Here is a 57,671-nt window from a genome sequence, read left to right on the forward strand (position 1 = left end):
CGGCTATCTCGTCTCGGTCGCCTCGCTGCTGAGCATCCGCACCCCCGAGCCCGTGCGGACCGGCCCGCGGCGCAGCATCCGGGCCGAAATCGTCGAGGGGCTGCGCGTCACTCTCGCCCACCCGGTCCTGCGGGTCGTGATGGTCGAGTCGGCCTGGTTCAACCTGATGTGGGACGTGGTGCTGGTGGTGATGCCGCTCTACGGCATCCGCTCGCTCCACCTGGGCGCGGCCGGCCTGGGCCTGGTGATAGCGGCGGGCAGCGTCGGGGCCTTCGCGGGCTCGCTGGTCGCCGGACGGCTCGGGCTGCGGCTCGGGACCGGGCGGGCGATGGCGGTCGGCATGGTGATCGCCTGCGTGGCGCTGCTCCTGCTGCCCGCGGCGGCGGGTTCGCACGCCGTGGTCGTGACGCTCCTGATGGCGGGCTACGTGGTCAACGGCTTCGGCATCACCATTTTTAACGTGCACTCGGTGGCCCTGCGCCAGGCGCTGGTGCCGGTCGAGCTGACCGGCCGGGTCAGCGCCACCTACCGCTTCGCCGCCTTCGCGGTGATCCCGGTCGGCGGCTTCACGGGCGGGCTGCTGGCCGGATGGCTCGGCCCGCGCACCGCGTTGGCGGTCACGGTGGCGGGCCTGGTGATCGGCGCGGTCGCCTTCCTCGGCTCCCGCGTGGTCCGCCGGGCCGACGCCCACACCGTCGAACCGCCGGCGGAGCGCACCCTGGTCACCGCGGGCGATCCGGCGCAGGCGCACTGACCCCGTACAGCACGGCCGCCCCGATCACCAGCGCGCCGAGCACCGACGTCGGCGCGAGGCGGCCGGTGCCGAGCACCGGGCCGAGCAGGACGGCGGTGAGCGGGACGATGCCGGCGAACAGGCCGGCCCGGTCGACACCCAGCAGTCCGATGCCCGCGTACCAGAGGAAGAAGGCGAGCGCGGTGACGACCAGGGTGAGATAGCCGAGGGCGAGCCACTCCGCGACGGTGGGGCGCTGCAACGCGTCGGCACCCTCCGTCAGGGCGGCGGCCACCGCGAGCATCGGGGCGGCCGCCAGGCAGGCGAAGGCCGAGAGCCGCCGGGCCCCGAGGGCCGGCAGCAGGCTGACGGCCAGGAGCGAGAAGCAGCACTCGCAGGCGAGCGCACCGAGCGCGTACAGGAGACCGGTGACCGAGCCGTGGCCGAAGGCCTGGATGACGCAGACCCCGGCGGTGGTGACCAGGGCGGAGAACGCGATCCGGGCCGATGGCCGCTGCGCGGAGCCGAGCGGACCGGCGACGGCCAGGACGATCGGGGCCGCGCCGACCACCGCCCCGACCGTCGACGGGTCCGCCCGTCGCACCGCTTCCAGGAGGCAGACGTTGAACCCGGCCATGCCGGTGGCGGCGAGCAGCGCGATCCTGGCCCACTGGCGCGGGGTGAGCCGCGCGGCGGGAACGGCCGGGCCGCGCCGCGCGAGGAGCAGCAGGAGCCCGGCCACCACATAGCGCCACGCCTGGCCGGAAAGCAGCGGATATTCGGTGAGCACCGGGCTCACCGCCGCCGAACTGCCGACCGCCACCATGGCGGTGGCGGCGCAGATACTTCCGCGTGCCGTGCTTGCGTCGAGGGACATGGAAGAAAGTTAACGGCGGGTTGCCGAGTTGACGCTCGGTCCAATTGGGGTCCGGATCACCGGACCAATTCAATCCACGCGAATGTGGGAATTCAGGGAGTGGGACAGATGTTCGTCAAGATCTGTGGTTTGAGTACGGCGCCGGATATCGCGGCCGCCGTGGACGCGGGTGCCGATGCGGTCGGTTTCGTATTCACCGAAAGTCCACGCCAGGTCGGCCCCGCGGCCGTCCGCCGGCTGGTCGACGAGGTCCCGGCCGGTGTGCTGACGGTCGGAGTGTTCCGGGACGAGCCGCTCGACCTGGTCCGTGAGACGGTGCGCGCCGCCGGCGTCGGGGCCGTCCAACTGCACGGCACGCACCCGCCGTCGGCCTTCGCCGCGCTGCGGGATCTGGGCCTCACGCTGGTACGCGCCACATCGGCGGCCTCGGCCGCGGGCGCCGACTGCGGCGGTTTCGGCGAGGACCTGTTGATCCTGGACTCCCCGAGCCCGGGTTCGGGGGAGGCGTGGGACTGGTCCGCACTCGGCGCCGCCCCGCCCGCCGGCCGCTGGATGCTGGCCGGCGGCCTGGCCCCGGGCAATGTGCGCGAGGCGATCGAGGCGGCGCGCCCGTGGGGCGTGGACGTGTCGAGCGGGGTCGAGGCACGCAGAGGCGTCAAGGACCCCGCCCTGATCGAGGAGTTCGTGCGGCGCGCCAGGGCCTGAACGCGGTCAGCCGCCGGCGTAGGCGGGCGCCCGCACGGGAGAGCCGATGGTGCGCCGGCGCGCGGAGCGCTGTTCTTCGATGGCGTCCCTGATGACGTACATGGACTCGGCGATGCCGGCCAGCGGAAGGGTGGAGTAGCCGACCACCAGGGCGGGCGGCCGGCTGCCGGGCCCGAACTGGTAGCGCGAGCCGCCGTGGACCAGGACCGAACGGTCGAGGGCCGCCGCGGTCACCGCCGACTCGTCGATGCCGTCCGGGAGTTGGAGGTAGGCGTGCAGCCCGGCGGACGAGCCGACCACCCGGGCCTGCGGCAGGTGGAGCTCGACGGCCTGCGTGAACGCCTCGCGCCGGGAGCGGTACCGGGAGCGGACGCGGCGCAGGTGGCGGTCGAGCATGCCGCTGGTGATGAGCTCGGCGAAGGCGCACTGCGTGATGCCGTCGGAGCCGAGGTCGTGCTGGGACCTGACGCGGGTGAGCAGGGTCGCCAGGTACTCGGGAATGACGAGCCAGCCGAGCCGCAGGCCGGGGACGAGGATCTTGCTCGCGGTGCCGGCGTAGACGACCCGGTCCGGCGCGAGACCCTGGAGCGCGGACGGCCGGTCCCGGGGGTCGAACCAGAACTCCCCGTCGTAGTCGTCCTCGATGATCAGCCCGTCGACGTCCTCGGCCCAGCGCACGAGGGCCGCCCGGCGCGCCGGGCTCATCGAGATGCCCGTCGGGAACTGGTGGGCGGGCGTCACGAGCACCGCGCGGGCGTCGCTCGCGGCCAGCTGCGCCACGTCGATGCCCTCCTCGTCGACGCGGACCGGCACGGTGCGCATGCCGCTCTCCTCGATGTACCGGCGCTGCCCGTTGTGCCCGGGGTCCTCGACCGCGAGCTTGTGGATGCCCAGCTTGGGCAGCGACTTGCAGAGCAGGGAGAGCCCCTGGGCGAAGCCCGCCGTCACCATCACGGTGTCCGTGCCGGCCCGCACCCCCCGCATCCGGCCCAGATATCCGGCCAGGGACTCGCGCAGCGCGGGCAGCCCGGCCACCGCCGGATAGTCCAGTTCCTCCGGGCCCGCGACGGCGAGGACGGTCTTGTAGCAGGCGAGCCATTCGACGCGCGGGAAATTGGTCACGTTGGCCCGGCCGGTGCGCAGGTCCCAGGTGACGGGTGGCACGGGTTCGGGATCGCGTAATGCCTCGCCCATCATCGGCTCGACGGCGGCGGTCCGGTGCGCGACCCGCGTCCCCGATCCCTGAAGGCACGTCAGAAATCCCTCGGCGGTGAGCTGTTCGTAGGCCTCGACCGCCACGCTGCGTGAAACACCGAGGTCGCTGGCGAGTTGTCGGGTGGAAGGGAGACGAGTGCCGGGGTGCAGGACTCTCTCCGTGATGCAGCCTTTTATCGCGGACTTGATCTGATTCGTCAAAGACTCGTTTGAATCACGGTCAACCTCGATGGAGATGTGCCAGGTCACGCGTCCAAAACCCCCCCGGATAGAGACGCATCGGCGACTGTCGCCGTCGGCACATTAAACACACAATTTGGGATCGAATCCAGTTATGTGAGACCGGAACATACCGCTCCGTGTGGCGTATTCGCCCCAATTCGGCACGCCGGTCTTCCGCGATCGGCCCCGCTCGCCGGGCCGCCCGCGTCTGGTCTGCTCCGCGACGCCACAAATGGTCTGGGTGCGCCTCGAAGCCAGCTGGTCGACTGGAGTCACCGCACACCGATCCGCTAGCTGGACTGAGGGAACGAAGACATGACGAGTTTGTCTGCCCCCGCTCTCGCCGTCGCAAGAACGGGCACGGCCCAGGACGCCGAAGCCAGGGCGTTCGCGTCGAGGGTCGAGGACCGCACCATCAAGGTCGGGATCGTGGGTCTCGGCTACACCGGTCTCCCCCTGGCGCTGGGCTTCGCCGACGCCGGGTTCCACGTGGTCGGCGTCGACATCGACCCCGTCAAGGTGGAGTCCGTCAACCGCTCCGAGTCCTACCTGCCCGACCTCACGGACATCGAACTGCAGGACGTCGCCGACCGGTTGACGGCCGTGCCCGACCCGTCGGCGCTGCACGACGCCGATGTGGTGATGATCTGCGTACCCACGCCCGTCACCCCCGAGCAGACCGCCGACCTGGCGTACGTGTCGACCGCGGTGGACAGCGTGCTGCCGTACCTGCGGGCCGGGAGCCTGGTGGTGCTCCAGTCCACCGTGCCGGCCGGCACCACCGCGGAGATCGGCCGGAAGATCACCGCCCGCACCGGGCTCATACCCGGCGAAGACCTCTACCTGGCCATGGCCCCCGAGCGGGTGGACCCGGCCAACACCAACGGCTGGACGCTGCTCAACACCCCCAAGCTGGTCGGCGGCGTGGGTGCCGAATCGACCCGGCGGGCCCAGCTGTTCCTGGAGCAGGTGTGCCGCACGGTGGTGCCGGTCTCGAGCCCCGACGTCGCCGAACTGTCGAAGGTGTACGAGAACACCTTCCGCCTCATCAACATCGCTCTCTCCCTGGAGCTTTCGGACCTCTGTCACAAGCTCGGCCTCCCGGTGCGCGAGGTCATCGACGCCGCCGCGACCAAGCCGTTCGGCTTCCTCGCGCACTACCCGGGCCCCGGCGTCGGCGGCGAGTGCATCCCCGTCGACCCGCTGTTCCTGAGCGAGCGGGCCCGGCGCGAGGGGCTCACCCTCGGCCTGGTGGAGACCGCCCACCGGCGGATCAGCGAACGGCCCGGCCAAGTCGTCCGCCGCGTCGGCGAGTTGCTGGCGGCGCGGGGCCAGGAACTGAAGGGCGCGCGGGTCCTGATCGTGGGGGTGAGCTACAAGGCGGGCGTCTCCGACCTCCGCAACGCCCCGGCCCTCGACATCGTGCGGGGGCTGCGCGCCCAGGGCGCCGAGATCTCGTACTTCGACCCCATGGTCCCCGGCTTCGAGGTGGACGGCCTGCCCGTCGCCACCGCCACCTGGGGCCGCGAGCAGCTCGCCTCCCAGGACTGCGTGGTGCTGGTCACCCCGCACGGCCGCCTCACGGCCGAACCGGCCTGGTCCGCGGCCCCGTTGGTGCTCGACACCCGGGGCGAGCTGGCGCCCGCCGCCAACGTCGAGGTGCTCTGATGAGCCGGGGCGCCGGGACGACGCTCACCTCGGCCACCCGGCACCTGGTGCTCGGCCGCGATCTGGACGCCGAAGCCGCGGGGGCCGCCGTATCCGTCCTGCTGTCCGGGGACACCGATCCGCTGGACGCCGCGGCCTTCCTGACCGCGATGGCCGCCAAGCACCCGTCCGCGACCGAAGTCGCCGCCACCGTACGCGTCATCCTGGCGGCGGCCCGGCCGGTGGCCTGGTCGGGGCCGGCCGTCGACGTGGTCGGCAGCGGTGGCGACGGCAGCGACTCGGTGAACATCTCCACCCTCGCCGCCCTGATCGCCGCGGCGGCGGGGGCGACCGTCGCCAAGGCGGGCAACCGGGCCGCCACCAGCAGCTGCGGCAGTGCCGACGTACTGGAGGCGCTCGGCATCCCGATCGAGCCCATCGAGCGGGTGCCGTCCCTGCTGGCCCGGCACCGGTTCGCCTTCCTGTTCTCGCCGGCCGTCCACCCGGTGGTCGGCCGACTCGCGCCCGTACGGCGCCGACTGGGCTTCCGCACGCTGTTCAACCTGGTCGGCCCGCTCGCCAACCCGGTCCCCCTCGGCGGGCGTCTGATCGGGGCGGCCGACCACCGCGACCAGGACATCCTGGCGCAGGCCGCGGCCGAACTCGGCCTGCGGCGCACCTGGATCGTGCACGGCCACGGCGGTCTGGACGAGCTGAGCACCTCGGGCCTCAACCGGGTCCTCATGGTGGACGGCGACACCACCACCGAGACCAAACTCGACCCGGCCGACCTCGGCCTGCGCCCCGCATCGCGCGACGACCTCAAGGGCGGCGACGCCGCGGAGAACGCGGCCACCGCACTGCGGATCCTGGCCGGCGACGCCCCGGCACCCCTCCTCGACACCTGCCTGTACAACGCGGCCGCCGTGCTGCACCTGGCGGACCTCGCACCCGGCCTCGACACCGCGCTCGTCCTCGCCCGCGAGGCGATCGCCGACGGCTCGGCCCTGACGCTGGTCCGCGCGCTCGCCGCCACCGCGGCCGTCTGACCGGCCCCCGCACCACCCCTGACCGTCCCTCCGACCGTACGCAAGCCGTATGCACAGCCATACGGAAGAAGGAGCAGCTCCCGTGCATCTCGATGAGATCGTCGCTCGCAAGCGCGAGGACTGGAGCCGGATCACCGGCACCCCCGCGCTGGGCGAACGCCCGACACCCGCTGTGCCGGGCACCTTCGCCGACGCGCTGCGCGGCCCGGACGTATCGGTGATCGCGGAGGTGAAGCCCAAGTCGCCGTCCAAGGGCGAACTGCTGCCGCTCGACCGCGCCCTCGACACCGCCCGTGCCTACGCCGCCTCCGGGGCGTCCGCCGTCTCCGTCCTCGCCGACACGCCGTTCTTCGGCGGTTCGCCGGAACTGGTCGCCTCGATCGCGGCCGACCCGCAGGTCACCGTCCCGGTGCTCTACAAGGACTTCCTGGTCGACGCCCGGCAGGTCGAACTCGCCCACCAGACGGGCGCGGACGCCGTCCTGCTGATCGTCCGCGCGGTGGACGACGTCCTCCTGAAGGACCTGATCCAGGCCGCCTCCGGGTTCGGTCTCGACGCCCTGGTGGAGACGTTCACCGCCCAGGAGATCGAGCGGGCACTCGCGGCCGGTGCGCAGCTGATCGGCATCAACAACCGAGACCTGCAGACCTTCTCGGTCGACCTGGAGAACTCGGCCAAGCTGCGCACCCTGATCCCGCAGGGCGTGCTCACCGTCAGCGAGAGCGGCATCGGCGGCCGGCGCGACATGGAGCGGATCGCCGGGCACGGCTTCGACGGCGTGCTGGTCGGCGAGAACCTGCTCAGCGCCGCGGACACCGGGTCCGCGCTGGGCGAGCTGCTCGGGGTCCGGGCCGGGCAGGTGACCCGATGACCGGCCGGTTCGGCGACTACGGCGGCCAGTTCGTGGCGGAGACGCTGGTGGGGCCGCTGGAAGAACTCTGGAGCACCTACCTGGAAGCCCGCCAGGACTCCGCCTTCGAAGCGGAACTGAACGGCCTGCTGGCCACGTTCGTGGGCCGGCCCACCCCGATCACCAGGCTGCGCCGCCTCGGCATCGAGCCGCACGGGGTGACGATCTGGCTCAAGCGCGAGGACCTCACCCACACCGGCGCCCACAAGATCAACAACGCCATCGGGCAGGCCCTCCTCGCCCACCGGCTCGGCAAGCGCCGGATCATCGCCGAGACGGGCGCCGGTCAGCACGGCGTGGCCGTCGCCGCCGCCTGCGCCTACCTCGGCCTGGACGCGACCATCTACATGGGCCGTGTGGACGCCGAGCGCCAGCTCCCCAACCTCCAGCGCATGCGGCTGCTCGGCGCCGAGGTGCGCCTCGTCGACCAGGGCACCGCGACGCTCAAGGACGCGGTCAACGAGGCGATCCGCGAGTGGATCACCCATCCCGACACCACGCACTACCTGCTCGGCTCGGTGGTCGGCCCGCACCCCTTCCCCAGCATCGTCCGCGACTTCCAGTCGGTGATCGGCCGGGAGGCCCGCGAGCAGTTCCTCGCCGCCGCGGGACAGCTGCCCGACGCCGTCATCGCCTGTGTCGGCGGCGGCTCCAACTCCATCGGCGTCTTCAGCGGGTTCCTCGACGACCCCGTACGCCTCATCGGTGTCCAGGCCGCGGGCGACGGCAGCGGCTCGCTCGGCCGCCACGCCGCCCCGCTGCTCTACGGCGAGCCCGGCGTGCTCCAGGGCATGCGCACCTATCTGCTCCAGGACGACGACGGCCAGGTGCTGCTCACCCACAGCATCGCCCCCGGCCTCGACTACCCGGGCGCGGGCCCCGAGCACAGCCACCTCAAGGACAGCGGGCGGGTCGAGTACCTGACCGCGTCCGACGACGAAGCCCTGGACGCCTTCCAGGAGCTGGCGCGCTCCGAGGGGATCGTGCCCGCCCTGGAGTCCTCGCACGCGGTCGCCGCGGCGCTGCGCGTGGCCCCCACCTTCGCCCGCGGCAGCCAGCTGCTCGTCAACCTCTCGGGGCGCGGCGACAAGGACCTCACCTCCGCCATGGCGGCGATCGGACAGCGAAAGGAGCAGACCGGTGGAGCGGCTTGAGAAGACCTTCGCCCGCGCCTCGGAGCGGGGCGAGACCGTGCTGGTCGCGTACCTCACGGCCGGCTACCCGGCCCTGGCCGAGACCGGGCCGCTGATCGAGGCGGTCTGTTCGGCGGGCGCCGACATCATCGAGCTCGGGGTGCCCTTCTCCGACCCGCTCGGCGACGGCCCGCTCATCCAGGAGACCACCCACGCGGCCCTGGAGCGCGGCGTCACCGCCGCCGCCGTACTGGAAATAGTGGCCGGGGCCCGCGAGAACGGCGTCGACGTCCCGATCATGCTGATGGGGTATTGCAACCCGTTCCTGCGCTACGGCCTCGAACAGCTCTACGCCGACGCCGCGGCGGCCGGTGCGGACGGCTTCATCGTTCCCGACCTGCCGGCCCACGAGGCGGACGACTGGCTCGCCGCCGCCCGCACCCACGACCTCGGCCAGGTCTTCTTCTCCGCCCCGGGCAGCAGCCCCGAGCGGCTGCGGGCCACGGCCGAGCGCTCGCGCGGCTTCCTGTACGCCCTGGCCGCGAACGGTGTCACGGGCATCCGGGAGGAGCTGGACCCGGGCATCGACGCGTACCTGAGCCGGGTCGGCGAGGCGACGGGCAGCACCCTGCCGGTCTGTGTCGGCTTCGGGATCTCCCGGCCCCGGCACATCACCGCGCTGCGGGGCCGGGCCGCGGGCGTCATCGTGGGCAGCGCGCTGCTGAGGGCGATCGGCGACGAGCAGACCCCCGCCGGGCGCATCCTCGCGGCCAGCAAGCTGATCGGCGAGCTCAAGGCGGCCTGCCGATGACCGCCTCGACCCGGCTGTCGCCCGCGGAGCAGATACCTTTCTTCACCGGCGCCGAGTCGATCCGCCGCACCTGGGCGGCCCTTGAGGCCCGGCTGCGCGAGGTGGCCTCCGTCGGCCGCTTCACCTTCGGGACGCTCGGCCGGGAGCTGGAGGAGCGGATCGCGGCCCTGACCGGCGCCAAGCACGCCATCGCGGTCGGCAACGGCACCGACGCGCTGATCATCCTGCTGCGCGCGGCCGGTGTCGGCCCCGGGGACGAGGTGATCGTCCCGGCGTACACGTTCTTCGCCTCCGCCTCGGCCGTCCTGCACGTCGGCGCCGAGCCGGTCCTCGTGGACGTGGTGCCGGGCTCGTACGCGATGGACCCGGCGGCGGCCCGCGCCGCGATCACCGAGCGCACGAAGGCCATCATGCCCGTGCACCTGTTCTCGCAGATGGCGGACATGCGCACGCTGCGCGACCTGGCCGACGAGCACGGCCTGCTGCTCCTGGAGGACAGCGCCGAGGGCATCGGCATGGTCATGGGCGGCCGGCACGCGGGGCTCTGGGGCGGAGGCGGGGTGCTCTCCTTCTTCCCCACCAAGACCCTCGGCGCGCTCGGCGACGCCGGGATGATCCTCACCGACGACGACGCCGTGGCCGAGCGTGCCCGGCGGCTGCGCAGCCACGGTCAGGCGGTGGACGGCAGTTACGAGTACCTGGAGCTGGGCTACAACAGCCGGCTCGACGAGATCCAGTCGGCGGTCCTGCTCACCCGCCTGGAGACCCTGGCCGCCGACATCGAGCGCCGGGCCGAGCTCGCGGCCCGCTACGACGAGGGCCTCGCCCCGCTGGCCCCGGTCGTACGGATCCCCTTCATGGCGAAGGCCGCCGAGCCGGGCAACACGGTCTGGTACGTCTACCTGATCGAGAGCGACCACCGCGACCAGCTCGTCGCATACCTCGCCGCGCACGGGGTGGGCACCGAGGTCTACTACCCGCGCCCGCTGACCGAGCAGCCCGCGCTCGCCCCGCTGCCCGGCGCCCGGCACCCGGTGCCGGTCGCCGAGGCGGCCAGCCGGCGCGCGGTGGGCCTGCCGCTCTACCCGGACCTGACGAACGACCAGGTCGACCGCGTGTGCGAACTCGTGCACCGGTTCCACAAGGAGCTCTCGTGACGACGACCCTTCCCCCCGCCCACGCCGTGCCGTACTTCGACTGGGCGGCCCGCTACGAGGGCTGGACCGACCAAGTGCTCGCGGCCGTGCGCGAGGTCGCGGACTCCGACGAGTTCATCCTCAAGTCCCGGGTGGCCGCGCTCGAGGCGCAGATCGCCGAGCGGACGGGCGCCGCCCACACCATCGCGGTGGCGAGCGCCACCGGTGCGCTCACGGTGATCCTCGCCGCGCTGGAGCTCGGCCCCGGCGACGAGGTCGTCACGCCCGCCTTCTCGTTCATCTCGACCGCCAGCACCGTCGCCCTGCGCGGCGCCCGCCCCGTCTTCGCGGACGTGGACTACGACACCGCCTGCCTCGATCTCGGCGCCGCCGAGGCCGCCGTCACCGGCAACACCCGGGCCCTGCTGCCCGCGTACCTCTTCACCACCCACCCCGACATGACGGGCCTGGCCGAGCTGGCCGGGCGCCGGCGGCTCGCCCTGGTGGAGGACAGCGCGGTCGGCCTGGGCGCGACGGTCGACGGCCTTCCGGCCGGCCGGCACGGCACGGCCGGGGTCTTCTCCTTCTTCCCCGCCAAGCCGGTCGGCGGCGCGGGCGACGCGGGCGTGATCGTCACCGACGACGACGACCTCGCCCGCGACGTGCGGATGCTGCGCAACCACGGCCAGGACCTCAACGTGCGCTTCCTGCACCACAAGGTCGGCTTCAACTCGCGCATGGACGAGATCACCGCCGCGTTCCTGCTGCGACGGCTGCCGCGCCTGGAGGAGTTCCTCGCCGCGCGCAGGGAGCTCGCCCAGGAGTACAACGACCGCCTCGCCCCCCTCGCACCGGACCTGCTGACCCCGCCGGGCGGCTACGGCGACCGCGCCGTCTACACCTACGTGGTGCGCGCCCAGCGCCGCGACGAACTCAAGGAGTTCCTGGCGGGGGAGGGCATCGAGACCGTGGTCTACTACCCCAAGCCGCTCCACCTCCAGCCCGCCTTCGCCCACCTCGGCCACCAGGAGGGCGACTTCCCGGTCGCCGAGCGCCTCGCCCGCGAGTGCCTGGCACTGCCGCTCCACCCCGGCATGCGGTCCGGGGCCGTGGCCCAGGTCGCCGACGCGATCGAGCGCTTCTACCGAGGTGCCCGGTGACCTGGACCGAACGGGCCTGCGGGATCGGCGACGAGGCCGCCCCCGGCCTCGCCGAGCAGATAGCCATCCATCGCGAACTCGGCCTCGGCGCCATCGAGTTGCGCACCGTCGACGGCCTCGGACTGCACGAGCTGGACACCGAGGCGCTCGCCGGAGTGGCCGAGCAGGTCCGGGCGGCCGGGCTCGTGGTGCCGGTGGTGGACACCCCGATCGGAAACTGGTCCACCACGGTGGCCACGGACCTCGACACCGAGCTGTCCGTCCTCGCCGGCTCCGCCGAGGCCGCCCACGCCCTGGGCGGCCGGTGGCTGCGGGTCATGTCCTACCCGAACGACGGGCGCCCCGACGCGGACTGGGCCGCCGAATCGCTGCGCCGCCTCGCGGTCCTGACGCGCGAGGCCGAGCGGCTCGGTGTCCGGCTGCTGCACGAGAACTGCCAGGGCTGGGCGGGCCGGGGTCCCGACGAGACGCTGCGCCTCCTGGAGTACGTGGACAGCCCGGCGCTGCGCCTCATCTTCGACGTCGGCAACGGACTGGCCTACGGGTACGAGGCGGCCGAGTTCCTCGGCAAGGTGCTGCCCTGGGTGGACCACGTCCACATCAAGGACGGCCACCGCACGCCGGCCGGTGCGGTCTTCACCCTGCCCGGCCGCGGCGACGTCGATGTCGCCGGATGCGTACGGCAGTTGGAGCGGGCCGGATACCAGGGGCGGTACAGCCTGGAGCCGCACGTCGCGCACATCCCGCACCTGGCGGCCACCGCGGGCGCCGACGAGCTGGCCGAGGGCTACCGGGCCTGCGCCCTGGGTTTCCGTGAGATCTGGGAGACGATCCACCATGACTGACCCCACCGGGGGGCCCTTCGGGCCTCCCGAGCTGGACTGGCTCCTCGACCTGATGGCCGTCCCCTCGGTGTCCCCCTTCGAGGGCGGCAAGGCCGAACTGACCCGCGACGCACAGCAGGTGTTCCTGGACGGCGCGCTCGCCCGGGGCTTCACCGAGGTGCTGCACGCAAGCCCGCCGCCGGCCTTCCTCACCGGCCCGGACGTTCCCGCACCGGTCCGCGAGGCCGTGCTCGCCGACCCGGAGGGCTTCCTCGCCGCCCAGCCGAGCGCCGTGGTGCGGATGGGGCGGCCCGCCGCTCCCGAACACCGGCTGATCGTCAACTTCCATGTCGACACCGTCGGTCCGCACATCGACCCGCGCGTCGCCGGCGGCGTCCTGTACGGGCGAGGAGCGGTCGACGACAAGGGGCCCGGCATCGCGGCCGCCGCGGGCATCGCGGCGGCGTTCGCCGCCGAACCCCGGCTCGCGGACGCCATCGAGGTCCAGCTCGCCTCCGTACCGGGGGAGGAGGGCGGTGCGATGGGCACGTACGGTACCCGCTGGCTGGTCGAGAGCGGACTGACCGGCCGCCTGATGGTGTTCGCCGAGCCCACCGGCGGCCGGGTCATGGACGCCTGCACGGCGGCGATGACGCCCCGGCTGCGGGTGGAGGGCTGCGACAGCACCGACGACCACCCGGCCGGCGGCCACAACGCCACCGCCGCACTGGGCTTCCTCGCGGACTTCCTCGTCCGCCGACTCGGGCCGCGCGCACAGGAGTTGGGGGCGAAGCTCTGCGTGGCCGGGCTGCGCACCGGCGACGCGCACAACCGGGTCTACGGAACCGGCGAGCTGCTGATGAACATCGCCTACCAGAACGTCCGTCAAGCCGCCCTGCTTGAAAGGGAGTTGGAGGCATTGCTCCCGCGGGCCCGCGAGGAGTTCGCGGCGGCGCACGCGGACAACCCGCTCACCGCCCGGCTGGTCGCCGACTGGAGCGAAGTGATCCGCTTCGACTGGCTCAAGCGCGGCCTGCCCGTCCTGGACAACCGCGACGAGGCGATGGAGACGCTGCTCGGCGACGCCGGATTCCCCCGGCACGACGGGCTGGCCGACGGATCGGCCTTCACCTGCGACGCCATCTGGGCCGGCGGGCCCGGCCGCTACGTCGCCGTCTGCGGTCCCGGCGGCCTCGACACGCACGGCGCGCACACCCCGGGCGAGTACCTGGAACTCGCCGAACTCGCCCGCTACGCACGGCAGATCAAGGACCTCGTCGTCCGCTTCGGCACCCACATCGCTACTCAGGAGGCAGAAAGATGACCGTCAGGATTGCGCTGGAGACCCTGCGAGGCTTCGCGCGCGAGGCGCTGCGGCGCTCCGGACTCGACGAGGACGCGGCGGCGACCGCCGCGGAGGTCGTGGTGTACGCCGACGAGCACGGCTTCACCACGCACGGCAGCAACGCGCTCGCCGGCATCTACGCGCCCCGCCTCCTCGACGGCCGGATCAACGCGCGGGCCGTGCCCCGTACGGTCACCGAGACGGCGTCCGGCGCCGTGATCGACGGCGACCAGGGCCTTGGTCTGGTCACCACCACGCTCGCCACGGACCTGGCGGTGAGCAAGGCCCGGGAGACCGGCATCGCCCTGGTCGCGGTCCGCAACAGCAGCCACTTCGGCAGCGCCGGGTACTACGCCCACCGCGCCACCAAGGCCGGTCTGATCGCCATCGCGATGACCAACTGCGGCGCCCAGGGCGTTGCCCCGCCGCTCGGCGGCCTGACGCGGATGCTCGGCACCAACCCGCTCGCGGTGGCGGCCCCGGCGCCCGGCGGAGCGCCGTTCGTGCTCGACATGAGCGCCACCACGGTCGCCACCGGCAAGATCCGGGCGGCCCAGCGCGAGGGCCGGTCCGTCCCCGAGGGCTGGCTGACCGCCCCCGACGGCACGGCCGTCACCGACCCCGACGCCTTCTTCGACGGCAAGGCCGACGTCACGTGGCTGGGCGGTTCGGCGGCGACCGGCGGAGCCAAGGGCTACGGCCTCGCGCTCCTGGTCGACCTGCTCTGCGGTCCGCTGGCGGGCGCCAGTTACGGGCCGACGCCTGACCTGCTCGTCGACGGCGACGAGCGGCCGGACACCGACATCGGCCACACCGTGATCGCCATCGACCCGGCCGCCTTCGGAGCCGGCGAGTCGTTCGGCGCCGGCGCCCGGGAGCTCCTGGACACCGTGAGCGCCTGCCCGCCGGCCGTCCCCGGCGGCTCCGTGACCTACCCCGGCGCTCCCGAGGCCGCCAGGGCCGAGGAGTCGCGGCGCGACGGCGTCGCCCTGCCGGACCACGTCGCCGCCGGTCTCGTCGCGCTCGCCGAGCGGCTCGACCTGGCCGTGCCGGCGGAGCTGCGCGCCGAGGTGGCGGCAGGATGAGGATCGGCATCATCGGCCTGGGCGTGATCTCCCCGTACTTCCTGCGCGCCATCGACGAGGACGACCAGCTCGAACTGACCGCCGCCTGCGACCTCGACCGGGCGAAGCTCGACCAACTCCCGCAGCCGGTGGCCACGTTCACCGACTACCGCGAGCTTCTCGACTCCGGCCTGGTCGACGGCGTGGTGGTGACCCTGCCCAACGATCTGCACGCCCCGGTGGTGGCCGCCGCGCTCACCGCGGGGATCCACGTCGCCTGCGAGAAGCCGCTGACCGTGGCCGCCTCGGACGCCCGCGAACTCGCCGCGATCGCCGAGCGGACGGGCAGCACCCTGTTCACGGCGTTCCATCGCCGCTACAACAGCCATGTCCAGCGTCTCGCACGGGAGTTGCCGGACCGCGCGCTGATCGAGCGGGTGGTCGGCCGCTACCACGAGCGGATCGAGGAGCACACCGGCAACGACCACTGGTATCTCGACCGGGACCGCTGCGGCGGTGGCTGTGTGATCGACAACGGGCCCAACGCGCTGGACGCACTGCGCCAGGTCGTCGGCGAGCTGACGCTCACCGACGCGACCATCGGCGACGTCCGCGGCGGCGTCGAGTTCTACGCCGATCTGGAGCTGCGCACCGCGGACGGCATCCCCGTCTCCGTGGAGCTGGACTGGGCGCTGCCCACCGGCGAGATCAAGGACATCGTCGTCCACCTCAAGGACGGCAGCACGGTCCGCGCCGACATGCTGGAGGGCTACGACGGGTTCAAGTCCTCGCTCGATCACGAGTACCGGGGGATCATGGCCGATTTCCGCGCGGCGGTCGACGCGGGCCCTGCGCGGCGCGACGACGGGCCGGTCGTGGTGGAGCTGGTCGAGCAGGCGTACCGGACGGCCAGGAGCAAGGAGCGGCGGCTGCGGATGCCCGCCAAGGAAGCCGTCGGCGCGCACCTCGTCAAGCTGCTGTTCCACCGGCGCGAGGACCGGGGGATGAGCCTGTCGCCCTGGGCCTCGCGCTGTGTCCGGGCGGGCGACGTGCACGAACTGGTGACCACCACCGACCTTCCGGCCGCGCCGGGAGACCGGATCGACGCCGTCGGATTCCTCGGTTTCGCCGAATTCCGGCGCGCCACCGTGCTGGAGCGCGGGGACCAACTCTGGCTCGGTGAAAGGCTGATAGGCGACGTCGTCGGCTTCGACGAATGCCATGCTCCCAATCACTACAACGTCCTGATCCACAGCGACCGGTTGCTCACCGCCGAGGACCTCGACCTCTCGGCAGGAGACCTGGTCGTCTTCAAGGAGCCCACATGACGGACAGCACCACGTCCCTCGCACCCCCCAGCCCCATCGCCGTCGACGCCGCGGCGGCCGCCGCCTTCCCGGGCGTCGAGGTGCTCGCCACCACCGCGGAGGTGACGGCCGAGAGCCTCGACGAGGCGGCGGACCGGCTCTGGCTCGCGCAGCACGGCGCGTGGCACGAGCAGTCCCGCGGCGCGATCCGCAACCACCCCCGCGTGGCCGCCTACCGGCAGCTGTCCAAGCTGATCGGCCAGGACCCGGACCGCCAGCCGCCCTCCATCCAGGCCCTGATCGACCGCGGCCTGCGCGCCAAGCCGGCCGGCGCCTGGCCGCGGATCAACCCGGTGGTGAACGCGGTGAACGCCGTGGCCGTCACCGACCTGGCGGCGCTCGGCGTCTTCGACGCGGACCGCGTCACCGGCGCCGTGCGCCTGACGGTGAGCCGGGGCGGCGAGGACTTCCTCGCCCTCGGCGCCGATCACGCGGCCGCTCTGGAACCGGGCCGGCTGATCCTGGCCGACGAGGTCCGGGTCCTCTCCCTGTTCGCCCACCGCGACGGCGTCCACCAGTCGGTGACCGCGGCGACCCGCCGGGTGATCCTGCTGGGCTGCGTCGTCCCCGGCATCGACCCGGAATCGGTGGCGGCGTCCCTGACCCGGGCGGCGGCCCTCGTCACGGGCTGACCGGCCCGGCGCCGGCGCACACCGCCGACCCGCCCCGGCCTCTCGCGGGGCGGGTCCGCCGCGCACGCCTTCGCCACCGCCGGCCCCGCACGGTGCTCTGACCAGCAAAAAGGCCCTCCCGAAGGAGGGCCGTACTGCTGTGGCGCGGTGGCGCCCCCGGCAGGACTCGAACCTGCGGCCAAGCGCTTAGAAGGCGCCTGCTCTATCCACTGAGCTACGGGGGCCGGATGGGGCCTCGGTGGCCTGGAGCCCCGGGCGGGCAGGGGTGCGGGTCCGGGGCTGGTCCCGGGCCGGTGACCTTGCCGGGGACAAGGATAGGGCTCCTGTCACCTCGTCCCGGTTGCTTCACCTGCGTGGCACGATGTGGAGGTTCGGTGAAGCGAACCGATAATCGCAGGCGGGTGCGAATCACGCAGCGCTTTTGACGCTCGCGGCGCAGGGTGTTGTGCACTCGTTATGCCTGCGTCCCACTCATCCCATGTGTCGTGTGTGTCCGTTCGGCGCGTCCCGGTGGCCTACGGACGCGCGCGAAAGTAGCCATACGCTTCAAAAAGCCGCCAAAATTGGGCATTCTTCCCATGTGGTGACCTTGGACGTACGGCCTCAGCTCATCGACGCACTCTCCGCCCTGCGCGACAGTGTCGCCGCCGTGCGCCTCCCGCTGCCCCTGCCGGGGGCCCCGCGCGCCCGGCAGACCCGCAGCGAGCTGCTCGCACAGCTCGACGACTATCTGCTGCCACGACTGCGCGACCCCGAAGCCCCGCTGCTCGCGGTCATCGGCGGCTCCACCGGCGCCGGAAAGTCCACCCTCGTCAACTCCCTTGTGGGAAGGCGGGTCAGCCAGGCCGGGGTGCTGCGGCCCACCACCCGTACGCCAGTGCTCGTCTGCCACCCCGACGACAAGGACTGGTTCGCCGGGGTGCGCGTGCTCCCCGGCCTGACCCGCGTATGGCTGCCCCAACAGCACGACGACGCCGAGACCGACGACCTGCCCTGCGGGGACGACGACGAATCGGTCCGCGTGGAGACCGCCAGCACGCTGCCGCGCGGGCTCGCCCTGCTCGACGCCCCGGACATCGACTCCCTCGTCGTGAGCAACCGCATCCTGGCCGCCGAACTCATCTGCGCCGCCGACGTCTGGATCATGGTCACCACCGCGTCCCGGTACGCCGACGCCGTCCCCTGGCACCTGCTGCGTACCGCGAAGGACTACGACGCCACCCTCGTCACCGTGCTCGACCGGGTGCCCCACCAGGTGCTCGCCGAAGTGTCCCGGCAGTACGGGGCCCTGCTCACCCGCGCCGGACTCGGCGACGTGCCCCGGTTCACCGTGCCCGAACTGCCCGAGTCCGCCGGCGCCTCGCACGGGCTGCTGCCCTCCACCGCCGTCGCGGCGCTGCGCACCTGGCTCACCCACCGCAGCCAGGACCCCGCGGCCCGCCAGCAGGCCGTGGCCCGCACCGCGTCGGGCGCCATCGAGTCGCTCAACGCCCGGATGCCGGAACTGGCTTCGGCGGTCGCCGCCCAGTACGCCGCCGCCGTACGCCTCACCGGCGCCGTCGAGGACGCGTACGCCAAGGAGGGCGCCCGGGTGCGGCGCAGGCTCCAGGCCGGTGAGGTGCTCGCCGGGGACGCGCTGACCCGCTGGCGCGCCCACCCCGGCGGCGCCACCTCCGCCGAACTGCTCGACGCGCTCGTGGACAGCCTCGCCGAACTCCTGCGCTGCGCGGCCGCCGCCGCCGACGAGCGGGTCAGGGAGGCGTGGGCGCGCGAACCGGCGGCGGCCCGCTTCGCCGACGGCGTGCGCCACCAGGATCCCGAGGACCGGATCGGGCTCGCCGTGCGGCGCTGGCGGCGGGTCCTCGAAGAACTGGCCGAGGACGAAGTACGGGAAATGGAACGCTCGGTGGCGCCCGACCCCGAGACCGTCGCCGCGCTGCTCGCCGCCGCCCTGCTCGGCGGACGCCGGGCGCGCCGGGCCGGCGAGCGGCTCGCCGAGCGGATCGGCGCCCACGGCGCGCTGCGCCTGCGGGACAAGGGCGCCGAACTCGTCGCCACCTACATCGACCAGGTGCTCGGCGCCGAACGCGAACGGCGGCTCGCGCCGCTGGACGCCCTGGAGGTGACGCCCGAGCCGCAGGCCGGGCTGATCGCCGCACTGTCCGTAGTGCAGAAGGAGAGGAAAGCGGCATGACGCAGGAGGCCGAGGACCGCTGGGCCGACGGGCTGATCGCGCGGCGCGCCGCCGAGCCCGGCGAGATGACGACCGCCCTCGAAGAAGGCCGGGAGGAGCCGCAGGACGCCGCCTTCGAACCCATCGGCGGCCCGTACGTCGGCGCGGTGCGCGGACGGCTCGACGCGCTGCGCGAACTGGTCGGCCTCTCCCGTACGCGCCTCGACGCGCAGGCGCTCGCCGAGGCCGGGCGGGTGCTCGACGAGGCGTCCGCGCGCCAGCGCCTGTCCGCGCGGCACACCGTCGTCGCCGTCGCGGGCGCCACCGGAAGCGGCAAGTCCACCCTCTTCAACGCCCTTGCCCGAAGCCAGATCTCGGACACCGGGCTGCGCCGCCCGACCACCGGCGCACCCATCGCGTGCAGTTGGACCGACGGCGCCGCCGGGCTGCTCGACCGGCTCGGCATCCCCGGCCGGCTGCGCCGCCGTCCCTTCGACAGCGGGGGCGGCGACCTGGAGGGCCTGGTCCTGGTCGACCTGCCCGACCTGGACTCGGCGGTCGTCACGCACCGCGAGGCCGCCGATCGCGTACTCGCCCTCGTCGACGCGATCGTGTGGGTCGTGGACCCGGAGAAGTACGCCGACGCGGTCCTCCACGAGCGGTATCTGCGCCCCCTGGCCGGCCACGCCGAAGTCAGCTTCGTCGTCCTGAACCAGGTGGACCGGCTGCCCGGCGACGCCGCCGACCAGGTGCTCGACGACCTGCGCCGGCTGCTCGACGAGGACGGCATGGCGCTCGGCGAACACGGCGACCCGGGCGCGTCGGTGATCGCGCTGTCCGCGCTGACCGGCCAGGGCGTCGGCGAACTGCGCGAACAGCTCGGCCGTTTCGTGCAGGAGCGCGGCGCGGCGGCCCGCAGGCTCGCCGCCGACGTGGACGCGGCCGCCGTCGAACTGCGCCCGCTGTACGTCGCCGACGGCAGGCCCGGTCTCGGCGAGCGGGCCCGCGGGGAGTTCGCGGACCGTCTCGCCGCGGCGGTCGGCGCCACCGCGGCGGGCGAGGCCGCCGAGCGCGAGTGGCGGCGCAACGCCCAGCGCGCGTGCGGCACTCCGTGGCTGCGGCTGTGGCGCTGGTACGACCGGATCCGCGTCCCGGCCATCCAGCGGCCGCGCTCCGACGCCGCGGTCGAGGAGCACGTCACCGCCCGCCAGCGGGTCGAGCAGGCGGTCCGTACGGTCGCGGACCACGCCACCGCGGGACTTCCCGCGCCCTGGGCGCAGGCGGTCCGGGAGGCGGCGGTACGGGGCGCCGACGGGCTGCCCGAGGCGCTCGACGAACTCGCGGTACGGGAGGAACTCGAACGCGGCACTTCGCCGCGCCCGCCCTGGTGGCCGGCGGCCGTGCTGGCCCAGATGGCCATGACGGCCATTCAGATCGTCGGCGGGTTGTGGCTGCTCGGCCAGATCGTGGGCTTTCTCCAGCCCGGCCTCGTCGTGCCCGCGCTCGTGATGCTCGGCGGCGTGGTGGGCGGGCCGCTGGTGGAGTGGGCGTGCGCGGTGGCGGCGCGAGGACCGGGCCGGCGCTACGGCCAGGAGGCCGAACGCAGGCTGCGGGAGGCCGCGGCGGCCTGTGGACGGGCCAAGGTCCTCGACCCGCTCGCCGCCGAACTGCTGCGCTACCAGGAGGTGCGGGAGCAGTACGCGGCGGTGGTGGGGGCGGGAGCGCGGCGGTGAGCGACGCCGCGGGGTGATGGGCGCCGCTGGGCGACGGGCCCGCTGGGTGATGGGCCCCGCTGGGGTGAGCGGGTTTTCCACAACCCGGCGGTCGTCCACAGGCCTCAGCACGGACTCCCCGTCCGGTCCAGCATGGAGATCGACAGCGCAAGGGTTCGATCGACGGCTGGACCGGGCGGGGCTTTTCTCTGCCCGCGGATACGGGAAACACGGGGGTAGTGGCAGTGAACGAGACGATGGTGACCTTGGTCGGGAACGCGGCCACGCAGGTGGAGTGGCGGGACTCGGCGACGGGCGGCACGGCGAGGTTCCGACTCGCGGTGACCGCGCGCCGCTTCGACCGGGAGAAGCGGACGTGGGTAGACGGGGCGACCAGTTTCTACACGGTGTGGGCGGCGCGGGCGCTCGGGAAGAACCTGACGGGCTCGGTCGCGATCGGCGAACCGGTGCTGGTGCACGGGCGATTGAAGGTGCGCGACGAGGAGCGTCAGGACGGGTCGCGCCGGCTCTCGGCGGACGTCGACGCGGTGGCGATCGGACACGACATCTCGCGGGGCACGAGCGCGTTCCGTCGGGTGTTCAAGGGTGAGGCGACCCCTGCCGAACGGGCCGAACGGGCCGAACGGGCCGAACGGGCCGAACGGATCGAACGGGCCGAACGGATCGAACGGGCCAACGGGGCTGAACAAGGAGTAATCCAGCGGCAAGTGAGCGGCGGCGGTGACCCTGCGAGGTCGGTCAACGGGGGTGCGGCGGTGGTATGGGAGGTTCCGGCCACGGTTCCGGATTCGATTCCGGCCACAGTCCCGGACGTGACCCCGGACGCGTCCCCGGACGCGGCGTCGATCGGCGGCTGGACGGCCGCACTTGGGGATCGGCGGGGGTCGAGCGAGGGATGATGCCCCGAAACTCCCCATCTGTGACGGGGATTTGTCGATACAGCGGGTTGGCACACGTGTTCCGCGATAACGATTGCGAATCGGAATGGTTATCTGATGTCATCACCGTGAAACGGCGCCTTCCGGATCCCTAGGATTCCCGCGTACTCACGGGGCACTTGAGTCTGCCGGCGAGGCACTTCCCCCACGCGCACCTTTCGTGCACGCGCACCACATGCGAAAGCGCCTCGCCCGAAGGGGAATTCTGTGTTTTCAGCCGTTCACGGGCCTTCCGCCCGCAAGCGGGGTGCGCTGCGCCTCGCCACCGTCACAGCCGTATCGGGTCTCGTCGCGGTCGGCGCGATAGCCGGTGCGGGCACGTCCTTCGCGGACGACAAGCCCGCCGCCACGTCGTCGGGCGCGCACGCCACGCTGGTGGACGCCAGTGTCGCCGTGGGTGCCACGGTCGTCGTCAATGACCATGGCCATGTAACGACCCCCAAGGGTGGGCTCTTCAAGCTCAAGGTCGACGGCACGGGCGTCATCCAGACGTACTGCATCGACCTGAGGCACGGCACGGTGAGCAACTCCACCTACAAGGAAGTGACCTGGGCGGAGTCCTCGCTGGCGGGCAAGGCCGAGGCGGCCGGGAAGATCAACTGGATCCTCCAGCACTCCTACCCGGCGAAGGCCCCGAGCGACCTCGGCGACGGACTCACTCCTGAGACGGCCGCCGCCGCGACCCAGGCCGCGATCTGGACGCTCTCCGACAACGTCAAGGCCATGCCCGAGGACGAGGCCGCGGCGAAGCTGACGAAGAAGCTGCTCAAGGAAGCGACCAACGCCAAGGAGCCCAAGGCTTCCCTGGCCTTCGACAAGGACGCGGTCTCCGGCATCGCCGGCAACGAGGTCGGACCTCTCACGGTCCACACCAACGCCACCACCTCCAAGGTGGCCCTGGCCCTCGCCCCGGGCGCACCGGCCGGCGTGCAGCTCACCGACAAGAGCGGCAAGGTCATCACCTCCGCCACGGACGGCACCCAGGTCTACTTCAAGGTGCCCAAGGGCACCCCGGACGGCTCCGTCAAGGTGACCGCGACCACGCAGACCCAGGTTCCGCTCGGCCGCGCCTTCATCAGCGACGGCAAGCTCCTGAGCCAGACCTTCATCCTCGCCGGCACCAGCGACGTGTCGGTGACCGCGGTCGCCACGGCCAAGTGGGGCACCGCTCCGGCGGTCACCGTCAAGAACGACTGCGCCAAGGGCGGCCTGGACATCGCCGTCAGCAACAAGAGCGGCAAGCCGTTCGACGTCGTCGTGTCCGGCAAGAACCTGGGTACGGTCCCCGCGGACACCTCCAAGTCGTTCTTCCTGCCTCTCGCCGAGGACTCGACCTACGCCTTCGACCTCGCCGGCCAGCACTTCTCCGGCGTCCTGGACTGCAAGACGGCCGGCACCGGCACGCCGACGCCCGCCCCGTCCACCCCGTCCTCGAAGCCCAGCCCCGCCACGGCCGGCGGCAGCTCGGCCGGCACCACCACCGGTGGCACCAACCTGGCCGAGACCGGCAGCTCCAGCTCCACCCCGGTGATCGCCGGCGCGGCTGTCGCGCTGGTCCTCGCCGGCGGCGGCGCGGTGTTCTTCCTCCGCAAGAAGAAGACGGCCGGCCAGTAGGCACGCACAGCAGTAGGCACACAGCCGTAGGCGCACGACGGTGAGCACACAGCAGTGGGCTCGCCCGAGCGCCCGGTGACGGGCAACGGCCCCGGTACGCCATCGCGTACCGGGGCCGTTCGCCGTTCACCGACGGCCCGGGGCCGCGCCGGTCGGCGACAGCATGTGACCGTCCGGCTACCCGATGCCGCGCGAACCGCCAGGTCGCGGGGGCGGGGGCGGAACCCGTTTCCCCCGGGGGGTGGCCGTCAGGCAAGATGGGGTGTATCTGCCCACACATCGATCTGCCGGACGGTTTCTCTTGGCTGAGTTCATCTACACCATGCGCAAGACGCGCAAGGCGCACGGCGACAAGGTGATCCTTGACGACGTCACGCTGAGCTTCCTGCCCGGCGCGAAGATCGGTGTGGTCGGCCCGAACGGTGCCGGTAAGTCCACCGTTCTCAAGATCATGGCGGGCCTTGAGCAGCCCTCCAACGGCGACGCCTTCCTGTCGCCCGGGTACAGCGTCGGCATCCTCATGCAGGAGCCCCAGCTCGACGAGTCCAAGACCGTCCTGGAGAACGTCCAGGACGGCGCGGCCGAGATCATGGGCAAGCTCAAGCGCTTCAACGAGGTCGCCGAGCTCATGGCGACGGACTACTCCGACGCGCTGCTCGAAGAGATGGGCAAGCTCCAGGAGGACCTGGACCACGCCAACGCCTGGGACCTCGACGCCCAGCTCGAGCAGGCCATGGACGCCCTGGGCTGCCCGCCCGGCGACTGGCCCGTCGTCAACCTCTCCGGTGGCGAGAAGCGCCGCGTGGCGCTCTGCAAGCTGCTCATCGAGGCCCCGGACCTGCTCCTCCTCGACGAGCCCACCAACCACCTCGACGCCGAGTCGGTGAACTGGCTGGAGCAGCACCTCTCGAAGTACGCGGGCTGCGTCATCGCCGTGACCCACGACCGGTACTTCCTGAACAACGTCGCCGAGTGGATCCTCGAACTCGACCGCGGCCGCGCGATCGCCTACGAGGGCAACTACTCCACCTACCTCGACAAGAAGTCGGCCCGCCTCAAGGTCGAGGGCCGCAAGGACGAGAAGCGTCAGAAGCGGCTCAAGGAAGAGCTGGAGTGGGTGCGGTCCAACGCCAAGGGGCGCCAGACCAAGTCCAAGGCGCGCCTCGCCCGTTACGAGGAGATGGCCGCCGAAGCCGACAAGATGCGGAAGCTGGACTTCGAGGAGATCCAGATCCCGCCGGGCCCGCGTCTGGGCTCGATCGTCGTCGAGGTCAACAACCTCTCGAAGGCGTTCGGCGACAAGGTCCTCATCGACGACCTGAGCTTCACGCTGCCGCGCAACGGCATCGTCGGCATCATCGGCCCCAACGGTGCCGGCAAGACCACCCTGTTCAAGATGATCCAGGGTCTTGAGACGCCGGACAACGGCTCCATCAAGATCGGCGAGACCGTCAAGATCAGCTACGTCGACCAGAGCCGCGCCAACATCGACCCCAAGAAGACGCTGTGGGCCGTCGTCTCCGACGAGCTCGACTACATCAACGTCGGCCAGGTCGAGATGCCGTCGCGCGCCTATGTCAGCGCCTTCGGCTTCAAGGGCCCGGACCAGCAGAAGCCCGCGGGCGTGCTGTCCGGCGGTGAGCGCAACCGCCTCAACCTGGCGCTCACGCTCAAGGAGGGCGGCAACCTGCTGCTCCTCGACGAGCCCACCAACGACCTCGACGTCGAGACGCTGTCCTCCCTGGAGAACGCGCTCCTGGAGTTCCCCGGTGCCGCCGTCGTGATCTCCCACGACCGCTGGTTCCTGGACCGAGTGGCCACACACATCCTCGCCTACGAGGGCGAGTCCAAGTGGTACTGGTTCGAGGGCAACTTCGAGTCGTACGAGAAGAACAAGATCGAGCGCCTCGGTGCGGACGCGGCCCGCCCGCACCGTGCCACGTACAAGAAGCTCACGCGAGGCTGAGTCCAGTGAGCCGTCATATCTACCGCTGCCCGCTGCGCTGGTCGGACATGGATGCCTTCGGGCACGTCAACAACGTGGTCTTCGTCCGGTACTTGGAGGAAGCCCGCATCGACTTCATGTTCCGGTTGGCGCCGGGTGACGGGTCGCCGTCGTTCCAGGGCGGGTCCGTCGTGGCCCGGCACGAGATCGACTACAAGCGGCCCCTGGTCCATCGGCACGAGCCGGTGATCATCGAGTCGTGGGTGACGAAGATCGGTGCGGCGTCCCTGACCATCGCGTACGAGATCAAGGAGCCCGAGGAGGGCGGACAGGTGTATGTCACCGCGTCCACCGTCGTCGTGCCCTTCGATCTCGCGGCGGGCCGGCCGCGACGGATCACCGCCGAGGAGAAGGCCTTCCTGAAGAAGTACTTGGACGACGGTTCGGCCGTCGATGGTTCGGCCGCCGACGGGTCGGCCGTCGGTGGTTCGGGCGTCGGTGGTTCGGGCGCCAACGCCTCGGCCGCCAATGCCTCCGCCGACGGCGGGCAGGAGCGGGCCGCGGCATGAACGCCGTGCTCCGGTTCGACGACGCGAGGGAGGTGGCGGATCTCGCCGCCTTCCTCGGCCGCCTGATCCACTACGACCGTGCCGCCGCGGTACGCCTCCAGGCGGGCGGCGGGGCGCTGGCCGTGTTCGGCCGGCCGCCGTCCTTCGAGGTGCTCGCGATCCGCACGGCGCGTCTCGGCGGCGACGCGGTCGCCCTCGACGTGACCGTCTCCGCCGGGGAACTCCTGGAATCCCTGGACGAGCCGGCGTGCACGGCGGGCGTTCCCTCCGCCGTCACCGGGCCCCCGTGGGCCGGGCTGCTGCCGCCGCGCGGTGGCTGGCAGCCAGTGCCGGGGCTGCCGGAGCCGGAACGGATGCGGGGCGCGGTCGCGGCCGCCGTCGCCGAATTCCGGGCCAGGGACGCGGCGTTGCCCGAGGAGCGGCGTACCAGCGCCGAGCGTGAGCTGATCGGGCGCGACATCTGGTCCCGGACGCTCGGCTCGACCGAGCTTCCGCTGCGGGCCGTGCATGCGGCCCAGTCCCTGGGGTTCCTGCGGCCCGTCCGGGCGCTCGCCTCGGCCGGCGCGCCGGCCGCCCCCGAACCGGCCGCCCTCTTCGCCTCCGGCCCGTGGCTGCGCCTGCGCACCCCGTACGGTTCCATCGCCCTGCGCCGGGCGGGGCTCGGTGCGCTGAGCGTGACGCCGACGTAGCGCCTTCGGGTGCGGGCGGGTGGGGGCGGGTGGGGGCTGATCGCGCGGTTCCCCGCGCCCCTCGAAACCCCGGTCATCTGCGGACCGTGCCCGCTTCTCGCGCGGTTCCCCGCGCCCCTTGGAACCCCGCCTTCGTCCGCGGACCGTGGGCGGTTGCTCGCGCGGTTCCCCGCGCCCCTCAACCCGTTTTCGTCCGTCCACCGTGCGTGGCTGGGCGCGCGGTTCCCCGCGCCCCTTGTAGGGGACCCGGTGTCGAGCCCCGCGCCCGCCCGGGGGCCGCCCCTTTTCCGTCCGTCGCGTCCGGCGTCCGGACCGCCGGCCGGCCGGCGGCGGGCCGCATCCAGGGTGTGCGTGCGAAGATCCACCGATCGGCCTGGAGGTGCCGTGCCTGCCGTGCCCTCGCGGATGACATTGCGTGCCATCACTCTCGACTGCCCGGATCCGCCGGCTCTGGCGGCGTTCTATCAGCAGGCCACCGGCCTGGAGCCGCATCCGGCGTCCGATGCCGAATTCGCCGGTCTCACCTGTGAGGACGGGCTCTTCATCGGCTTCCAACGGGTCGACGACTACCGGGCTCCGCGCTGGCCCGAACAGTCCGTCCCGCAGCAGTTCCACTTCGACTTCGCGGTCGACGACCTGGACGAGGCCGAGGCCAGGCTCCTTGAGCTGGGCGCGGGCAAACCGGACCACCAGCCGAACGAGGGCAGATGGCGCGTCCTGACCGACCCGGCGGGGCATCCCTTCTGCCTGGTCAGGGGCTGACCACCCCAACGGGCCGCTCCAGTAGCCCGCTTCAGCTGGCCGCCCCAACCGGGCGCCCCAACTCCCTTCCCCGCAGAGGGAGTCAACGCTCGTCCGGCCGCACCTGGATGTGGTCCGTCTCCAGCTCAAGGGCCACCCGGTGTTCCATGTTCAGGGCGCGCGTGTACTCCGCCGGGAGTTGCAGGCGGCCCGCCCGGTCGAGCATCGCGTATTCGCGGGCCACCAGGGATTCCTCGCCCGTCAACTCGTCGATGTGGGTGCGGCGCAGCACCTCCGTCGAGGTGCGGCCGTCGCGGATGGCCACGGTGCGGCGGACCTCGCTCGCCACCGCCTGGTCATGGGTGACGATCACGATCGTCGTGCCCAGTTCCTCGTTGGCCCTGCGGAACGCCGCGAAGATCTGCTCGCCGGTCGCCGAGTCGAGTTCGCCCGTCGGCTCGTCGGCCAGCAGGACCGAGGGGCTGTTGGCGAGGGCCACCGCGATCGCGACGCGCTGTTGCTCGCCGCCCGACATCTGGTGGGGCCTTCGGTCGCGGCAGTGGGCGACCTCCAGCATGGTCAGGAGCGCGTCGGCCCGCTCGGCCTTCTTCCGCTTGGCGAGCTTGCCGCGCAACTGCATCGGCAGCGCCACGTTCTGCACCGCCGTGAGGTACGGCAGCAGGTTGCGGGCGGTCTGCTGCCATACGAAGCCCACCACGTCTCGGCGGTAGCCGAGCCGGGCCCGCGCGTCCATGGCGAGCAGGTCGCGGCCCGCCACCCTGGCCGCTCCGGCCGTCGGCACGTCGAGGCCCGCCAGGATGTTCATCAGCGTCGACTTGCCGCTGCCCGACGCACCGACCAGAGCCATCAACTCGCCCTCGGTCACCAGGAGATCGAGCCCCTGGAGGGCTTGCACCTCCACGCCGTCGGTGGTGAAGACGCGTACCAGCCGGTCGCAGGCGATCAGCGCGTCGTGGCCGTAGGCGGGCCGGTCGCGGTGGGCCGTCGCCCGGCGCTCCAGGTCTTCGAGCGATGTGGTCATCGAGCGTCTCCTGCCCTGAGTTCGGTGATGGATCCACGGCGGCCGCTCCACCAGGCCTGCGCCGCCGCGACGCCCGTCGCGAGGAGCAGCACGCACACGGCGGGCAGCACCAGCGACACCGGGTCCGCGCGCAGCTCGGAGCCGACCGGCGCCAGACCGCTCGACGTGGCCAGGGCCAGGCCGGCCAGGTCGATGCCCGGGGCGAGCAGCGCGATCGACGCCCAGCCGGTGAGGGCGCCGCCCGCCGCCGCGAGGAAGGCCGACGGCAGCGATTCGAGGACGAGGAGCGTACGGCCCTGGCGGCGCGTGAGGCCCATGGTGCGTAGCCGCGCGAGCAGCGCGGAGCGTTCGGGGGCGCCGCGCAGCAGCGCGAGGAGCAGCGCGAGCGCGGCGTAGCCCGCGCCCGCCGCGACGGCCGCGCCGTAGATGCGCCCCGCACCCGTCTGGAGCGGGGAGTCGGTGAATTCCCGGCGTGCCTCGGACCGCAGCCGCGCGACCGCATGGCTGCCCGCGACGGTCTCGCGCAGCGCCTTGGCGTCGATGGAGCCGCCGCCGACGAGGAGCGAGGTGGGGGCCTGCGGGCCGAGGGGGGTCCGGTCGATCAGGAGGTAGTCGATGCCCGGTGCGGCCGCCGACACGTCCTGGGCCGCGCTCACGCGGACCGTCACGTCACGGCCGGCGACCCGCAGTTTCACCGGCCTCTCGCCGAGGCGCCCGGCGACGGAGGGCGAAGCGAGGGCGGGCAGGACGGCCGCCCCCGGGGTCGCCTTGAGCCGGGCCGCGTCGACACCGAGCGCGGTGCCGGAGGTCAGTCGGGCGTAGGAGTCGGGGTCCACCGCGGCGACCGCCACCTTGTCGCCGCCGGGCAGCGCGACCTCGTACTCGGTGTGCACCGGCGACACGCCCCGGACGCCCGGGACGCGCGCCACCCGGCCCGCCAGGTCCTTGGGCAGGGTCACGGCGTCGACGCGGGCGTCGGCGCCCGTCGCGTAGAGCGCGGCCCGGTCGCGCGCGTCGGCCGTGCCGGCCAGGACCGAGCCGCCGAACGCGGCCGTGGAGAGCGCCGTGAGGAGGGCGAGCAGCGGCAGCGCGCCGCCGCCGGAGGCGCGCCCGGCGCGGGCGAGGGAGAGGAAGCCGACGACGCCGCGCAGCCGGGCCGCGGGCCGGGCCGCCCAGCGCAGCGGCAGCGGATGGAGCCGGATCAGGACCAGCGCGGCGATCACCCCGACGAGTACCGGAGCCGCACTGATGAGCCCGTCGGCCGCGCCCGCCGTGGTGCCGCGGCGGCGCAGCGCGAACACCGCGCCCACCGCGAGCACGAGCAGCGTCAGCTCGGCCACCGTGCGCCGCGCGGAGGGCTTCTCCCTGACCAGGTCGGTGCGTTCGGCGGCCGAGCGGACCGAGCGGTGGGCCGCCGCCGCGCGCAGTGGCAGGGCGAGACAGCCGAGCACCGCGACCCCGCAGGCCGCGGCGAGCGCGGGGCCGAGCCGGCCGTTCGGCACGACGAGCACGGCGAGGAGCAGGCCGATTCCCGCGGCGGGGATCACCACGACCGCGCTCTCCGCGAGCAGCCGCCCGGCGATCTGGCGCAGCGAGCCGCCGCGGGCGCGCAGCAGGGCGAGTTCGGCGGCGCGGCGGGCCGCGGCGAGTCCGCCCGCCATCAACAGCACCACCGCCGCGACGGTCGCGGTGCCGAATCCGGCCACCGCGACGACCGGACCGATCGAGTCGCGCATCGAGCCGTAGGCGGCGAGCACGTGGTCTAGCTCGGTGTAGACACTGGTGGAGAGCGCGAAGCGGGTACGGATCGACGACAGCGCGGGGCCGGCCTGAAGGCTCGCCACCGCGCCCTTCAGATCGTCCAGCCGGCGGGAGCTCAACTCGCCTGGTTTCGGAATGACTTGGGCGTACATCTCGGGTTTGCCGTTGGTGGCGAGCAGGATCGGCGCGGCGTCCGGCGCGAGCAGCAGACCGCCGTGCCAGAACTGCGGGGGGTCGCCACCGGAGGACGGGACGGGCTCCAGCTGGGGCGTGCGCAGGAACGGCTGGACGGACCAGTAGCCGGCCTGCGGCAGCAGCGGTTCCACGATGCCGGTCACCGTCAGGGCCAGCGGCGGGCGGCCGATTCCTTCGACGTGCAGCACCGAACCCGCCCTGATGCGCAGGGTCGCCGCGGTGGCCGCGGTGACGGCGACCTCGGCCGCGGCGGACTTCTGGCCGGCCCGCCCGGTGGGCAGCCGGCCCGTCACCAGCCGCGCGTGGCCCGCGAGGTCGGCCTGGGCGGCCACGGTGAACCGCGGCGCGAGCCCGCTGGGCCGGGGCAGATACGGCTCGTCGGACTCCAGGTTCTGGATGGTGCGCAGCCCGTACGCCGACTGGGAGAGGTCGGCGGCCAGCGGCGCCGGCACGTTCTGGACGACCGCGTCGAAGTGCTGCTTCAGCTCGGCCGGCGAGACCATCGCGGCCCGCCGGTCGTCGGACTCGGCGAGCCCCGGCGCGCCCGCGGTGAACTGGAGGGCGGTGCGGGCCGGCGAGGCCGTCGCCACGGCCCGGCGCAGACCGTCGTCCTCGTACGTGTCGACGCCGCGCGGGTAGGCGGCGGACAGCCACGCCGTCATCAGGACCAGGAGGGCGAGGGCGGCCGCGGCGCCCGGGGCGGTCCGCAGGCGGGTGCGCACCCAGGGTGCGACGGCCTTGCCGGTCATGTCAGTTGCCCCCCTGGACGCGGAGTGTGACGGCGGGGTCGGCGCGCCGCAGCGCGATCGCCGCGACGATCAGGACCGGCACCGCGGCGACGCCGGCGAGCAGCAGCGCCACCTGGCCCGCGGGGAGTTCCACGACGACGCCCGGCACCGGCTGGGCGGCCTGATCGGTCAGGACGATCAGCGGCACCACGGCCCGGGTGAGGACTTCGCCCAGGACGAGCCCGGCCAGGAGCGCTATCGCGATGAGGACGCCCTGTTCGGCGGCGATCAGCCGGGCGAGCTGGCGGCGCGGGGTGCCGAGTGCGCGCAGCACGCCGAACTCCTGGCCCCGTTCGCGCAGCGATCCGGCCGCGCTCACCGAGAAGCCGACCGCCGCGAGCGCCGCCGCCACGAGCGACACGGCGGCGAGCGCCGACTGCGGGCCCGCACCCAGCGGGTCGTCGCGCAGTTGGCGTGCGATGTCCGTGCGGGACACGATCTGCGCCGGGTCGGTGTCGGGGCGCGCCTTGAGCGCGGCCGCGGCCTCGGCCGCGCGGCCGGGCGCGGTGGTCAGCCACCACTCGGTGGCGAGGAGCCCGGAGGCCGCGTCGGTGTGCTGGAGCACCTGGTTGGCGGCCCGCAGGTCGAGCAGGAGGCCGCCACCGTCGGGGGCGGCGGTGGAGGTGGCGGCGGTGGAGGTGGCGGCGACCGGGGCCGCGCCGACCGTGCCGCTGCCGGTGGTGGGCAGCCGCTCGACGCGGGCCACGACCTCGACCTTCACGTTCCGGCCCGCGAGCGACACGTCGATGGTCTGGCCGACCTTGCTGCCGCTGGACGCCAGGAACCGGTCGTCGGCCACGGCGGCGGGCACCGGCGGCGCGGCCCGCGACGCGACGAGGCGGAGCGTGCGGACGGTGGGCTGGGGGCTGACGGTCGCCCAGGACGGCGCGGCGTCCTGGTCCTCGCTGCCCGCGGTCCAGCGGGCGGCGGGCGGCACGGCGACCGTACGGTCCGCGTCGCCGGCGCCGCGGGCGTGCAGACCGTCCAGGGCGATCCCGTGCGGCCCGTCCGCGCCGGGCGGCACCTGGAGGACGACGTCGAGGCCGGTCAGGAGCAGGGGCCCCGCGGGGTGTCCGGCGGGCCGGCCCGCGAAGGCGGACAGGTCGAGGTCGAGGCCGTGGGCCCGGCCGTCCGCGGGCAGCGGGCCGAGGCCGAACTGGTACCGCATCCCGTAGCGGTCCTCAAGGGTCGCCGTGACCGTGCCGGGCGGCGTGCCGGACGACGTGTCGCCGGTCAGCCGCGCGTCGAGGCGGATCCGCTCGGTGTCCACGGGGAAGGCGGCGCCCGGCGGGGCGTCCCGCTTCGGGGGGAGGAGGGCGAGCAGGTCGTGGCCCGAGCGGCCCGCGAGGTCCGGGCGCAGCAGGAAGCCGGCGGCGTCCCGGGTGTCGAGGGCGAGCACGGTGGCCGAGCGCCCGCCGCTCAGCGGCACCGACTCGCGGGCGGCGGGCGCGACGGCGGTGACGCCGGGGACCGTGTCGTAGGAGCCGGCCTGGCCGAAGGGGCTGATGGAGGAGCCGAACACCCGGATGTCGGTGCCCGCCCGGAAGTCGGCCTGGTCGCTCTGCGAACGGTTCCAGGTGGCCGACTGCCCGAGGGTGAGCAGGCCCATCGCGACCGCGAGGATCAGGAGGAGCACCGGTCCCGCGCCGCGCAGCGGGCGGCGGCTGAACTGCCAGCCCGCCAGCGCCATGGGCAGCCCGCGCCCGCCCGCGGCCCGCCGTTCGGCGAGCCGGGCCGCGGGCGGCAGCAGCCGCAGGACCAGGACGGTCCCGGCGAGCAGGGCCAGCGCGGGCGCCGCCACGAGCAGCGGATCGATGCCGAGGCCCCCCGCCGCGTCGGTGCTGATCGCGCCGGAGCCGGCGCCGGAATCCGGCCCGGAGGTCTGCCGGTCGAGCTGCCAGTAGGCGACCCCCGCGATCACGAGCAGCCCGATGTCGGCGCCGGCGCGGACCGGCGCGGGCAGCGCACCGGCCCGGCCGCCGCGGCGCAGGGGTCCCGCCGAGAGCGCGGGGGCCACCACCGCGGCCGCGCAGCCGAGCGCGACGAGCACGGCGACCAGCCACACCGTGGCGGTGACCGAGGTGTCCAGGTGCAGGCCGGCCCGCGCGAGCGCGCCCCGGCCGGCGAGCAGCCGGGTCAGCGGGCCCGCGAGCAGCGGGGCGACCAGCGCGGCCGGCACCGCGAGCAGCAGCGCCTCGACGGCGGCGAGCCAGGTGATCTGACGCCGCGATCCGCCGCGGGCGCGCAGGAGTTCGGTCTCGCCGGCGCGCTCGCTGCTCAGCAGCCGGGCGACCAGGAGCAGCGCGTACCCGGCGAGCAGCACCAGTTGGAGCGCCACGATCAGCAGGGTGGAGCGGGACACCAGCAGGGAGCGGTCCGCCTGGTCGAGGAGAGCCGGGAGCGACGTCTCCGCGGTGGCGCCGGTCCCGAACACGGGTTGTTTCACCAGGGACTTGGGTCCCTCGGTGGCGGCCGTCCGGAGCTTCGCGATCCGGCCGACGGTGATCGTGGAGAAGTCGGCGGAGGCCAGCCAGGCGCTCGGTCCCGCGCTGACCCGGCCGCCGTCGAGCACCGAGGAGTCGGCGAGCAGCGGCCCGTACGTCGTGAAGTCGAGCTTGCGCACGCCGCGGCCGCCGAGATCGTCGAGGCGCCAGTACGCGTCGGACACGTCGATCGCCCGGTAGACGCCGGTGATCCGCACGGTGACGCCCGGTCCGCCGAGCCGGTCGGTGAGGGCGAGCGTGGCGCCGGGGCGAAGGGAGAGCCGTCCGGCCGCGGATTCGGGCAGCGCCACCGGGATCTCGGCCCCGCGCCCGGCGTCCGGCGCGGCGGGCCAGCTGCCCGCGGTGAGACGGACCCGCGAGCGGTCGATCGCGGCGAGCAGGGTCAGGTCGGGGTTGCCCGCACGGGCGTACGCGGACTGCACCGAGCGCGGCAGGGCGTAGGGCCCGGATTGCGCCAACTCCCTTGTGGTGACGGGCAGTCCGTCGAAGACGGCGCGGGCGCCGGTGCGTACCGCGTCCGTCGCGGCCCTCCGCTGCTCCGGCTCGGCCTCGGACCGGACGACCAGGGCGGCCGGCGCGGCGCCGCGGGTGGCGAGCGTGTGGCGCAGCGCCGCGTCCGAGACCGATCCGGAGAACGAGGTCAGCGCCGCCAGGACCGAGGTCGTGAGCAGCACGGCGAGCAGCGCCGCCATGAGCAGCAAGCGGTGTGCGCGGACGCGCAGAAAGACAAACCCCGGCACACGGCCCCCCTCGGCCTTTTTGGGCATCCCCCCGGAATGTGTCCAGATGCTTTCAGGGGGCGCGGGGTCGTGGAAACCGCTTACAAGGCGTTCCTGCCCGATCGTGATCGGAATGCGACCACGGATGACCGAGTTCCGGTCGGAAGGGCAATCTTCGTGCGTGCTTTCGGGCAGCCGGGGCCTCGACCATGGCGGGCCCGGCCCCGGGAGGCGACCGTCAGCCCTCGGAGTTGACCATCGAAGCGGCCGCGTACGTCAGGTAGTTCCAGAGCGTCTGCTCGTGCTCGGGAGAGAGTCCCAGCTCGTCGACGGCCGTACGCATGTGACGCAGCCAGGCGTCGTGCGCGGCCCGGTCGACCGTGAACGGCGCGTGCCGCATCCGCAGGCGCGGGTGCCCCCGGCCGTCGCTGTAGGTGCGCGGGCCGCCCCAGTACTGCATCAGGAACAGGGCGAGCCGCTCCTCGGCGGGGCCCAGGTCCTCCTCCGGATACATCGGGCGCAGCAGCGGGTCGTCGGCGACGCCCCGGTAGAAGAGGTGGACGAGCCGCCGGAAGGTCGCCTCGCCGCCGACCTGCTCGTAGAAGGTCTGCTCCTGGAGCGTGCCGCGCGGAATCTCGGTCACGTTGAACACCCTCGCAATGTCATTCGGGCCTGCCCCGGGACGCGGCCCGGGGTCCAGGGGCCGTCCCCCGGTGAATGCAGCACCCTTCCATGGTCTCAGACCGGCCGGCCGAGGACCGGGGGCGTAGGACCGCTCGCCCCGCGGGCTCCCGCGCCGCACAGTGGAACCATGAGCACAGTGGAACCATGAGCGCGGACCTGGCACTGCGGCGGGCCCTGGTGCGGGAGATCGCGGCCGGCGGCGCACTCGCCGACCCGGCGCTGCGGGACGCCTTCGAGGACGTGCCGCGCCACCTGTTCGTGCCGTACTACTACGAGGGCGCGCCCGGCGGCCACATACGGCTGTGGGGCGAGGACCCCGACCCCGCCCGGCGCGCCCACTGGCTGACCGGGGCCTACGCGGACGCCCCGCTGGGCACCCGGATGCGCGACGGCGACCTGGTCTCCTCCAGCAGCCAGCCCTCCCTGATGGCCCGCATGCTGGAGGCCCTGGCGCTCAGGGACGGCGACCGGGTCCTGGAGATCGGCGCGGGCACCGGATACAACGCGGCGCTCCTGTGCCACCGTCTCGGCGACGCGAACGTGACCACCGTCGATCTGGAACCCGAGATCACCGAGGCCGCGCGGGCGCATCTGGCCGCCGCGGGACACCGGCCCGCCGTGATCACGGGGGACGGGGCGCGCGGCGCTCCCGCGCGCGCACCCTTCGACAAGATCGTGGCGACCTGCACGGTGGGCTCGGTGCCCCACGACTGGGTCGCGCAGTGCCGGCCCGACGCGCTCATCCTGACCCCGCTCGCGACCGGCCTCATCCGGCTGCGCGTGACGCGTCCGGGCCGCGCCGAGGGGCGCTTCCTGCACACCCCGGCCTACTTCGTGCCGTTGCGCGGCAGCGGCACGGGCGCCCTGCCGGGGCCGCCCGCGGAGGGGCCGGCCCGCGAGGCCGGGACGAACGAGCTGTTCCGCTTCCTGCTGCAGCTGACGGCGGGCGGCCTCGACCCGTACGAGGCGTACGAGCTGTGGCACCGCGAGGAGCGGCCGCGGCGCGAGCGGTTCGGGGTGACGGTCGAGGACGGCGCCCAGTGGGCGTGGCTCGACGATCCGCAGGGGCCGCACACCTGGCCCCTGCGGGGGGCGCCGTTCAGCCCCGGCGCACCGTGATCGTCGTCCAGGCACCCACGTGCACCCGGTCGCCGTCCTGGAGCGGCACCGGCACATAGGGCTGGATCGGCTCGCCGGCGCCGTTGACCGTGGTGCCGTTGGTCGAGTTCTGGTCGACCACCGCCCACGTGCCGTCCGGCTGCTGCACCAGCACCGCGTGCTGGTGCGAGACGCCCGGGTCCTCGGGCGGCACCGACAGATCGATGTCGGGCGCCTCGCCGGTGGAGTGGCGGCGGCGGCCGATGGTGATCTGGTTGCCGGACAGCGGGCGCTGCTGCTCGGGCGAGTACGCCGGCAGGTTGAGCCCGGCCGCCTCGGGGCCGCTGCGCTGCATCATCGCCAGGAAGTAGTCCCGGTCGGGGCCGACCGTGATGGACCACCCGGCCGGGGCGGGCGGCGGCACGGCCTGCGGCCAGTCGTCCCCACCCCGCTCCGGAGCGTGCTGAGGCGCCTGCTGAGCCTGAGGAGGAGCCTGCGGAGCCGCCTGCTGAGCCTGAGGAGGCGCCTGCGGGGCCGCCTGCGGGGCCGGCTGAGGCGTGGCCTGCGGCCAGTCGTCGCCCGCGCGCTCGGGCGTGGCCTGAGGCGTGGCCTGCGGCCAGTCGTCGTCGCCGCGCTCGGGGGTGGGCCGCGGCCAGTCGTCACCCCGGTCGGGGCCCGGCTGCTGCCGGGAGCCCGGCACGGCCGAGGAGGGCGGCGGCAGCATCCAGTCGTCGTCGCCCTGGGGCTGCGGCGCCTGCGGCTCCCGCACCCGCGGCGGCGCGGGCGGTCCCTGCTGCTGGAAGGCCGGCGGCGGCGGAGGGCCGCCCTGCGGGCCGCCGAAGGGCTGCTGGGGCGGGCCGCCCTGGGGCCCGCCGAACGGCTGCGGCGGCGCGGGCGGCTGCTGCTGGAACGCGTTCGGCGGCAGTTGCTGCCCGCCGTGCTGGGAGGGCTCGGCGGCCAGCGGCTCGGCGGGCCGGTTCACCTGGGAGGGCCGCGAGCGCTGGTACTCGTACGGGTCGCGCGGCGTGGGCGGCGGGCCCTGCTGGAAGGCCGGAGGCAGGTTCAGACCGGGGCCGGGGCCGGGACCGGGGCCCGGCGCGGGGCCGGGGCCGCCGGTGGGACCGGGGCCGGGGCCGGGCGGCGGCATGGGCTGCTGCGGCGCGAGCGGGGTGTACGAGGTCGCCGTGTTGGTGAGGAAGTTCCACCGGCACTCCTCGCAGAAGGGCGCGCCGGCCTCGCGCGGCGTGCGGCACTGCGGGCAGAGCTCGGCCTGCGCGGTGGCGTTCGGGTCGCCGGGACCCGGGTAGCCGTACGCGGGCGGCGGCGGGGGAGGCGGCGGCACGGCGCCCATGCGATGGCCGCAGATCTCGCACCAGTCGTCGGAACCCGACTGATGTCCGTTCGGGCAGGTCGGCATGGAGTCGCTTCCCCCTCTCCTCGTCCGGCCCGGTGGGCCGCGGCATTTCGGTGGTTCTCGGTACGGGCGGCCGACTGCCGGTAGCCGGCTGCCGGCCGCGAACAGGCTGGTGACCAGCCACGTCACTGGCTACTGCTTGTTCACTTCTGGCTACTTCTTGACGCGAACGGTCTTGGTGGAGCGCGTTTCGAGTGTCATCTCGTCCGCTTCCGCGACCTTCGCCTTCAGTCGCACAGTACCTGTCGCTTCGTCGACGACGTCCACCACCTTCGCGAGCAGTTTCGCAGTATCGGCGTTCCCCGAAGCCGCGGCCAGCTGCACCGCACGGCCCAGCTTCGCCGTCGCGCCGTCCACGTCGCCCGACTTGCGCGCATCGAGACCCTGTTGGATGACGTGGGCCAGTTCGGCCTGGCCCGTGTAGTGGGCGACCTGGGGGTTGATCGAGGTGGAGGCCGCCATGTCGTCGGTCCACACCGCCCGCACCAGACCCTGGGACAGCACCTGCGGAGCGCCGCCCTCGCGGTCGGGCACGATCAGCGAGACGCGGGCGGCGAGCATCTCCTGCCCGACATTGGCCTGGGGCACCTGCACGCACACGTGGTAGTCGCGCGACTCGTCGCCCCAGGAACCGGTCGGATAGTCCCCGGCTCGCGGGCCGGCCTCGGTGCGCCGGCCGGTCAACTCCGCGACGGTGGGCGCCACTTGCTTGACGAACTTGATCTCGACGCCGACCGGGGTCCACAGACGGATGGCCACGTCCGCGACCTCCTTGCCCATCGCGTTCTCCATCATCCGCGTGAAGTCCGCGGCCAGGTTGGCCGGATCGGCGACGATGTCCGCGGTGCCGAGCAGCGCGGAAGCGATCGAGGTGACCTCCTTGACCTCCCAGTCGGTCCCCACCCCGCGGGCGTCGCAGGTGAACCGTCCGGCGCACGCCTGGAGCGCGGAACGCAGGTCCTCGGGAGACTCGTGCTCGTTGCGCCCGTCGGTCAGCAGGATGCCGTGCCGGATCGGCACGTCCGCCGCCCCGAGCAGCCGGTCGGTCAGGCGCAGCCAGGTGCCGATCGCGGTGCCGCCGCCCGCGGTCAGCTTGCGCAGCGCCTCCTTGGCCTGCGCACGGGTCTGGGCGTCGGCGGTGGCGAGGCGGCCGTTGCCCGGGTAGACCTCGCGGGCGATGTGCGTGCCGGCGACCACCGCGAAGGCCACGCCGTCGCGCAGGGTGTCGATGGCGGCGGCCGTCGCGTCGCGGGCGTTGCGCATCTTGGTCGGCGGGTAGTCCATGGAACCCGAGCAGTCCACCATGATCACCACGGCCGCGGTCGGCGCCTGTCCGGGTATGTGGGCGGGCGACGCGGCGGCCGTCGTGAGGGGCGCGCCGCCCAGGGTGCCGCCGCCGGTGGACGCCACCGTGACGATCGCGTTGACCTCGCGGCCGCCCTCCGGCAGGAACTCGTTCTGGTACACCTCGACGGAGAACTGCGGCACGTTGGACTTCGAGAAGTTGGCCATCGACAAGGCTCCTTGAGGCTCCATGGACCTGACGTGAAAAGAGTTGAGGGGCGGGCGGCTGGGGCGGGCGCGGTGCCGGAGCGGCGCGCCCGGGGGCGGGGCCTACGGGTAGGCGGATCCTGCCCCCTGCTGTTCCACCGCGAACGGCACAACGGCCACTGTTACGTTGTCGTGGCCCCCGCCGTCCAGCGCGTGCCCGACCAGCACCTGCGCGCTGTGCAGCGGCCGTTCGGCGGCGTCCACCGGGATGACGCGGGCCATCTCCTCGGCGCCCTCCGCGTAGTTCCACAGGCCGTCCGTGCAGACCACCACCACGCCGGAGCGGTCCGGTTTGAAGGACGCGGTGTGCGGGTCGAGGTCGTACGCGTCGGCGCCCAGCCACCCCGTGATGGCATGGGCCCGCTCGTCGGCGTAGGCATCCGCCTCGCTCATCAGGCGGGCCGCCACCATCTGCGCCGCCCACGAGTCGTCCTCGGTGAGCCGGGCCGGGGCGGCCGTGCGGTCGTCGGGCACCCAGTACGCGCGGCTGTCGCCGACCCAGCCGACCACGAGCAGGCCGCCCACCGAGATCGCGCCCACCAGCGTGCAGGCCGGCGCGTTCTGATGCCGGTGCGCCTCGTGCGCGGGCACCTGGGCGGGCTCCGCGGCAAGGGAGTTGACCGCTTCGGCGGCGGCCAGGATCGCGTCGTGCATCGCCTGCTGCGGGTGGATGCCCTGCGGCAGGGCCACAAGGAGCGACTCGTTGGCGGCGACGGCCGCGGCCGCGGACGCCTCGTCGGGGCGGGTCGCGGACGACACCCCGTCGCAGACGATCGCCACGACGGCCGGCGAGCCGTCGGGCAGCGCGGCCGAGGACAGCGCGAAGGAGTCCTCGTTGCGGTGGTGGCGCAGCCCGCGGTCGCTGACCGCGGAGACCCCGCCGAGCTCCTGCTCCATGTGGTCGCGCTCGCGCGGCTGGGCGTGCCCGCAGTTCTCGCAGTAGCCGTCGCCGTCGACCCGGCCGGCCCGGCAGGCCACGCACACCTTCACGCCGGGCACGGGCGGCTTCGCCACATGGGTGTCCGGATCCGGCTCCGCGGCGCGCGGGTCGGGGGCCGCCAGGGGATACTCCGCCGGCTCGCCCTCCGCTCCGGGGGCGGACACCGGGTTCGGCTCGTCCGTCCTTACCGGGTAGGGGAGTTGGGGGCCGTGCGTCGCGGCGGCGGCCGGGGACGCCATCTCGATCGTCGGATGGTCGAGCGGCGGCTCGGGCACGGCCGACAGGTCGTACCCGCAGGCCCCGCAGAACAGGTCGCCCGTCTCCAGCGGCTCTTCGCAGCCGGGGCAGGCGGCAAGCTGATGCGTCTGCGACATCGTCACACCCAGGTCCGTGGGCGGAATCGGTTGGCCCGTTCCACCAGGTCGATCCTTTCCTCGCCGCGCTGTGCCAGCCGGGCGAGCATCCGGTACGAACGTTCCAGACCGAAGCGCAGGCCCCGCTCGTCGAGTTCGCTGCCGAGCAGAACGGTTTTTCGTGCCGGCCCGGCACCGGTGCTCCCCGACAGTACCCAGTCCAGGGCGGTGCCCAGGACCTCGGTCGCCAGCTGCTCGCGCCGCACCGCGTCGAGACCGAACGCGTCGAGCGCCTGGACCTGGGCCGCCGCCGCCAACAGGTCGTCGAGCAGCGGGTCCTGCGGGGACCGGCTGCGCAGCCGCGACCGGACCGCGGCGACCCGCGCCGCCGTGTAGTGGATGGAGGCCTCAGGCACGGACTCCAGCGTCCGTACGGCGCCGGTGCGGTCACCCGCGGCGAGCTGCACCCGGGCCAGGCCGAACGCGGCGCTGACATAACTGGGATCGGTCGTCCACACGAGGCGGTAGTACTCGGCGGCGTTGTCGAGCTGGCCGAGCACCTCCGCGCACACGCCGAGCGCGAGCTTGGGGGCCGGCTCGCCGGGGAACGCGTCGTAGATCGCGTCGAAGGACAGCGCCGCGTTCTCGTTGTCGCCCGCGGCGAGCGAGGCCAGGCCCCGGTACCAGACCACCCGCCAGTCGTCCGGGTAGTCGGCCTCCAGGGAATCGAGGGCCTTGCCCGCGGAGACCCGCTCGTCCATGTCGAGCCGGGCCCGCAGCTCCCGCAGCCTGCGCTCGATGGAGTGGGCCGGAGCCGAGCGCAGCGCGGTGATCAGCTCGGCGGGCGCGGCGGCCATCAGGCCCGCGAGGAACCCCGCGTTGGGGTCGCTCGGATCCACGTGCGGCACCGGCAGCGCCAGCGTGGTGCCCCGCGGGTCGAGGGGCGCCAGCAGCGGCCCCCCGGACGCGCCTCTGCCCGTGGCGCCCTCGGTGCGCGGCGCCGGAATGGCGCCCCGCGTCGCCGGATCGGGCAGGCCCGGGGTGTTCGGCGCGAGGACCGGCACCGGCGGCGCGCCCGCCGGGACGGCGGCGAGGGCCGCGGCCGGAACCGCCGCCGCCGCGAGCGCCTTGCGGGCGCGCCTGCCCACCGGGGCGACCCGCGCCCCCAGGCGCGAGACGTCACCGCTCGGCTCGGCGAACAACTTGGTGTCCGTGACGCGCAGTTCGGTGCCGAACAAGGTCGAGAGGGCGGGCCGCGGCCGGCCCGTCTGGAGCGCCACGACCTCGCGCAGCACGCCCGTCAGCTGCTCCGCCATCTCCTGCGCTGAGGCGAACCGGCGCGCCGGGTCCGGGTCGGTGGCCCGCACCAGGAACCGGTAGAACGACTCGTACGTGCGGAACACGTCGATGGTGTCGGGGTCCGGCAGGCTGTCCGCGTAGACGTTGGTGTAGCCCTGGAAGTCGAAGGTCAGCACCGCGAGCGTGCGTGCCACCGTGTACAGGTCGGAGGCGATGGACGGGCCGGCCTCGGCGACCTCGGGGGCCTGGTAGCCGACCGTGCCGTAGATCGCCGACTCGTCGTCGTCCATGCGGCGCACCGCGCCCATGTCGATCAGCTTCAGCTGGTCCTCGGTCTGGATCGCGTTGTCGACCTTGAAGTCGCAGTACAGCAGGTTGCGGCTGTGCAGGTGGCCGAGCGCCTCCAGGGCCTCGATGCCGAACGCGCACGCCTGCTCGACGGGCAGCGGGTCGCGCCGGCCGTCGGCCGTGCGCCGCTCGTTCGCTATCTCCTTGAGCGACTTTCCGCCCACGTACTCCATGACGATGTAGCCGTCGAGCGACCCGGTGCGCTGGTCGAGGTGCTCCACGAAGTTGTAGATCCGCACGATGTTGGAGTGCTCGATCTCGGCGAGGAAGCGCCGCTCGGAGATCGCCGCCGCCATCGCGTCCTGGTCGCCGGTGTCGAGCAGGCCCTTGAGGACCACCCAGCGGTCGGACACGGCGCGGTCCACGGCGAGGTAGACCCAGCCGAGCCCGCCGTGCGCGAGGCAGCCCATCACCTCGTACTGGCCGTGCACCACGTCGCCGGTGTGCAGCTTCGGCACGAAGGAGTACGGGTGGCCGCACTTGGTGCAGAAGCCCTCGGTGCGCCCGGCCCGGTCCCCGCGCGAACGGCCCACCTGAGCCCCGCAGTCCGAACGCGAACAGAACCGCTTGCGCTCGGGGACCTCGGGGTGCTCCATCACCGCGGAGCGCGGGTCGGGGCGCGGCACCCCGGGCACCGTCACCAGGCCCGCGCCGAGCCTGCTGCGCGCCGACGAACTCGCCGCCGCGCCCGAACTGCGCACCGACACCGATCGCGCGGTGGTGGTGCCGGTCAGCGACGACAGGCGCCCGGAGACCGAGCGCCGCGAGGTCGAGGACCGCGAAGACGAGCGGGCGGAGGCGCGCGAGGAGGAACGGGAGGACTGGGAGGCCGAGCGGTGGCCGCCGCCGGTGATCCCGGTCGGCGGTGACGACACCATGCCCGTGGGCGACACGACGGGAGCGAGCCCGCAGGTGTCGCAGTACAGCTCACCGCCGCCCATGTCCTCGTACGTACCGGCGCAACCGGGGCGCTGGCACTGGGTGTTCTCGCTCACGAATCCCCCCTCACGTCTTCGGGCCCGGACTGTCTCGGGACCAGTACCTCCGCCGCCGCCCGCTGGTAGCGCAGCACCGCGTCCTCGGCCACGCGCAGATCGCAGGGCGCGGACCACAGCATCCGGCGGGCCGCGTCGTACCGCTCGATCAGGAGCGGGTCCTCGGCCATGCCGTGCCGGGCGACCTTCGCCTTGTACGCGTCGAGCCGCCCGCGCAGCTCGGCGCGGATGGCCAGGGGCGCGGTGACCGCCGTCAACGACGCGCGGGCGCGCAGCAGTTCGTCCTCCGCCTCGCGCTCAAGGGACTCCAGGAGCGGCGAGAGCCGGTGCCACTGCGCGTGCCTGCGGTACTCGGCGGCCGCGGCCAGCTGTTCCTGGAGCACGATGGAGGGCCCGCTCACCGCGGGCACCTCGCTCGCGGCGATCTTGGCCAGGACCTCGCCGCGCGCCGAGCGGGCCTCGGCCAGCGTGCGGTCGGCCCGCGAAAGGACGTCACGCAGCCGGACGAGACGCTGCTCGGCATCCTGACGCACCGTCAGAACAGCGTCGATCTCCCGCCGTACGTCTTCAAGGGCGCGCGCCGCCCGGTCGTAGCGCCCGGTGTCGGGGCGGCCGCCGCCCGGCGCCGAGCTGCCCGCGGCGGGCACCCAGAACGCGAGCGGGTCGGAGATCACCTGGGTGCGCAGCTCGGCCAGTTCGGCCGTGATCGCCTCCAGGTCGTCGCCCGACGGGTGCTCGCCCGGCCGCACGCCCACCGAGTGCGCGAGGCCGCGGGTGCGGTGCAGCTCGGCTGCGAGGAGGTCTATCCGGGCGGGCAGCGCCGACCACACCGAGTCGGCGGCCACGACCACGTCGAGCGAGCGCGCGTACAGCTCGTTCATCCGGTGCACGAGGTCGGCGAGCGAGAAGCGCTCGGTCAGCTTCGCCGGGCCGCCGGCCAGGGTCGGTGCGCCGTGCAGGGCGGCCCCGGAGAGCGTCACGGACGGGCCGCGCAGCCGGTCGGTCAGCTCCACCAGGTCCTCCCTGCTGGGCCAGCGCCGCCGGGCACGCAGCTCACGCGTCGATTCCAGGGCCGCGGTGTACGCGTCGAAGTACGCCCACAACAGCGAGATCGACTGCTCGGTGGCGGCCCAGCGCTCCTTGGTGACGCCGGTGAGCCCGGCCCCTTCGAGGAGCCGGCGCCCGGCATGGTCCTGGAGGGCGAGCAGCGAGGTCTCCACGGCCTCGTGCTCGGCGTCGAGGCGCGCCAGGGCACGGTCCGCCTCGTCCCGGTCCATGACCGGCCCCGGGGGTCCCCCGGTGGAGCTGGGGGAGGATCCCGCGCCCATCGATCACCTCTCCGCTCTGTGGTGCGAAACCGCGGTCAACGCGCTCAACCCGCCCGGTACTTGGGTGCGGGCGGGCTCTCTATGCCGGGCAGGTCGGCGGCGAGCCAGTGGTGGTACGCCTGCATCCACGGGCTGTTGGCCCCGCCGCTGCGGTAGTCCTCCAGGACCTGGTTGATGCGCCGCACCAGGTCGGTGTTGCCGAGCTTCACGGCGACACCGTAGTACTCGCTGGTGAACGGGCTGCCCTTCAGCTCGACCGCAGGGTCCTGGGCGGCCTGGCCCGCGGCGAGCGCGTTGTCGGTGACGACCGCGTCCACCAGGTTCTGCTGGAGGCGCACCAGGCAGTCCAGCTGGTTGGGGACCGTGAAGTCCTGGTAGTCGGCGCCGTGCGGCTTCGCCTTGAGCGCGTCGAACGCGGTCGAGCCCGCGGCCACGCAGACCCGCTTGCCCTTCAGCGAGTCGTCGAAGCCGCTGATGTCGGAGGACTTGGGCGCGAGCACCTGCTGGCCCGCCTCGAAATAGGCGGTCGAGAAGGACGCCTGCTTGATGCGGGCGCAGTTGACGGTCATGGTCCGCACGACCACGTCGACCGTGCCGTTCTGGAGCGCGGGGATGCGCTGACTGGTCGGGATGGCGCGGTAGATGACCGCGTTCTCGTCGCCCAGGATGTTCTTCGCGATCGCCTTCACCAGGTCGATGTCGAAGCCTTCGAGGGTGCGGGTCGCCGGATTGCGGTAGCCCCAGCGGAAGCTGTTCTGGTCGACGCCGGCGATCAGCTTGCCGCGCCGTTTGATGGCGTCGATGTTCGGCCCGTCCGCCGTCGACCGCGGCAGGCTCGCCTCCGGGTCCTTGCAGTCGTCGGCCTTGGCCTGCACGCTGCGCGCGGTGCCGGGCCCCGCGACGCCCACCGCGGCGGCCGTCTCCCCGCCGTGCCGGGTCAGCGGGATCAAGGTGCCCGCCGCGACCGCGAGCGCGAGGGCCATCCCGGCCACCCCGCCCCAGCCGCGCAGCCGCCCCGCCCCGCGCCGCCCGGTGCGCCGGGCGCGGCCCGGCGTGTCGGTGCCGGGGGCGGCCGGGTGGGCCGGATCCGCCGAGCCGTTCGCGCCGCTCATCGCGACCCCTCTCGCCCATCCGCCGCTGCCAGGGCCTCTCGTCTGGATCATGCCGGGCTCGCGGGGCCCGGTGCCGCCCCTCGCGGCGTTGTCGTCGGTTGCCATGGCTCCGCCATGTCGCCCTCCTCCGCCTTGCGATGCACCGCACCGGGCCCCGCTCCCTGATCCGGCCTGATCCGGACGAGAGACCCTGGCTCGTCCGTTGCCGCTGTCCATGCCGCTCACCTGTACTCCGCGAGCCGGCGGCTGACGCCCACGGCGGCGGCCGCCGCAGCGAGCACCGCGAGGGCCGCCGCGCCCAGCGGGAGGCCCGTCAGGGCACCGCGGCCGTCGGACGCGGCCGTCGTGAACTGGCGCTGCTCGTGGGAGATCGCCGAGTCGAGCTGCTGATCGACCCGGTCGAAGCACTCGCCGGTGGAGCCCTTCGCGGCGAGGACCTGGTTCAGCGCGCCGTCGTAGTCACCGCTGTCGTCCGTCCTGCGGGCCGTCGTGTGACGCTTCTGCCAGGTGTCCATGTCGTCCTTGGCCTGCGTCACCGGCTCCTTGCCCGCGTCGTCGTCGGCGAGGTTCTTGGCGACGCCGAGCTTGTCGGAGAGCGCCGACATCTCCTTGGTGAACTCCGCCTCGTACAGGTCCTTGCCGTCCTTGGTCAGCACCGCTCCCCGGGCCACGAGCGTCAGGTTCTCGTTCGCGCGGGCCTGGAGCGAGCTGATCCGGGCGTCGTTGAGGACCTTCAGCGACTCCTGGCCGTGGGCGCGCGAGGTGGACAGGTCGGAGGAGGCCACCGCATGACCCACCACCAGCCACAGCATCACCACGGTGGAGGCGGCCGTCGCGGCGACCAGACCGTGGTTGAACACCCGGTTGGTGCGCAGGTAGTTGCGCCGCTGCACCCACACGAGCCCGCCGAGCGCCAGCAGGCCGAGCACGGTCGCCGCGTACGGCCAGGTGTCCGCCTGGTCGTAGTCGTCGTAGAGCCGGCCGGTCTCCGCCTCGTACAGCTTCTGCGCCGCGGGCAGCAGGCTGGAGCTCATCTTCTGGTTGGCGAACCTGAGATAGGCGCCGCCGACGGGGAAGCCCTGCCGGTTGTTGGCCCGCGCCTGCTCGACCAGGCCGTTGTAGAGCGGGAGCTGCTCGTTGAGCGTGGCTATCTGCTGGGCCGACTCCGCCGAGCCCGTCGTGTTGGCGGCCGCCTTGACGAGCAGCCGGGACGCGGTCGCGATGTCCGCGTCGTACCGCTTGCGCACGTCCAGCGGCTCCTGGCCGCCGGCGAGGAACCCGCTCGCCGCCGCCGTGTCCGCGTCGGCCAGCGAACGGTAGATGGACGCGGCGTCGGCGCTCAGCGGCTGGCTGCGGTTCACCACGTCGTCGGCGGCGGCCGCGCGGTCGGACACCTCCCAGGCGGTGACGGCCCCGAAGGCCACCACGAGCACCGCCACGACCGTACCGATGATCCACAGGCGGCCGGGCTCGGTCGTCGCGACGGCACGCATCCGCTCGCGGGCGTCCGCCCAGCCCCGGTGCGCGCCGGGTCGCGGCTGCGCCGCGGACCCGGTCGCGGCCTCCCGCGTCTCCGGTTCGCGCACGTTCGGCGACATCGCCACCTGACCTCCCCCTCGGTCGCTGCCTAGGCAGTATGGCCGCAGGGACCGACAACCATCCAGGGTTGTCTGGATCTTGTTACCTGCGTGCTCCGCGCTCCGAGCCCCTTCGCCCCCTGCCCCACGTTCCCTCCCATGTATACGCGGAGCCGATCCATTCGGTTCCCCGGGGCCCCCGGAGGTCCGGACGGCCCGGACGACCGGACGGCCCGGACGTGACGGAGGGACTAGGCGTACTGGGCGCGCAGCCGTGCGTACGCCTCTTCCGGCGCCGACACCCGGTCGAGGCCGAGCAGACCCGCGCCGAGCACGGGCGACGTCGTCACCACGAGCGGTACCGCCTTGGGCGCCCGCTCCGCGAGCAACTCGTGAACGGCACTGTCCAGTTGGGGATGCCGGGCCGCGAGCACGCCGCCGCCGAGCAGTACCGGAACCGGTGACTCAAGGAGGCCGAGCCGGCCCAGCGCGACGGCGGCCAGGGCCACGATCTCCTCGGCCTGGCGCCGCACCAGGGCGCAGGCCACCGCGTCCCCGGCCGCGGCGGCCTCGAAGAGCACCGGGCTCAGCTCGTGCCGGCGCACCGCGGGGATCCTCTCCAGGTGCAGCGCCTCGATCAGTTCGTACATCGAGGAGAGCCCGAAGTGGGCGGGGAGCGCGGCCGCGAGCGCGGTCGCCTCGCCGCGGCCGTCCTCGGCGCGCGCCGCGAAGAACAGCGCCTCCTCGGCCAGGCCCCCGCCCCCGCCCCAGTCCCCGGAGATCTTCCCGATGGCGGGGAAGCGGGCGGTGCGCCCGTCCGGGGTCATGCCGACGCAGTTGATGCCCGCGCCGCACACCACCGCGACCCCGCACGGCTCGGCGCCGCTGGGCAGCCCGGCGCGCAGGATCGCGAAGGTGTCGTTGTACACCCGCACCGAGTCGCCCCAGCCGCGGGCTTCGAGGGCCGCCGCCAACTCCCGCTCCTCCACGGGCAGATCGGCGTTGGCCAGGCATGCCGACACGTGTGCGACCCGCAGCGGACCGGGGCTGCGCGAGGCGAGATGGGCCTCCTCCACCGTGGTGGCCAGCATGCGCATGGCCACCTCGACCCCCACCGACGGCGGCCGGAACCCGCCGCCCCGCGCCGTGCCGAGCACCGTGCCGTCCGCGCCGATCAGCGCCACGTCGGTCTTGCTGTTGCCGGCGTCGATCGCCAGCACACTCATGCCCACGCGAGGTGCTCCCGGTTGTGCGCGATCAGCCGGTCGGTGAGCCCGTCGGCGTAGTCGTACTGCCCGACCAGCGGGTGGGCGAGCAGCGCCCGGAACACCCGGTCGCGCCCGCCGCGCAGGGCGGCTTCCAGGGCGAGGTCCTCGTATGCGGTGACGTGGGCGATCAACCCGGCGTACAGCGGGTCGAGTTCGGGTACGGCGAGCGGGACCGCGCCGCCATGGCCCACGCGGGCCGGCACTTCGATGACGGCGTCGTCGGCGAGGAAGGGCAGGGTGCCGTTGTTGTACGTGTTGACGACCTGCACCGGACTTCCCCCATTGCCGAGCAGGGACGCCGCGAGGTCGACGGCGGCCTCCGAGTAGAAGGCGCCGCCGCGCTTGGCGAGCAGCTCGGGCTTCTCGTCGAGCGCCGGGTCGCCGTACATCGCCAGCAACTGTCGCTCCATCTCGGCGACTTCGGCGGCACGCGACGGCTTGGTGCCGAGCTCGCGCACCACCTCGTCGTGCGCGTAGAAGTAGCGCAGGTAGTACGAGGGCACGACGCCGAGCCGGTCGAGGACCTGGCGGGGCAGGCGCAGCTCGTCGGCGATGGTGTCGCCGTGCTCGGCGAGCAGCCTGGGCAGCACGTTGTCGCCCCCGGGACCGCCCAGGCGCACCCCCAGCTCCCAGGTGAGGTGGTTGAGGCCGACGTGGTCCAGGTGGACCTCGCCGGGCGCCACCTGGAGCAGTGCGGCGAACTTGCGCTGGAGGCCGATGGCCACGTTGCACAGGCCGACCGCCTTGTGCCCGGCCTGGAGCAGCGCCCTGGTCACGATGCCGACCGGGTTGGTGAAGTCGATGATCCAGGCGTCCGGGTTGGTGCGGCGCACGCGCTCGGCGATGTCGAGCACCACCGGCACCGTGCGCAGCGCCTTCGCCAGGCCGCCCGCCCCGGTGGTCTCCTGGCCCACGCAGCCGCATTCCAGCGGCCACGTCTCGTCCTGCTGCCGTGCGGCCTGGCCGCCGACGCGCAGCTGGAGCAGCACCGCGTCCGCGCCCTCGACGCCCGCGTCCAGGTCGGAGGTGGTGACGATCTTCCCCGGGTGCCCCTGCTTGGCGAAGATGCGCCGGGCGAGCCCGCCGACGAGCTCCAGGCGGTCGGCGGCCGGGTCGACGAGGACGAGCTCACTGACGGGCAGCGTGTCCCGCAACCGCGCGAAGCCGTCGATGAGTTCGGGGGTGTAGGTGGACCCGCCCCCCACTACTGCGAGCTTCATTCTTGGTCAGCCCTTCACTCCGGTCAGCGTGACGCCCTCGACGAAAGCCTTCTGCGCGAAGAAGAAGACGAGGATCACGGGGGCCATGACCAGAACGGTCGCGGCCATGGTCAGGTTCCAGTCGGTATGGTGCGCGCCCTTGAAGGACTCCAGGCCATAGCTCAGCGTCCAGGACGCCGGCGTGTCGGACGCGTAGATCTGCGGTCCGAAGTAGTCGTTCCAGGCGTAGAAGAACTGGAAGAGGGCGACGGCTGCGATGCCGGGGCGCGCCATCGGCAGCACCACCTTGATCAGTGTGCGCAGCTCTCCGCACCCGTCGACCCGCGCGGCGTCCAGGTACTCGTTCGGGATGGTCAGCAGGAACTGCCGCAGCAGGAAGATGGTGAACGCGTCGCCGAACGCCAGCGGGATGATCAGCGGCCACAGCGTGCCCGACAGGTCCAGCTGCTTCGCCCAGAACAGGTACATCGGAATGATGATCACCTGCGGCGGCAGCATCATCATCGAGATGACCAGCATCAGCGACAGGTTCCGGCCGCGGAAGCGGAACTTGGCGAGCGCGTACGCGACCGGCACCGACGACACCACGCTGAGCACGGTACCGAGCCCGGCGTAGAGCAGGGTGTTCTTCCACCAGGTCAAGAAGCCGGGAGTCTCGAACACCGCGCGGTAGTTGGACCACGCCCAGTGGTGCGGGATCAGGTCCCGGGTCAGGGTCTGCCGGCCGTCCATCAGCGAGGTGAGCAGCAGGAAGACGAAGGGCAGCACGAAGAACAGCGCGGCCGCCACGCCGAGGGAATGCACGGCGATCCACCGGAGCAGGGCCTTGCGGCGGGCCGTCCTGCCCGCCGGGGTCGCGGTCGGAGCGGCGGCGTGGTCGAAGGCGTACGTCATGTCACTCACCTGCCTGGACGAGCCCGCCGCGGCGCTTCATGAGCAGCGCGGTGAAGGCCATGGAGAGGGCGAACAGGACGAGCGCGACCACACACGCGGAGCCGTAGTCGAAGCGCTGGAAGCCCAGGTTGTAGACGAGCTGGGGCAGGGTCAGCGTCGACTTGTCGGGGTAGCCGGGCTCGAACTGCTGCCCGGAGTTGCCCATGTTGCCGGAGGCGACCTTGGCCGCCACCAGCGGCTGGGTGTAGCTCTGCATCGCCTGGATGACGCCGGTGACCACGGCGAACATCACGATCGGCGAGATGTTCGGCAGGGTGACGTAGCGGAACCGCTGCCAGGGCGAGGCCCCGTCGAGCTCGGCGGCCTCGTACTGCTCCGTGGGCACGTCGAGCAGCGCGGCCATGAAGATGACCATGAGGTCGCCGACGCCCCACACCGCGAGCAGGGTGAGCGCGGGCTTGGACCAGGACGGATCGGTGAACCAGTCGGGCGCCGGGATCCCGAGGTCGCCCAGGAGTGAATTGACCGGCCCGGTACCGGGGTTGAGCAGGAAGACGAAGCCGAGCGTGGCCGCGACCGGAGGGGCGAGGTAGGGCAGGTAGAACAGGGTGCGGAAGACGCCCACCCCCGTCTTGATCTTGGTGATCAGCATGCCGACGCCGAGCCCGAACACCACACGGCAGGCGACCATGACGATCACGAGCCACAGCGTGTTGCGCAGGGCCGGCCAGAACAGCGGGTACTCGCCGAACACGTACGACCAGTTCGTCAGGCCGTCGAAGGTGGCCGCGCCGAAGCCGTCGTAGTGGGTGAAGGAGAAGTAGACCGTGGAGATCAGCGGGTAGGCGAAGAAGACGCAGAACCCGATCAGCCAGGGCGACAGGAACGCCAGGGTGCGCAGCGCCGAGCGGCGGTGCTTGGCGCGCAGTGTGTACGTGGTGCTCACGGCCGGCCTACTTCGCCTGCGCGATCGCGGCGTCGATCTCCTGGGCGGTCTTGGCGAGCCCCGCCTTGATGTCGGTCTGCTTGCCGCTCTCGATGTCGTAGCCGAGGTTCTGGAGCGACACCAGGTACTGGCCGCCGTTGACGGAGGCCGGGGTCGTGGTGGAGTTCGGGTTCTGCGCGATGTCCAGGAAGGTCTTGAAGCGCGGATCGGCCTGCAGCTTGGGCGACGAGAGGGCGGCGAAGGTCGACGGCACGTTGTGGATGGCGTTGGCGAAGTTCACCACCGCGTCCGTGTCCGTGGTCAGGAACTTGACCAGCTCCCAGGCGGCGTTCTGCTTCTTCGACGTGGCGGCGATGCCCGCGATGGTGCCCGTCAGATAGCCCTTGCCGTGCGTGGCCTTCTGGTCGTCGGGGACGGGCAGCGGCGCCACTCCGATGTCGAACTTCGGCTTGCCGGCCAGCGCCATGCCGAGCCGCCACTCACCGTCCATGGCCATCGCGACCTGGCCGGTGTTGAACGGATTGGTGGCGCCGTACTCCTCGCCGAAGGAGGTGCGGTACTTCTCCAGCTTGGCGAACCCGCCGAGGCCGTCGACGAGCTGCTTCTGGAAGGCGAGGCCCTTCTCGAACGCCGGGTCCTTGGCGATGTTCGACGCGCCGCTCGCGTCGAAGTACGTCGGCGACCACTGCGCCAGGTAGTGCTCGGTCGTCGTCTCGTAGGCGTGGTAGTCCGGCATGAAGCCGAGCTGCTCGTAGGAGTCGCCCTTGGGCTTGGTCAGCAGCTTGGCGTCCGCCTCGAACTCCGACCAGGTGGTGGGCGGGCCGTCGATGCCGGCCGCCTTGAAGGCGTCCTTGTTGTAGTAGAGCGCGTAGGAATCCCCGAGCAGCGGCAGCGCGCAGCGCTTGCCCTGGAACTGGGTGTACTCGTTCATGGTCTTCGGGAACGTCTTCGCCGGGTCGATGCCGTCCTTCTTCAGGAACGGGGCGAGGTCGACGAAGGCGTTGGACGAGCAGAACTTGCCGACGTTGTTGGTGGTGAACGACGACACCACGTCCGGGGAGTTGGAGCCGCCCGCCCGCAACGCCTGGTTGATCTTGTCGTCGTTGATGTCGCCGACGACCTTGACGTGGATGTTGGGGTGCGCCTTCTGGAAGGCGGCCACGTCGGCCTGGATGGCCGCGACCTCGCTGGGGGTGCTCCACCCGTGCCAGAACGTGATCGTCGTGTCCTTGGACGCGTCGTCGTTCTGGGTGCTGGTGTCGCTCTGGCCCGTACAGGCGGAGGCGAACAGGGCTATGCAGGCGGTCGCGGCCAGGACGGCGGCCGGCTTCCGGCGGGTGGTGGGCATGGCGGTGTCTCCCGGGGAGGGGGCGGGGATGGCGGGGGTGGAGCGGGTTCGGTCTGTCAGCGCGCGGTGTCGAAGACCTCGTCGCGGGTGGTGGCGAGTGCGGCTTCCAACGCGCCGCGCAGCACGGGGAGTTGGGTGACCTCTCCGATGACGAGCCGGGGCCGGGAGGCCGCGAGCTCGCCCAGTTCGCTCTGCACGAGCGCACGCAACGGCTCGCCGCCGGCGGAGATCAGAGCGCCGGAAAGCACGACGAGCTCCGGGTCGAGCACGGCGACCATGGAGGCGAGGCCGGTCGCGAGCCCGGTGGCGAAGGCCGTGAGGAGCTCGCGCTCCGGGCCGTCCGCGGCGCGGGCACCGCGCGCGACGAGGACGGCGGCCACCTCGTTGACGGGTCCGCCCGGGATGTCGTGGACGCCGGCCTCACGGGCGAGCCGGGGCAGCGCCTGCCCGCCGGCCAGTTCCTGGAAGCCGCCGGAGTTGGTCTTCGTGACATGGCGTACGAGCGGGGCGCCGGGCACCGGCAGGAAGCCGACCTCGCCGGCGCCGCCGGTGAACCCCCGGTGCAGCCGCCCGCCGATGACGAGCGCGGCGCCGAGGCCGCCCTCGTTCCACAGCAGCACGAAGTCGTCGTGGCCGCGGGCCGCGCCGAGGCGCTGCTCGGCGATGGCGGCGAGGTTGACGTCGTTCTCGTACTCGACCGGCATCGGCAGCGCGGCCGCCAGCTCGTCGAGCAGCGTGGGGGAGTGCCAGCCCGGCAGGTGGGAGGCATAGCGCAGCCGTCCGGTACCGGGGTCGAAGGCGCCAGGGGTGCCGATGACGACCCGGTGCAGATCGCCGCGCACGAGCCCGGCCGCCTTGACGGCGCCGTCGAGCGCGCCGGTGACCTGGCGCACCACGGACCCGGCGCGCCGGGCCGGGGTCGCCACCTCGAACTCGCCGACGACCGCGCCCGCCACATCGGCGACGGCGGCACGGATCCGCTCGGGGGTGACATCGACTCCCGCCACGTGGGCGGATGTCGCGTTGACGGCGTACAGCTGGGCGTTCGGTCCTGGCCGCCCCTCGGTCGTCCCGGTGGCGACGACGAGCCCGGCCGCTTCGAGCCGGGCGAGCAGTTGGGAGGCGGTGGGCTTGGACAGCCCGGTGAGCTTGCCGATCCGGGTCCGGGAGAGGGGTCCGTGCTCCAGGAGCAGATCGAGCGCGGCACGGTCGTTCATCGCGCGGAGTACGCGCGGCGTTCCCGGGGTAGTACCGGCCACGACGATTCCACCTCCCCCTCCGCCCGCTTCCCCACATCACTGTTAGGAAAGTTTCCTGTCTGTTGGGAGGAACGTAAGGGGCGGGCCGACGGCACGTCAATGGCTTCGGCGGGGCGGACAGATGGATGTCGGCCTCCCGGACGGTGGTTCCGTGACCGTCCGGGTCGAAGACGGCGCGCTCTTCGCCGTCGCTGTCGAGCCGCTACCGAGTGGGCACGTGAAGAGCCAGAAGACCGACAGCCAGGGTCACAGTCGCCGCGATTCCGCTCCGAGGAACGGCGCGGGGCGGCTCCGTCGAGGTCAAGCCCTGCGGGCGAGCAGGTGTACCTCCTTGAACGGGCGCCGGTCGGTGGGCCGGGGCTCGCGGACCATGCGGGCCATCTCCGAGAGGCCCGACGCGCGCAGCAGGGCGGAGAGGTGGTCGGGCCACCACCGGTAGGCCGGCGCGACCGCGTGGTCGAAGACCTGGGTGGGCTCGGACGCGGCCCCGCTCGCCGAGAAGCCGATCAGAAGGTGACCACCGGGCGCGAGCACGCGCGCGAACTCACCGATGATGGAAGGGAGTTCGGGCGGCGGCGTGTGGATGATCGACCAGCGGGACAGCGCCCCGGCCAGCGCTCCGTCGGCGATGTCCAGACTTGCCATCGAGCCCACCCCGAACCGGAGCTCCGGGTGGGCCTGCTGGGCCAGCTCGATCATCGCGGGAGAGGCATCGACGCCGAAGACCTCCGTCAGGCCCAACTCGGCCAGATACGCCGTCACATGGCCGGGGCCGCACCCCAGATCCGCGACCGGACCGCCCCCGCCCACCCGCACCGCCTCGGCGAACACGCCCAGCATGGCGCGGTCCAGGGGGCTGTCACGGAGCGAGTCACGGAACAGCCGGGCATAGGTGTCGGCGGCGGTGTCGTACGCCTCGCGGGTGGCGGCGAGGGAGTCCTGTTCGGGCATGCGCAGGACGGTACAAGGGGCGTGACGCGATACCCGTTTCGGGTCCTGGGCTATGGGTCATGGGCCATGGGCCATGGGGCGTGGGCCATGGGTACGGGCCGGGCGGCACGCGCGAGGGGCGCCCCGCCAGGCATGCGGCGGGGCGCCCCTCGGAGAGAGCCGTTACTTCGACAGGTTGGAGTTCGGGTTCGGCGCCGGGTTCGGGATCGGGGCCGTGGCCAGGGACTGCGGCGAGGTCGGGTTGTTCAGGGCGGAGGGGGCCGAGACCGAGGCCGAGGAGTCCACGGCGGCCGGTTCCTCCACCAGCGGCAGACCGCCGACGATGCGGATGCCCGCCGCGTCCAGAGCGATCTTGATCCGCCAGCGCAGTTCGCGCTCCACGCTCAGTGCCTTGCCCGGCATGGTCTTCGCCGAGATCCGGACCACCATCGAGTCGAGCAGCACCTCGTCCAGGCCGAGGATCTCCACCGGGCCCCACAGGCGCTCGTTCCACGGCTCTTCCTTCGCCATGGACTCCGTCGCCTCGTTGATCACCGTACGCAGCCGCTCCAGGTCCTCGCTCGCGCGGACCCGCACGTCCACCCCGGCCGTCGCCCAGCCCTGCGACAGGTTGCCGATGCGCTTGATCTCACCGTTGCGCACGTACCAGATCTCGCCGTCCGCGCCGCGCAGCTTCGTCACGCGCAGCCCGACCTCGATCACCTCGCCGGACGCGACCCCGGCGTCGATGGAGTCGCCGACGCCGTACTGGTCCTCCAGGATCATGAACACGCCGGACAGGAAGTCCGTCACCAGGTTGCGCGCGCCGAAACCGATCGCCACGCCCGCCACACCCGCCGAGGCGAGCAGGGGGGCCAGGTCGATGTTCAGGACGCCGAGCACCATGAGCGCGGCCGTGCCCATGATCAGGAAGGACGCCACCGAGCGCAGCACTGAGCCGATGGCCTCCGAGCGCTGGCGGCGCCGCTCCGCGTTGACCAGGAGACCGCCGAGCGCGGTGCCCTCGACCGCCTGGGCGCTGCGGTTCATCCGGTCGATGAGCTTGGTGAGGGCCCGGCGCACCAGGACTCTGAGGACCGAGGCGATGACGATGATCAGGAGGATGCGGAATCCGACGTACAGCCAGGTCGACCAGTTCTGCTCCACCCAGCCCGCGGCCTCGGTGGCCGACTTCTGGGCGTCGTCGAGCGTCGCGGGCCTGGGCGACGGCGATCCGTCGGCCAGGACGGCGGACCAGTTCACGGCAGGAACCTCCAGCGTTGCGGTGCCGGCGAAGGGCGGCGGCAGACCCACCACACTAACGGGGCAAGAGCTGTGCTCCGTTGACGTGTTCGGGGGAGAGGCCCTCTTCACCTGGGAATGAAGGGGATGTGGTCGAAAACACTTCGAGCCCGTTACCTGGACGTGGTGGCGCTTCGACCAGGCATGAGGAGAAACTGGAGAGCAGATCGTCCCGGCGCGAGCCACGCGCCGCCGGCGTAATAGGAGGCACCCGTGCCGCACGTCCTGGTCCTCAATGCGTCGTACGAGCCCCTCGGCGTCGTACCGCTCCGCCGCGCGCTCGTCCTCGTTCTGGAAAACAAGGCCGTCAGCCTTGAGGAATCCGGCGCCTTCATGCATAGCGCGACCCGTGCCGTCGCTGCGCCCAGCGTCGTACGGCTCAAGAGATTCGTGCGGGTCCCCTACCGGGGGCCCGTTCCCCTGACCCGTCGTGCCCTGTTCGCCCGGGACGGCGGCCGGTGCATGTACTGCGGTGGCGTCGCAACCAGCGTCGACCACGTCATTCCGCGCAGCCGGGGCGGTCAGCACGCCTGGGAGAACGTCGTCGCCGCGTGCCGGCGCTGCAATCACGTCAAGGCGGACCGGCACCTCCTGGAGCTCGGCTGGCGCCTGCGCCACCAGCCCGCCCCGCCCAGCGGCCTCGCCTGGCGGATCATCGGCACCGGCCACCGCGACCCGCGCTGGCTGCCCTACCTCCAGCCCTTCGGCGCGGACGACGCCCTCGCCCGGATCGACGGCATCTCCGCCTGAGGCGGTGGATGGCCGGGGCGGTGCCCGGAGTGGTGGTGCGGGAGGCCTGCGCACGGGGGTCACCGTGGTGCGACGGCGTACGCCTCCACCGACCACAGCGAACAGCCCGCCGCCCCGGACGCCCGCCCTGCCTCCCGGATCTCGATCCGCAGGAAACGGGCGTCCCGCGCGTCCATCCGGACAGGCTCGCGCCCGCCCCTGCCCGTGTCCACGGCCGCCGCCGTACGCCAGCCGCGCCCGTCGGACGACACCCGCACCGCATAGTGCGCGGGGCCGGCGCCCTGCCACTGGAACACCACGAGGCCGACCCGGGCGGGCCCGGCGAGTTCGGCCTGCCACCACGGGGCGTCGGCGCCGGCCGGCGCCGACCAGCGGGTCGACGGGTCGCCGTCGGCGGCGGCGCGGGCCGAAGAGCCCGGGGCGGCGTCGCCCGACGAGGTCGCCTTCGAGCCCGCGATCAGGTCGGGGCCGCCGGTGCGCGGGCGGGCCCGCACGGTGAGCGTGACCTGTCGGCCCGCGAAGGACAGCGGCACCCGGTAGTCACCCGCCGGCGTGCCCGGAGCCACGCCCACCTCGACCGGCACGTCCCTGCGGGTGCCGCGGGCCACGGACAGCTCGTGCGGGAGCCGTACCGTGACGCCGTGCGGCGCCGGCGCCACGAGGGCGCCCCGCACCTCCCCGGGCCCCATCGCGGCGACCGAGGCGGTGACCCGCCTCGGGGCGCCGCCGATCTCGGCGTCCGCCGCGGCGGGCCCGACCGTCAGATGGGCCGGCGGATCGTCCGCGTACCAGGGCACGAGGCGCCGCACCCCGC

44 protein-coding genes, 1 tRNA gene and 2 pseudogenes (2 of these 47 running past the window's edge) are annotated in these 57,671 nt (G+C 73.1%); 24 read left to right on the top strand and 23 right to left on the bottom strand.

All coding sequences use genetic code 11. From position 1 onward, the window contains the following. Nucleotides 1-754: the 3' portion of an MFS transporter gene (locus OG432_RS22455; protein WP_328312749.1), read on the top strand. It extends 548 nt beyond the left edge of the window; the window shows 754 of its 1,302 coding nt (coding positions 549-1,302); its start codon lies beyond the left edge, outside the window; its stop codon occupies nt 752-754. On the opposite strand, the gene OG432_RS22460 is transcribed toward OG432_RS22455, so the two are convergent. After that, the gene (locus OG432_RS22460) at nt 723-1,610 is read right to left on the bottom strand and encodes a DMT family transporter (protein ID WP_328312750.1); all 888 of its coding nucleotides are present in this window, start codon (nt 1,608-1,610) and stop codon (nt 723-725) included. The two genes, OG432_RS22455 and OG432_RS22460, sit on opposite strands and share 32 nt — an antisense overlap. A 108-nt stretch (nt 1,611-1,718) precedes the next feature. On the opposite strand from OG432_RS22460, the gene OG432_RS22465 reads away from it, so the two are divergent. Beyond that, on the top strand, nt 1,719-2,315 hold the full coding sequence (locus tag OG432_RS22465; protein ID WP_328312751.1) for a phosphoribosylanthranilate isomerase: 597 nt from the start codon (nt 1,719-1,721) through the stop codon (nt 2,313-2,315). A 6-nt stretch (nt 2,316-2,321) separates the two neighbouring features. Here OG432_RS22465 and pdxR read toward each other — a convergent pair whose 3' ends face one another. Further along, nucleotides 2,322-3,779 (bottom strand): MocR-like pyridoxine biosynthesis transcription factor PdxR, encoded by a 1,458-nt coding sequence (gene pdxR, locus OG432_RS22470; RefSeq protein WP_328312752.1) that lies wholly within the window; start codon nt 3,777-3,779, stop codon nt 2,322-2,324. A 288-nt stretch (nt 3,780-4,067) separates the two neighbouring features. Here pdxR and OG432_RS22475 point away from each other — a divergent pair, with 288 nt between their 5' ends. The 12 genes from OG432_RS22475 (at nt 4,068) to OG432_RS22530 (ending at nt 16,830) form a co-directional block, all read left to right on the top strand. Continuing rightward, nucleotides 4,068-5,420, top strand: coding sequence for a nucleotide sugar dehydrogenase (locus OG432_RS22475; RefSeq protein WP_328312753.1), 1,353 nt, complete (start codon nt 4,068-4,070; stop codon nt 5,418-5,420). After that, nucleotides 5,420-6,448 carry an anthranilate phosphoribosyltransferase gene (trpD, locus tag OG432_RS22480; RefSeq protein ID WP_328312754.1) on the top strand — a complete coding sequence of 343 codons (1,029 nt, stop codon included), beginning with the start codon at nt 5,420-5,422 and terminating at the stop codon, nt 6,446-6,448. Before OG432_RS22475 ends, trpD begins: the two co-directional genes overlap by 1 nt. 82 nt (nt 6,449-6,530) lie before the next feature. Further along, complete coding sequence (locus tag OG432_RS22485; protein WP_328312755.1) at nt 6,531-7,319, top strand: indole-3-glycerol phosphate synthase TrpC; 789 nt, start codon at nt 6,531-6,533, stop codon at nt 7,317-7,319. Then, nucleotides 7,316-8,512, top strand: a complete 1,197-nt coding sequence (gene trpB, locus OG432_RS22490; protein ID WP_328312756.1) for a tryptophan synthase subunit beta — start codon at nt 7,316-7,318, stop codon at nt 8,510-8,512. Before OG432_RS22485 ends, trpB begins: the two co-directional genes overlap by 4 nt. Continuing rightward, nucleotides 8,499-9,302: a tryptophan synthase subunit alpha gene (gene trpA, locus OG432_RS22495; RefSeq protein WP_328312757.1), complete on the top strand. Its 804-nt coding sequence runs from the start codon at nt 8,499-8,501 to the stop codon at nt 9,300-9,302. Before trpB ends, trpA begins: the two co-directional genes overlap by 14 nt. After that, nucleotides 9,299-10,459 (top strand): DegT/DnrJ/EryC1/StrS family aminotransferase, encoded by a 1,161-nt coding sequence (locus tag OG432_RS22500; RefSeq protein WP_328312758.1) that lies wholly within the window; start codon nt 9,299-9,301, stop codon nt 10,457-10,459. The genes trpA and OG432_RS22500 overlap by 4 nt, the downstream gene beginning before the upstream one ends. Next, nucleotides 10,456-11,598 carry a DegT/DnrJ/EryC1/StrS family aminotransferase gene (locus OG432_RS22505; RefSeq protein WP_328312759.1) on the top strand — a complete coding sequence of 381 codons (1,143 nt, stop codon included), beginning with the start codon at nt 10,456-10,458 and terminating at the stop codon, nt 11,596-11,598. Before OG432_RS22500 ends, OG432_RS22505 begins: the two co-directional genes overlap by 4 nt. Beyond that, complete coding sequence (locus OG432_RS22510; protein WP_328312760.1) at nt 11,595-12,443, top strand: sugar phosphate isomerase/epimerase family protein; 849 nt, start codon at nt 11,595-11,597, stop codon at nt 12,441-12,443. The genes OG432_RS22505 and OG432_RS22510 overlap by 4 nt, the downstream gene beginning before the upstream one ends. Then, nucleotides 12,436-13,746, top strand: coding sequence for a M20/M25/M40 family metallo-hydrolase (locus tag OG432_RS22515; RefSeq protein WP_328312761.1), 1,311 nt, complete (start codon nt 12,436-12,438; stop codon nt 13,744-13,746). Before OG432_RS22510 ends, OG432_RS22515 begins: the two co-directional genes overlap by 8 nt. Beyond that, the gene (locus OG432_RS22520) at nt 13,743-14,852 is read left to right on the top strand and encodes an Ldh family oxidoreductase (RefSeq protein ID WP_328312762.1); all 1,110 of its coding nucleotides are present in this window, start codon (nt 13,743-13,745) and stop codon (nt 14,850-14,852) included. The genes OG432_RS22515 and OG432_RS22520 overlap by 4 nt, the downstream gene beginning before the upstream one ends. Next, nucleotides 14,849-16,159 carry a Gfo/Idh/MocA family protein gene (locus tag OG432_RS22525; RefSeq protein WP_328312763.1) on the top strand — a complete coding sequence of 437 codons (1,311 nt, stop codon included), beginning with the start codon at nt 14,849-14,851 and terminating at the stop codon, nt 16,157-16,159. Before OG432_RS22520 ends, OG432_RS22525 begins: the two co-directional genes overlap by 4 nt. After that, complete coding sequence (locus OG432_RS22530; RefSeq protein ID WP_328312764.1) at nt 16,156-16,830, top strand: phenylalanine--tRNA ligase beta subunit-related protein; 675 nt, start codon at nt 16,156-16,158, stop codon at nt 16,828-16,830. The genes OG432_RS22525 and OG432_RS22530 overlap by 4 nt, the downstream gene beginning before the upstream one ends. A gap of 148 nt (nt 16,831-16,978) precedes the next feature. Here OG432_RS22530 and OG432_RS22535 read toward each other — a convergent pair. Further along, nucleotides 16,979-17,054 (bottom strand) — tRNA-Arg (locus tag OG432_RS22535). 365 nt (nt 17,055-17,419) lie between these two features. On the opposite strand from OG432_RS22535, the gene OG432_RS22540 reads away from it, so the two are divergent. The 8 genes and pseudogenes from OG432_RS22540 (at nt 17,420) to OG432_RS22575 (ending at nt 27,253) form a co-directional block, all read left to right on the top strand. Further along, nucleotides 17,420-19,024 carry a dynamin family protein gene (locus tag OG432_RS22540; protein ID WP_328315200.1) on the top strand — a complete coding sequence of 535 codons (1,605 nt, stop codon included), beginning with the start codon at nt 17,420-17,422 and terminating at the stop codon, nt 19,022-19,024. Beyond that, the gene (locus OG432_RS22545; protein ID WP_328312765.1) at nt 19,021-20,736 is read left to right on the top strand and encodes a GTPase; all 1,716 of its coding nucleotides are present in this window, start codon (nt 19,021-19,023) and stop codon (nt 20,734-20,736) included. The genes OG432_RS22540 and OG432_RS22545 overlap by 4 nt, the downstream gene beginning before the upstream one ends. A 224-nt stretch (nt 20,737-20,960) precedes the next feature. After that, nucleotides 20,961-21,350: pseudogene (locus OG432_RS22550) on the top strand (single-stranded DNA-binding protein); the annotation flags it as partial. A gap of 531 nt (nt 21,351-21,881) precedes the next feature. After that, entirely contained in the window at nt 21,882-23,288 is a 1,407-nt protein-coding gene (locus OG432_RS22555) for a thioester domain-containing protein (RefSeq protein ID WP_328312766.1), read from the top strand. A 301-nt stretch (nt 23,289-23,589) separates the two neighbouring features. Continuing rightward, nucleotides 23,590-25,254 (top strand): energy-dependent translational throttle protein EttA, encoded by a 1,665-nt coding sequence (ettA, locus tag OG432_RS22560; RefSeq protein WP_328312767.1) that lies wholly within the window; start codon nt 23,590-23,592, stop codon nt 25,252-25,254. A gap of 5 nt (nt 25,255-25,259) precedes the next feature. Next, a pseudogene (locus OG432_RS22565) lies at nt 25,260-25,682 on the top strand (acyl-CoA thioesterase); the annotation flags it as partial. 116 nt (nt 25,683-25,798) lie between these two features. After that, complete coding sequence (locus OG432_RS22570; RefSeq protein WP_328312769.1) at nt 25,799-26,491, top strand: hypothetical protein; 693 nt, start codon at nt 25,799-25,801, stop codon at nt 26,489-26,491. Between the two features lie 405 nt (nt 26,492-26,896). Beyond that, nucleotides 26,897-27,253, top strand: coding sequence for a VOC family protein (locus tag OG432_RS22575; RefSeq protein ID WP_443058597.1), 357 nt, complete (start codon nt 26,897-26,899; stop codon nt 27,251-27,253). Nucleotides 27,254-27,335: 82 nt separating this feature from the next. Here the strand turns inward: OG432_RS22575 and OG432_RS22580 are convergent, their stop codons facing one another. The 4 genes from OG432_RS22580 to OG432_RS22595 all read right to left on the bottom strand — a co-directional run bounded on the left by OG432_RS22580 (nt 27,336) and on the right by OG432_RS22595 (nt 34,884). Next, nucleotides 27,336-28,274 (bottom strand): ABC transporter ATP-binding protein, encoded by a 939-nt coding sequence (locus OG432_RS22580; protein WP_328312770.1) that lies wholly within the window; start codon nt 28,272-28,274, stop codon nt 27,336-27,338. Next, nucleotides 28,271-30,979 (bottom strand): ABC transporter permease, encoded by a 2,709-nt coding sequence (locus tag OG432_RS22585; RefSeq protein WP_328312771.1) that lies wholly within the window; start codon nt 30,977-30,979, stop codon nt 28,271-28,273. Before OG432_RS22585 ends, OG432_RS22580 begins: the two co-directional genes overlap by 4 nt. A 1-nt stretch (nt 30,980) precedes the next feature. Then, complete coding sequence (locus OG432_RS22590; protein WP_328312772.1) at nt 30,981-34,262, bottom strand: ABC transporter permease; 3,282 nt, start codon at nt 34,260-34,262, stop codon at nt 30,981-30,983. A gap of 217 nt (nt 34,263-34,479) precedes the next feature. Beyond that, nucleotides 34,480-34,884, bottom strand: a complete 405-nt coding sequence (locus OG432_RS22595) for a globin (protein ID WP_267053162.1) — start codon at nt 34,882-34,884, stop codon at nt 34,480-34,482. 185 nt (nt 34,885-35,069) lie between these two features. Between OG432_RS22595 and OG432_RS22600 the strand changes: the two genes are divergently transcribed. Next, the gene (locus OG432_RS22600) at nt 35,070-36,044 is read left to right on the top strand and encodes a methyltransferase domain-containing protein (protein ID WP_328312773.1); all 975 of its coding nucleotides are present in this window, start codon (nt 35,070-35,072) and stop codon (nt 36,042-36,044) included. Here OG432_RS22600 and OG432_RS22605 read toward each other — a convergent pair. The 15 genes from OG432_RS22605 to OG432_RS22675 all read right to left on the bottom strand — a co-directional run bounded on the left by OG432_RS22605 (nt 36,025) and on the right by OG432_RS22675 (nt 56,068). Further along, nucleotides 36,025-37,440, bottom strand: a complete 1,416-nt coding sequence (locus OG432_RS22605) for an FHA domain-containing protein (protein ID WP_328312774.1) — start codon at nt 37,438-37,440, stop codon at nt 36,025-36,027. The genes OG432_RS22600 and OG432_RS22605 overlap by 20 nt on opposite strands. A gap of 150 nt (nt 37,441-37,590) precedes the next feature. Beyond that, on the bottom strand, nt 37,591-38,949 hold the full coding sequence (locus OG432_RS22610) for a vWA domain-containing protein (RefSeq protein WP_328312775.1): 1,359 nt from the start codon (nt 38,947-38,949) through the stop codon (nt 37,591-37,593). A 102-nt stretch (nt 38,950-39,051) separates the two neighbouring features. Next, on the bottom strand, nt 39,052-40,308 hold the full coding sequence (locus OG432_RS22615) for a protein phosphatase 2C domain-containing protein (protein ID WP_443058434.1): 1,257 nt from the start codon (nt 40,306-40,308) through the stop codon (nt 39,052-39,054). Continuing rightward, a complete protein-coding gene (locus OG432_RS22620) occupies nt 40,305-42,869 on the bottom strand; it encodes a serine/threonine-protein kinase (RefSeq protein ID WP_328315202.1) in 2,565 nt (854 codons plus the stop codon). The genes OG432_RS22615 and OG432_RS22620 overlap by 4 nt, the downstream gene beginning before the upstream one ends. Nucleotides 42,870-42,919: 50 nt before the next feature. Beyond that, on the bottom strand, nt 42,920-44,200 hold the full coding sequence (locus OG432_RS22625) for a hypothetical protein (RefSeq protein WP_443058435.1): 1,281 nt from the start codon (nt 44,198-44,200) through the stop codon (nt 42,920-42,922). A gap of 95 nt (nt 44,201-44,295) precedes the next feature. Continuing rightward, the gene (locus OG432_RS22630) at nt 44,296-45,234 is read right to left on the bottom strand and encodes a glutamate ABC transporter substrate-binding protein (protein WP_328315203.1); all 939 of its coding nucleotides are present in this window, start codon (nt 45,232-45,234) and stop codon (nt 44,296-44,298) included. Nucleotides 45,235-45,584: 350 nt separating this feature from the next. Further along, the gene (locus OG432_RS22635; protein WP_443058436.1) at nt 45,585-46,961 is read right to left on the bottom strand and encodes a hypothetical protein; all 1,377 of its coding nucleotides are present in this window, start codon (nt 46,959-46,961) and stop codon (nt 45,585-45,587) included. A gap of 230 nt (nt 46,962-47,191) precedes the next feature. Next, a complete protein-coding gene (locus tag OG432_RS22640; protein WP_328312778.1) occupies nt 47,192-48,166 on the bottom strand; it encodes an N-acetylglucosamine kinase in 975 nt (324 codons plus the stop codon). Next, nucleotides 48,163-49,428: a 6-phospho-beta-glucosidase gene (locus OG432_RS22645; protein WP_328312779.1), complete on the bottom strand. Its 1,266-nt coding sequence runs from the start codon at nt 49,426-49,428 to the stop codon at nt 48,163-48,165. The genes OG432_RS22640 and OG432_RS22645 overlap by 4 nt, the downstream gene beginning before the upstream one ends. A gap of 6 nt (nt 49,429-49,434) precedes the next feature. Beyond that, complete coding sequence (locus OG432_RS22650; protein ID WP_328312780.1) at nt 49,435-50,322, bottom strand: carbohydrate ABC transporter permease; 888 nt, start codon at nt 50,320-50,322, stop codon at nt 49,435-49,437. Nucleotide 50,323: 1 nt separating this feature from the next. Next, on the bottom strand, nt 50,324-51,268 hold the full coding sequence (locus tag OG432_RS22655) for a carbohydrate ABC transporter permease (RefSeq protein WP_328312781.1): 945 nt from the start codon (nt 51,266-51,268) through the stop codon (nt 50,324-50,326). Nucleotides 51,269-51,275: 7 nt separating this feature from the next. Next, a complete protein-coding gene (locus OG432_RS22660) occupies nt 51,276-52,616 on the bottom strand; it encodes an ABC transporter substrate-binding protein (RefSeq protein ID WP_328312782.1) in 1,341 nt (446 codons plus the stop codon). 56 nt (nt 52,617-52,672) lie between these two features. Beyond that, nucleotides 52,673-53,875 (bottom strand): ROK family transcriptional regulator, encoded by a 1,203-nt coding sequence (locus OG432_RS22665; RefSeq protein ID WP_328312783.1) that lies wholly within the window; start codon nt 53,873-53,875, stop codon nt 52,673-52,675. Nucleotides 53,876-54,175: 300 nt separating this feature from the next. Then, nucleotides 54,176-54,826 (bottom strand): class I SAM-dependent methyltransferase, encoded by a 651-nt coding sequence (locus tag OG432_RS22670; protein WP_328312784.1) that lies wholly within the window; start codon nt 54,824-54,826, stop codon nt 54,176-54,178. 162 nt (nt 54,827-54,988) lie between these two features. Continuing rightward, a complete protein-coding gene (locus tag OG432_RS22675; protein ID WP_328312785.1) occupies nt 54,989-56,068 on the bottom strand; it encodes a mechanosensitive ion channel family protein in 1,080 nt (359 codons plus the stop codon). Between the two features lie 252 nt (nt 56,069-56,320). Here OG432_RS22675 and OG432_RS22680 point away from each other — a divergent pair, with 252 nt between their 5' ends. Then, nucleotides 56,321-56,857, top strand: coding sequence for an HNH endonuclease (locus OG432_RS22680; RefSeq protein WP_267053178.1), 537 nt, complete (start codon nt 56,321-56,323; stop codon nt 56,855-56,857). Nucleotides 56,858-56,916: 59 nt separating this feature from the next. On the opposite strand, the gene OG432_RS22685 is transcribed toward OG432_RS22680, so the two are convergent. After that, nucleotides 56,917-57,671 carry the end of a beta-N-acetylglucosaminidase domain-containing protein gene (locus OG432_RS22685; RefSeq protein ID WP_328312786.1) on the bottom strand. Its footprint extends 2,296 nt past the window's final position, so only the last 755 of its 3,051 coding nucleotides appear in the window; its start codon lies off the right edge, out of view; the stop codon is at nt 56,917-56,919.

Origin of the sequence: Streptomyces sp. NBC_00442 (assembly GCF_036014195.1) — a bacterium.
In the GTDB taxonomy this organism is placed as follows: domain Bacteria; phylum Actinomycetota; class Actinomycetes; order Streptomycetales; family Streptomycetaceae; genus Streptomyces.

What these genes read in the sequence shown, in the direction of transcription:
- OG432_RS22460 (WP_328312750.1), bottom strand. Translation starts at nt 1,610, where the DNA reads ATGTCCCTCGACGCAAGCACGGCACGCGGAAGTATCTGCGCCGCCACC.
- OG432_RS22465 (WP_328312751.1), top strand. Translation starts at nt 1,719, where the DNA reads ATGTTCGTCAAGATCTGTGGTTTGAGTACGGCGCCGGATATCGCGGCC.
- OG432_RS22475 (WP_328312753.1), top strand. Translation starts at nt 4,068, where the DNA reads ATGACGAGTTTGTCTGCCCCCGCTCTCGCCGTCGCAAGAACGGGCACG.
- trpD (WP_328312754.1), top strand. Translation starts at nt 5,420, where the DNA reads ATGAGCCGGGGCGCCGGGACGACGCTCACCTCGGCCACCCGGCACCTG.
- trpB (WP_328312756.1), top strand. Translation starts at nt 7,316, where the DNA reads ATGACCGGCCGGTTCGGCGACTACGGCGGCCAGTTCGTGGCGGAGACG.
- OG432_RS22500 (WP_328312758.1), top strand. Translation starts at nt 9,299, where the DNA reads ATGACCGCCTCGACCCGGCTGTCGCCCGCGGAGCAGATACCTTTCTTC.
- OG432_RS22515 (WP_328312761.1), top strand. Translation starts at nt 12,436, where the DNA reads ATGACTGACCCCACCGGGGGGCCCTTCGGGCCTCCCGAGCTGGACTGG.
- OG432_RS22520 (WP_328312762.1), top strand. Translation starts at nt 13,743, where the DNA reads ATGACCGTCAGGATTGCGCTGGAGACCCTGCGAGGCTTCGCGCGCGAG.
- OG432_RS22525 (WP_328312763.1), top strand. Translation starts at nt 14,849, where the DNA reads ATGAGGATCGGCATCATCGGCCTGGGCGTGATCTCCCCGTACTTCCTG.
- OG432_RS22530 (WP_328312764.1), top strand. Translation starts at nt 16,156, where the DNA reads ATGACGGACAGCACCACGTCCCTCGCACCCCCCAGCCCCATCGCCGTC.
- OG432_RS22545 (WP_328312765.1), top strand. Translation starts at nt 19,021, where the DNA reads ATGACGCAGGAGGCCGAGGACCGCTGGGCCGACGGGCTGATCGCGCGG.
- OG432_RS22570 (WP_328312769.1), top strand. Translation starts at nt 25,799, where the DNA reads ATGAACGCCGTGCTCCGGTTCGACGACGCGAGGGAGGTGGCGGATCTC.
- OG432_RS22575 (WP_443058597.1), top strand. Translation starts at nt 26,897, where the DNA reads ATGACATTGCGTGCCATCACTCTCGACTGCCCGGATCCGCCGGCTCTG.
- OG432_RS22580 (WP_328312770.1), bottom strand. Translation starts at nt 28,274, where the DNA reads ATGACCACATCGCTCGAAGACCTGGAGCGCCGGGCGACGGCCCACCGC.
- OG432_RS22585 (WP_328312771.1), bottom strand. Translation starts at nt 30,979, where the DNA reads ATGACCGGCAAGGCCGTCGCACCCTGGGTGCGCACCCGCCTGCGGACC.
- OG432_RS22600 (WP_328312773.1), top strand. Translation starts at nt 35,070, where the DNA reads ATGAGCGCGGACCTGGCACTGCGGCGGGCCCTGGTGCGGGAGATCGCG.
- OG432_RS22605 (WP_328312774.1), bottom strand. Translation starts at nt 37,440, where the DNA reads ATGCCGACCTGCCCGAACGGACATCAGTCGGGTTCCGACGACTGGTGC.
- OG432_RS22610 (WP_328312775.1), bottom strand. Translation starts at nt 38,949, where the DNA reads ATGGCCAACTTCTCGAAGTCCAACGTGCCGCAGTTCTCCGTCGAGGTG.
- OG432_RS22620 (WP_328315202.1), bottom strand. Translation starts at nt 42,869, where the DNA reads ATGGGCGGCGGTGAGCTGTACTGCGACACCTGCGGGCTCGCTCCCGTC.
- OG432_RS22625 (WP_443058435.1), bottom strand. Translation starts at nt 44,200, where the DNA reads ATGGACCGGGACGAGGCGGACCGTGCCCTGGCGCGCCTCGACGCCGAG.
- OG432_RS22630 (WP_328315203.1), bottom strand. Translation starts at nt 45,234, where the DNA reads ATGGCCCTCGCGCTCGCGGTCGCGGCGGGCACCTTGATCCCGCTGACC.
- OG432_RS22635 (WP_443058436.1), bottom strand. Translation starts at nt 46,961, where the DNA reads ATGTCGCCGAACGTGCGCGAACCGGAGACGCGGGAGGCCGCGACCGGG.
- OG432_RS22640 (WP_328312778.1), bottom strand. Translation starts at nt 48,166, where the DNA reads ATGAGTGTGCTGGCGATCGACGCCGGCAACAGCAAGACCGACGTGGCG.
- OG432_RS22645 (WP_328312779.1), bottom strand. Translation starts at nt 49,428, where the DNA reads ATGAAGCTCGCAGTAGTGGGGGGCGGGTCCACCTACACCCCCGAACTC.
- OG432_RS22650 (WP_328312780.1), bottom strand. Translation starts at nt 50,322, where the DNA reads ATGACGTACGCCTTCGACCACGCCGCCGCTCCGACCGCGACCCCGGCG.
- OG432_RS22660 (WP_328312782.1), bottom strand. Translation starts at nt 52,616, where the DNA reads ATGCCCACCACCCGCCGGAAGCCGGCCGCCGTCCTGGCCGCGACCGCC.
- OG432_RS22670 (WP_328312784.1), bottom strand. Translation starts at nt 54,826, where the DNA reads ATGCCCGAACAGGACTCCCTCGCCGCCACCCGCGAGGCGTACGACACC.